50 protein-coding genes (2 of these 50 running past the window's edge) are annotated in these 57671 nt (G+C 57.1%); 11 read left to right on the forward strand and 39 right to left on the reverse strand.

Going from position 1 to position 57671, the window contains the following annotated elements; translation table 11 throughout:
• The 5 genes from H1Y61_RS16270 to H1Y61_RS16290 all read right to left on the reverse strand — a co-directional run.
• Positions 1–460, reverse strand: partial view of an ABC transporter permease gene (locus tag H1Y61_RS16270; protein ID WP_180573216.1) — the 5' portion only. Its footprint begins 356 nt before the window's first position; the window shows 460 of its 816 coding nt (coding positions 1–460); it begins with the start codon at positions 458–460; its stop codon lies off the left edge, out of view.
• Positions 461–469: 9 nt separating this feature from the next.
• Positions 470–1411, reverse strand: a complete 942-nt coding sequence (locus tag H1Y61_RS16275) for an ABC transporter permease subunit (RefSeq protein WP_235680775.1) — start codon at positions 1409–1411, stop codon at positions 470–472.
• A gap of 4 nt (positions 1412–1415) precedes the next feature.
• Positions 1416–2564, reverse strand: coding sequence for an ABC transporter ATP-binding protein (locus tag H1Y61_RS16280; RefSeq protein WP_180573217.1), 1149 nt, complete (start codon positions 2562–2564; stop codon positions 1416–1418).
• A gap of 102 nt (positions 2565–2666) precedes the next feature.
• The gene (locus tag H1Y61_RS16285; RefSeq protein WP_235680904.1) at positions 2667–3737 is read right to left on the reverse strand and encodes a polyamine ABC transporter substrate-binding protein; all 1071 of its coding nucleotides are present in this window, start codon (positions 3735–3737) and stop codon (positions 2667–2669) included.
• Between the two features lie 167 nt (positions 3738–3904).
• Positions 3905–5314: a helix-turn-helix domain-containing protein gene (locus H1Y61_RS16290; protein WP_180573219.1), complete on the reverse strand. Its 1410-nt coding sequence runs from the start codon at positions 5312–5314 to the stop codon at positions 3905–3907.
• A 248-nt stretch (positions 5315–5562) separates the two neighbouring features.
• On the opposite strand from H1Y61_RS16290, the gene aceA reads away from it, so the two are divergent.
• Entirely contained in the window at positions 5563–6852 is a 1290-nt protein-coding gene (aceA, locus tag H1Y61_RS16295; RefSeq protein ID WP_156591783.1) for an isocitrate lyase, read from the forward strand.
• 152 nt (positions 6853–7004) lie between these two features.
• Positions 7005–7265, forward strand: a complete 261-nt coding sequence (locus H1Y61_RS16300) for an SMc00767 family acetate metabolism repressor (RefSeq protein ID WP_060719226.1) — start codon at positions 7005–7007, stop codon at positions 7263–7265.
• Between the two features lie 42 nt (positions 7266–7307).
• Here H1Y61_RS16300 and H1Y61_RS16305 read toward each other — a convergent pair whose 3' ends face one another.
• From H1Y61_RS16305 to H1Y61_RS16325, 5 genes are all read right to left on the reverse strand, one after another.
• The gene (locus tag H1Y61_RS16305) at positions 7308–8501 is read right to left on the reverse strand and encodes a TCR/Tet family MFS transporter (RefSeq protein WP_180573220.1); all 1194 of its coding nucleotides are present in this window, start codon (positions 8499–8501) and stop codon (positions 7308–7310) included.
• 228 nt (positions 8502–8729) lie between these two features.
• Positions 8730–9371: a hypothetical protein gene (locus tag H1Y61_RS16310; protein ID WP_174110054.1), complete on the reverse strand. Its 642-nt coding sequence runs from the start codon at positions 9369–9371 to the stop codon at positions 8730–8732.
• A gap of 354 nt (positions 9372–9725) precedes the next feature.
• Positions 9726–10886 carry a LysR family transcriptional regulator gene (locus H1Y61_RS16315; protein WP_174110053.1) on the reverse strand — a complete coding sequence of 387 codons (1161 nt, stop codon included), beginning with the start codon at positions 10884–10886 and terminating at the stop codon, positions 9726–9728.
• 375 nt (positions 10887–11261) lie between these two features.
• Positions 11262–13790, reverse strand: coding sequence for a methyl-accepting chemotaxis protein (locus H1Y61_RS16320; protein WP_180573221.1), 2529 nt, complete (start codon positions 13788–13790; stop codon positions 11262–11264).
• Between the two features lie 257 nt (positions 13791–14047).
• Positions 14048–14908, reverse strand: coding sequence for a LysR family transcriptional regulator (locus H1Y61_RS16325; RefSeq protein ID WP_041697522.1), 861 nt, complete (start codon positions 14906–14908; stop codon positions 14048–14050).
• Between the two features lie 84 nt (positions 14909–14992).
• Between H1Y61_RS16325 and H1Y61_RS16330 the strand changes: the two genes are divergently transcribed.
• Positions 14993–15274 (forward strand): hypothetical protein, encoded by a 282-nt coding sequence (locus H1Y61_RS16330; protein ID WP_180573222.1) that lies wholly within the window; start codon positions 14993–14995, stop codon positions 15272–15274.
• Here the strand turns inward: H1Y61_RS16330 and H1Y61_RS16335 are convergent.
• The gene (locus H1Y61_RS16335) at positions 15241–15387 is read right to left on the reverse strand and encodes a hypothetical protein (protein WP_156531447.1); all 147 of its coding nucleotides are present in this window, start codon (positions 15385–15387) and stop codon (positions 15241–15243) included. The two genes, H1Y61_RS16330 and H1Y61_RS16335, sit on opposite strands and share 34 nt — an antisense overlap.
• Before the next feature lie 223 nt (positions 15388–15610).
• Complete coding sequence (locus H1Y61_RS16340; protein ID WP_180573223.1) at positions 15611–16798, reverse strand: BaiN/RdsA family NAD(P)/FAD-dependent oxidoreductase; 1188 nt, start codon at positions 16796–16798, stop codon at positions 15611–15613.
• Between the two features lie 146 nt (positions 16799–16944).
• Here H1Y61_RS16340 and H1Y61_RS16345 point away from each other — a divergent pair, with 146 nt between their 5' ends.
• The 7 genes from H1Y61_RS16345 (at position 16945) to H1Y61_RS16375 (ending at position 28920) form a co-directional block, all read left to right on the forward strand.
• The gene (locus H1Y61_RS16345; RefSeq protein ID WP_409065467.1) at positions 16945–18363 is read left to right on the forward strand and encodes a glutamine synthetase family protein; all 1419 of its coding nucleotides are present in this window, start codon (positions 16945–16947) and stop codon (positions 18361–18363) included.
• A gap of 69 nt (positions 18364–18432) precedes the next feature.
• Positions 18433–19716, forward strand: a complete 1284-nt coding sequence (locus tag H1Y61_RS16350; RefSeq protein ID WP_180573224.1) for an NAD(P)/FAD-dependent oxidoreductase — start codon at positions 18433–18435, stop codon at positions 19714–19716.
• 145 nt (positions 19717–19861) lie between these two features.
• On the forward strand, positions 19862–21331 hold the full coding sequence (zwf, locus tag H1Y61_RS16355) for a glucose-6-phosphate dehydrogenase (RefSeq protein ID WP_174110048.1): 1470 nt from the start codon (positions 19862–19864) through the stop codon (positions 21329–21331).
• A 13-nt stretch (positions 21332–21344) separates the two neighbouring features.
• Entirely contained in the window at positions 21345–22043 is a 699-nt protein-coding gene (gene pgl, locus H1Y61_RS16360; protein ID WP_174110047.1) for a 6-phosphogluconolactonase, read from the forward strand.
• 143 nt (positions 22044–22186) lie between these two features.
• Positions 22187–24004 carry a phosphogluconate dehydratase gene (gene edd / locus H1Y61_RS16365; protein ID WP_174110046.1) on the forward strand — a complete coding sequence of 606 codons (1818 nt, stop codon included), beginning with the start codon at positions 22187–22189 and terminating at the stop codon, positions 24002–24004.
• Between the two features lie 1043 nt (positions 24005–25047).
• Positions 25048–27270: a methyl-accepting chemotaxis protein gene (locus H1Y61_RS16370; protein ID WP_180573225.1), complete on the forward strand. Its 2223-nt coding sequence runs from the start codon at positions 25048–25050 to the stop codon at positions 27268–27270.
• A 252-nt stretch (positions 27271–27522) separates the two neighbouring features.
• Positions 27523–28920: a 2-hydroxycarboxylate transporter family protein gene (locus H1Y61_RS16375; RefSeq protein ID WP_180573226.1), complete on the forward strand. Its 1398-nt coding sequence runs from the start codon at positions 27523–27525 to the stop codon at positions 28918–28920.
• Positions 28921–28977: 57 nt separating this feature from the next.
• Here the strand turns inward: H1Y61_RS16375 and H1Y61_RS16380 are convergent, their stop codons facing one another.
• The 7 genes from H1Y61_RS16380 to H1Y61_RS16410 all read right to left on the reverse strand — a co-directional run bounded on the left by H1Y61_RS16380 (position 28978) and on the right by H1Y61_RS16410 (position 38013).
• Positions 28978–30363 (reverse strand): DUF2778 domain-containing protein, encoded by a 1386-nt coding sequence (locus H1Y61_RS16380; protein WP_180573227.1) that lies wholly within the window; start codon positions 30361–30363, stop codon positions 28978–28980.
• A 608-nt stretch (positions 30364–30971) separates the two neighbouring features.
• Positions 30972–31379, reverse strand: coding sequence for a hypothetical protein (locus tag H1Y61_RS16385; RefSeq protein WP_156636861.1), 408 nt, complete (start codon positions 31377–31379; stop codon positions 30972–30974).
• Between the two features lie 138 nt (positions 31380–31517).
• Positions 31518–32606, reverse strand: coding sequence for an ABC transporter ATP-binding protein (locus H1Y61_RS16390; RefSeq protein ID WP_180573228.1), 1089 nt, complete (start codon positions 32604–32606; stop codon positions 31518–31520).
• A gap of 77 nt (positions 32607–32683) precedes the next feature.
• Positions 32684–34336, reverse strand: a complete 1653-nt coding sequence (gene bglA, locus H1Y61_RS16395; RefSeq protein WP_174110041.1) for a beta-galactosidase BglA — start codon at positions 34334–34336, stop codon at positions 32684–32686.
• Positions 34337–34410: 74 nt separating this feature from the next.
• Positions 34411–35556, reverse strand: coding sequence for a carbohydrate ABC transporter permease (locus tag H1Y61_RS16400; protein ID WP_180573229.1), 1146 nt, complete (start codon positions 35554–35556; stop codon positions 34411–34413).
• 1 nt (position 35557) lies between these two features.
• Positions 35558–36568, reverse strand: a complete 1011-nt coding sequence (locus tag H1Y61_RS16405) for a carbohydrate ABC transporter permease (protein ID WP_180573230.1) — start codon at positions 36566–36568, stop codon at positions 35558–35560.
• Between the two features lie 86 nt (positions 36569–36654).
• The gene (locus H1Y61_RS16410; protein WP_180573231.1) at positions 36655–38013 is read right to left on the reverse strand and encodes an ABC transporter substrate-binding protein; all 1359 of its coding nucleotides are present in this window, start codon (positions 38011–38013) and stop codon (positions 36655–36657) included.
• Between the two features lie 290 nt (positions 38014–38303).
• On the opposite strand from H1Y61_RS16410, the gene H1Y61_RS16415 reads away from it, so the two are divergent.
• Entirely contained in the window at positions 38304–39332 is a 1029-nt protein-coding gene (locus H1Y61_RS16415) for a LacI family DNA-binding transcriptional regulator (protein WP_180573232.1), read from the forward strand.
• 1 nt (position 39333) lies between these two features.
• Here the strand turns inward: H1Y61_RS16415 and folD are convergent, their stop codons facing one another.
• From folD to H1Y61_RS16515, 20 genes are all read right to left on the reverse strand, one after another.
• A complete protein-coding gene (gene folD, locus H1Y61_RS16420; protein ID WP_174110035.1) occupies positions 39334–40233 on the reverse strand; it encodes a bifunctional methylenetetrahydrofolate dehydrogenase/methenyltetrahydrofolate cyclohydrolase FolD in 900 nt (299 codons plus the stop codon).
• Between the two features lie 153 nt (positions 40234–40386).
• Positions 40387–41316 carry a WecB/TagA/CpsF family glycosyltransferase gene (locus tag H1Y61_RS16425; RefSeq protein WP_234903247.1) on the reverse strand — a complete coding sequence of 310 codons (930 nt, stop codon included), beginning with the start codon at positions 41314–41316 and terminating at the stop codon, positions 40387–40389.
• Positions 41317–41472: 156 nt separating this feature from the next.
• On the reverse strand, positions 41473–42003 hold the full coding sequence (locus H1Y61_RS16430) for a flagellar basal body-associated FliL family protein (protein WP_174110034.1): 531 nt from the start codon (positions 42001–42003) through the stop codon (positions 41473–41475).
• A complete protein-coding gene (locus H1Y61_RS16435; RefSeq protein ID WP_015914976.1) occupies positions 42003–42368 on the reverse strand; it encodes a hypothetical protein in 366 nt (121 codons plus the stop codon). Before H1Y61_RS16435 ends, H1Y61_RS16430 begins: the two co-directional genes overlap by 1 nt.
• Positions 42369–42541: 173 nt before the next feature.
• Complete coding sequence (locus tag H1Y61_RS16440) at positions 42542–43141, reverse strand: rod-binding protein (protein WP_041697512.1); 600 nt, start codon at positions 43139–43141, stop codon at positions 42542–42544.
• A 32-nt stretch (positions 43142–43173) separates the two neighbouring features.
• Positions 43174–43587 (reverse strand): hypothetical protein, encoded by a 414-nt coding sequence (locus H1Y61_RS16445; protein WP_070151679.1) that lies wholly within the window; start codon positions 43585–43587, stop codon positions 43174–43176.
• Positions 43588–43650: 63 nt separating this feature from the next.
• The gene (gene fliR, locus H1Y61_RS16450; protein ID WP_015914973.1) at positions 43651–44403 is read right to left on the reverse strand and encodes a flagellar biosynthetic protein FliR; all 753 of its coding nucleotides are present in this window, start codon (positions 44401–44403) and stop codon (positions 43651–43653) included.
• A complete protein-coding gene (gene flhA / locus H1Y61_RS16455; RefSeq protein WP_015914972.1) occupies positions 44400–46490 on the reverse strand; it encodes a flagellar biosynthesis protein FlhA in 2091 nt (696 codons plus the stop codon). The genes fliR and flhA overlap by 4 nt, the downstream gene beginning before the upstream one ends.
• Positions 46491–46613: 123 nt before the next feature.
• Complete coding sequence (fliQ, locus tag H1Y61_RS16460; protein WP_015914971.1) at positions 46614–46880, reverse strand: flagellar biosynthesis protein FliQ; 267 nt, start codon at positions 46878–46880, stop codon at positions 46614–46616.
• Positions 46881–47031: 151 nt separating this feature from the next.
• On the reverse strand, positions 47032–47487 hold the full coding sequence (flgD, locus tag H1Y61_RS16465; protein WP_015914970.1) for a flagellar hook assembly protein FlgD: 456 nt from the start codon (positions 47485–47487) through the stop codon (positions 47032–47034).
• The gene (gene flbT / locus H1Y61_RS16470; protein ID WP_015914969.1) at positions 47478–47927 is read right to left on the reverse strand and encodes a flagellar biosynthesis repressor FlbT; all 450 of its coding nucleotides are present in this window, start codon (positions 47925–47927) and stop codon (positions 47478–47480) included. The genes flgD and flbT overlap by 10 nt, the downstream gene beginning before the upstream one ends.
• Positions 47924–48271, reverse strand: a complete 348-nt coding sequence (gene flaF, locus H1Y61_RS16475) for a flagellar biosynthesis regulator FlaF (RefSeq protein ID WP_060716418.1) — start codon at positions 48269–48271, stop codon at positions 47924–47926. Before flaF ends, flbT begins: the two co-directional genes overlap by 4 nt.
• 34 nt (positions 48272–48305) lie before the next feature.
• Positions 48306–49373, reverse strand: coding sequence for a flagellar hook-associated family protein (locus H1Y61_RS16480; protein WP_015914967.1), 1068 nt, complete (start codon positions 49371–49373; stop codon positions 48306–48308).
• A 3-nt stretch (positions 49374–49376) separates the two neighbouring features.
• Positions 49377–50831, reverse strand: a complete 1455-nt coding sequence (flgK, locus tag H1Y61_RS16485; protein WP_174110029.1) for a flagellar hook-associated protein FlgK — start codon at positions 50829–50831, stop codon at positions 49377–49379.
• A 24-nt stretch (positions 50832–50855) separates the two neighbouring features.
• Complete coding sequence (locus H1Y61_RS16490) at positions 50856–52112, reverse strand: flagellar hook protein FlgE (RefSeq protein WP_174110027.1); 1257 nt, start codon at positions 52110–52112, stop codon at positions 50856–50858.
• Between the two features lie 130 nt (positions 52113–52242).
• Entirely contained in the window at positions 52243–52914 is a 672-nt protein-coding gene (rem, locus tag H1Y61_RS16495) for a transcriptional activator Rem (RefSeq protein ID WP_015914964.1), read from the reverse strand.
• A 336-nt stretch (positions 52915–53250) separates the two neighbouring features.
• Entirely contained in the window at positions 53251–53799 is a 549-nt protein-coding gene (locus H1Y61_RS16500) for a transglycosylase SLT domain-containing protein (protein ID WP_174110025.1), read from the reverse strand.
• Positions 53765–55621 (reverse strand): flagellar hook-length control protein FliK, encoded by a 1857-nt coding sequence (gene fliK / locus H1Y61_RS16505; RefSeq protein ID WP_180573233.1) that lies wholly within the window; start codon positions 55619–55621, stop codon positions 53765–53767. The genes H1Y61_RS16500 and fliK overlap by 35 nt, the downstream gene beginning before the upstream one ends.
• Positions 55618–57069, reverse strand: a complete 1452-nt coding sequence (motC, locus tag H1Y61_RS16510) for a chemotaxis protein MotC (protein WP_180573234.1) — start codon at positions 57067–57069, stop codon at positions 55618–55620. The genes fliK and motC overlap by 4 nt, the downstream gene beginning before the upstream one ends.
• Positions 57070–57073: 4 nt before the next feature.
• Positions 57074–57671 carry the end of a MotB family protein gene (locus H1Y61_RS16515; RefSeq protein ID WP_180573235.1) on the reverse strand. 737 nt of this gene lie beyond the right edge of the window, so the window shows 598 of its 1335 coding nt (coding positions 738–1335); its start codon lies beyond the right edge, outside the window; it ends in the stop codon at positions 57074–57076.

Here is a 57671-nt window from a genome sequence, read left to right on the forward strand (position 1 = left end):
TCACCAGCCGCGATTGCACGACGATGGCCACATAGCACATGGTAAAGCTGGTATGGGCCAGCGTAATGGTCATCAAGCCGCGATCGACATTCAGCGCAACGAACAGCAAAAGCAGCGACAGGCCGGTGATGACATCGGGCATGACCAGCGGCGCATAAACCATGCCGGAAAACAGCATACGGCCACGAAACCGCCCGAACCGCACCAGCGCCAGCGCCGCCATGGTGCCAAGCACGGTGCCAAGGCTGGCTGAGATGAGGCCAACCCGGAGCGTGACCCAGGCGGCATCCATCAGGCTGTCATTCTGCCAGATCTCCTGGTACCAGCGCAGCGAAAACCCGCCCCAGACAGTCACCAGCTTCGACGCGTTGAACGAGAAAATCACCAGGATCAGGATCGGCACATAGAGAAAAGCGAAACCGAAAGTGAGAAAAACAGGATCGAAACGGCCAGATTTCATGACGGTCCCTCACACTTTGCTTTGCTGGTTCTGGAAAATCATGATCGGCACCACAAGCAGAAGCAGCAGCACGATTGCGACGGCGGAGGCCACTGGCCAGTCTCGATTGCCGAAAAACTCCGTCCACATGGTCTTGCCGATCATCAACGTATCGGCCCCCCCCAGCAGGTCGGGAATGACGAATTCCCCTGTGATCGGAATGAAGCAGATCATTGAACCGGCAATCACCCCAGGCAGGGACAGCGGAAAGGTAATCCGCCAGAAGGCCGTCATCGGCGGGCAACCGAGATCGCTTGCCGCTTCCAGCAGGCTGCCATCCATCTTCTCCAGAGCCGAATAGAGCGGCAGGACCATGAAGGGCAGGTAGGAATAGACGATGCCGATAAAGACGGCGATGTCGGTCTGGTAAATATGCACCTGCTGGTCGGGACCGTAGATATGCAGGCTTTGCAGCAGCAGCGTCAAAAGCCCTTCCGGCTTCAGGATGCCGATCCAGGCATAGACGCGGATCAGGAAGGAGGTCCAGAACGGCAGGATCACCATCATCACAAGGGTTGGGCGAAGCTCCGCCTTGGCGCGTGCCATGGCCAGCGCCATCGGGTAGCCGATCAACAGCAGCAGCAGGGTGGAGATCGCCGCGATCCTCAGCGACGACAGATAGGATTCGATATAGAGCGGATCCTCACCGAGGATCTGGAAATTCTCGAAATCTAGCTGTGACAGGAAATCGCCCAGCTGCGAAAAGCCCTGAAAAACCGGCGTATAGGGCGGCATGGCGATGGCCGTATCCGACAGAGCGATCTTCACGATGATGAAGAACGGCGCCAGGAAGAACAAAGCCAGCCAGAGGTAGGGGAGGACGACAATCAACCAGCGAGCACGGCTTGCCTTCGAAAGCGTTGGGGGAAGTGCCGGAGGAACGGCTTGTGGAAGGGTTGCGGGCTCGGCCATGGCGCTACCTCGTCAACAACAGGCCGGCATCCGGCGTCCAGGAAAACCAGACCTGATCGCCGAACGTGATCGGCCGGTCTACCAGGCGCGCGACATTGGCCTGCGCTGCCCGGAAGGTAAAGCCATCCTCGCGCCGGATGATGAACACCGAAAAATCGCCGAGATAGCCGATATCCCAGACCTCACCGGAAAGCGCATTGACGCTGGTATCGGCGGGCGGGTCGATGGAGATACGAACCTTTTCCGGGCGGATGGCAAAGGCAACCTCGGCGCCGTCAGCGAGATCGCAGGGCTGATCGACGATGCTGGTGAAGCCGTCACAGGCAATGGCCACAGGGCCGCCAGCGCTATCGCTTCGCAGCAACCGGCCCTCGACGATATTGATGTCACCGATGAAATCCGCCACGTAACGGCAATTCGGCGCCTCATAGATTTCGGCGGGTGTCGCCACCTGGACGATTTCGCCCTTATCCATCACAGCGATCCGGTCCGACACCGTCATCGCCTCTTCCTGGTCATGGGTAACGATCAGGAATGTCAGGCCAAGCTCTGTCTGGATATCCATCAGTTCGAACTGGGTTTCCTCGCGCAGCTTGCGGTCCAGCGCGCCAAGCGGCTCGTCCAGCAGCAGCACTTTCGGGCGTTTGGCGAGCGACCGCGCCAGGGCAACGCGCTGGCGCTGGCCGCCGGAAAGCTGATTGGGCTTTCGCCTGGCAAACTCCTCCAGCTTGACCAGTTTCAGCATTTCCTCGACCCGCGCCTTGATTTCGGCCTTGGGCAGATTGTCCTGTTCCAGACCGAAGGCGATGTTCTTTTCCACCGACATATGCGGAAACAACGCATAGGACTGGAACATCATATTGGTCGGACGACGATAGGGTGGCACACCGGCGAGATCGCGGCCCTGCAACAGGATGCGCCCCTCGGTCGGCTCCTCGAAACCGGCCAGCATCCGCATCAGCGTGGTCTTGCCGCAGCCCGATGGCCCCAGCAGCGAGAAAAATTCCCGCTCGTAAATGTTGAGGGTGAGGTTATCGACCGCCGTGAACGGTCCAAAGCGTTTAGTGACATTTTCAAACCGGATGAAGGGCAATTGCCCCCGCTCCGTCCACGGTGCGAATTTGCGTTTCACCGGCCCCAGAGTCTTCGCCATCGGTCCCCTTTCCCGCCTACCTCTTGTTTTGCAAGGTTCAGCGGTGCTTTTGCTGCATCCCATCAATAGAAAACGGGGCATTTCTGCCCCGCTTCATCTCGTTTACTTGCCGGTCTTGATCTGGGTCCAGAGCCGGTTCAGGACGCGCTGTGATTTGGGATCGTAAGGCGAGATGGTGAACAGTCGCTTCATGGTCGCCTCGTCGGGATAGACGGAGGGATTGTTGAGCACATCGGCGCTGACCATTTTTTGCGAGGCCAGATTGCCATTGGCATAGGAAACGAAATCAGACGCCTTGGCGATCACCTCCGGCTTCATCAGATAATTGATGAAGGCATGGGCTTCCTCGACATTCTTGGCATCAGCCGGGATCGCCAGGTTGTCGAACCACATATAGGTTCCTTCCTCGGGGATCACATAGGCGATTTCCACCCCATTCTTGGCCTCTTCCGCCCGCTTCTTGGCCTGGATCACATCGCCGGACCAGCCGATGGTGGCGCAGATGTCGCCATTGGCGAGATCATTCAGGTAGGAGGAGGAGTTGAAGGTCTTGGCGTTGGGCCGGATCGCCTGGTAGACCTTGGCGCCTGCTTCCAGATCGGCTGTTTTCTTGCTGTCAGCCGGTTTGCCGATGTAGTTCATGGCAATGGCGAAGGTTTCATCCGAAGCATCAAGGATGTTCAGGCCGCATTGCTTCAACTTCTTGGCGTTTTCCGGTTTGAAGATGAAGTCCCAGCTATCGACCTTGACGTCATCGCCGAAGATCGCCTTGATCTTTTTGACATTGTAACCAATGCCTGTGGTGCCCCACATATAGTTGACGGCATATTGGTTGCCGGGGTCGTAATTGGCGAGCCGCTCCATGACCATCGGCCACATATTGGTAAGGTTCGGCAGTTTCGACTTGTCGAGCTTCTGGAATACGCCTGCCTGGATCTGCCGGGCCAGGAACGGACCGGTCGGCACCACCACATCATAGCCGGAACCACCGGCCAAAAGCTTGGTTTCCAACAGGTCATTGTTGTCAAAGACGTCATAGACGACCTTGATGCCGGTCTCCTTGGTAAAATCCTCAAGAATCTGCGGATCGATATAGTCCGACCAATTGTAGACATGCACTTCCCGGTCGGCAGCACCGGCAGGCAGCGCGCCCGTCGATGCAGTGATGGACATGGCCGCAAAGGCGGCGGCAGCAAAGCGAATCCCGGTGGATGTCATCACGTCTCCTGTTTCCAGGCCGTTGGGGGACACGGCCCGACGTTCCCATTATTTTTCACCAGACTAGAAAGGAAAAATGCGGGCGACAAGCGTAATTTTCCGCAGCACAGCAAAGACTTGTTTTACTGGAAATCGAAGGCGCTTAATCCCGCCGTCATTTCGTCCAGTCCCAGTGGCCGGGTCATTGGCGGTTCGGCCCTGGAAAGACAGGCCTGCCGCTCGCAGATCCGGCAGGCCTGACCGATCCCCACCGGTGCCATCCGCGCCTCGCCATAGACGGTGTCCTGTGCGTGAGCGAGATCGCAGCCAATCAGCAGGGCTGTCCGGCGGACCCGCTGCTGAAAGCCAGCCTGTGGCCCTTCCAGCGTGCGCGACACGGTGAGAAAACCGGCGCCATCTGGGGCAACCACCGGCTCGACCAGAACCTGCCCGGGCTCTGAAAAGGCCGCATGAATGTTCAGCTTCGGACATTGGCCGCCGAACGTGGCGCGGGGAAAGCCCTGAGCCCCGGCCCGGCGGATGATATTGCCAGCATGATCGATTTCCATCAGGAAAAAGCCGATGCCCGCAGCGCCCGGCCTCTGCAATGTGACCAGCCGTGACGCTGCCTGCTCGAATGACACCCGGAACCGGGCGCGCAGCACGTCCACGTCATAGCGCGCCCGCTGCGCCGCTGCCAGAAAAGCACCGTAGGGCATGATCAACGCGTGGGCGGCGTAGCGCGCCAGTTCAAACCGGGCGATGCGGCCTGCTTCGTTCGAGGTCAGGGCCAGGGTTTCTAACTCGGCGCGTATTTCTTCACCCATCACAAGAAGACAGGCTTCCATGGCCATTTCCCGCAATTGGTCGAACGGCGACAGCCGTTCCGACAGGAACAGCCGCATGGAATGGCGGTCGTAGCGGCGTCCGAGATGCGGCATGACATGCACGGGCAGCGCCCGCACGACAATGCCGTGTTGGGTGCGCAGCCAGGTTTTCAGCGCTGCTTCCAGCCCATCGCCCGGATCGAGCGCCGCATGAAAGGCTTCCGCTGCCGCCTCGATCAGGGGAAAATGCAGGCTGCGGCGCTCCAGCACGTCGCGCACTTCATCCATCGGCAGCCGCGCCCCGGCCAGCGCCGTTTCATGGCCCTCGCGGGCCAGCAATTCGGCAAGGTCCGACAAGCGCTTGGCCTGTTCCCGGTAGGCGCGGTAAAGCTTGACCACGCCGCTGGCGGCATTGGGGGCCGCCTCGGCAAACTCAATCAACTCCTGATCGCCGGGAATTTCGCCCACCAGCAGCGGATCGGCAAACACTTCGCGCAGCGGCACCGAGCCACCGCCCGCATCGCCCTGTAATTCCTCCAGATCAACCTTGTAGACCGAGGCCAGTTTCAGCAGCAATTGTACGGTAAGCGGTCGCTGGTTGCGCTCGATCAGATTGAGGTAGGACGGCGAAATCCCCAACGCCTCGGCCATCGCCGTCTGGGTCAGGCCAAGGCCATTACGCACCCGCCGCACCCGTGGTCCCGCAAAGATCTTGTGGTCGGCCATGTCAGCCCCTCCGACAGGAATTTACAAAATTTACGCCTCGACGCATCAAACCGGTGATTTACAATTTTTACAATATTACATCGCTCATTTGTAAACAACAAGACATCCTAACCTCTTTCAATTCGTTGTTTTATCGTTTTTTCTTGGGATTTTTTGCAGCGCATTGTAAAACAAGTCACATCAGACCAGCAGGAAAGCAGCAAGAGGAGCGCGGTATTCCTGCATGAAAACGACAAGAGGAGACTGCCATGACTGATTTTTACAAACTCGTTCCCTCCGCGCCACAAGGCCGTTTCGATGGCGTTGAGCGGACCTATTCGGCAGAGGATGTCAAGCGGCTGCGTGGCTCCGTGGAGATCCGCTATTCGCTGGCGGAAATGGGGGCGAACCGGTTGTGGCAGCTGATCGGCCAGGAGGATTTCGTCAATGCGCTGGGGGCGCTGTCGGGCAATCAGGCCATGCAGATGGTCCGCGCCGGGTTGAAGGCGATCTACCTTTCCGGCTGGCAGGTTGCGGCGGATGCCAATACCGCGTCCTCCATGTATCCCGACCAATCGCTCTACCCCGCCAATGCGGCCCCGGAACTGGCCAAGCGGATCAACAAGACCCTGCAACGGGCCGACCAGATCGAAACTCAGGAAGGCAAGGGCCTGTCGGTCGAAACCTGGTTTGCGCCGATTGTTGCCGATGCCGAGGCAGGTTTTGGCGGGCCGCTCAATGCTTTCGAGATCATGAAGGCCTTTATCGAGGCAGGTGCGGCGGGCGTCCATTATGAGGACCAGTTGGCGTCGGAGAAGAAATGCGGCCATTTGGGCGGCAAGGTGTTGATCCCGACCGCTGCGCATATCCGCAACCTGACCGCCGCCCGGCTTGCCGCTGACGTGATGGGCACGCCAACGCTGATCATTGCCCGCACCGATGCGGAGGCCGCCAAGCTGTTGACCTCTGATATCGACGAGCGCGACCAGCCCTTTGTGGACTATGATGCGGGCCGCACCGCCGAAGGCTTTTACCAGGTACGAAACGGCATCGAGCCCTGCATTGCCCGCGCCATTTCCTATGCGCCCTATTGCGATCTGATCTGGATGGAGACCTCCAAGCCGGATCTGGAACAGGCCCGCAAATTCGCGGAGGCCGTGCATAAAGTGCATCCAGGCAAGAAGCTAGCCTATAATTGCTCGCCATCGTTCAACTGGAAAAAGAACCTCGATGACGCGACGATTGCCAAGTACCAGAAGGAACTGGGCGCCATGGGCTACAAGTTCCAGTTCATCACCCTGGCCGGCTTCCATCAGCTGAACTACGGCATGTTTGAGCTGGCGCGCGGCTACAAGGATCGGCAGATGTCCGCCTATTCCGAGCTGCAACAGGCGGAATTCGCCGCAGAAGCCAATGGCTACACCGCCACCAAGCATCAGCGCGAAGTCGGCACCGGTTATTTCGACGCGGTTTCCATGGCGATTTCCGGCGGCACGTCCTCAACCACGGCCATGAAGGAGTCGACCGAACATGACCAGTTCCGCCCTGCTGCTGAATGAGTTTTGGGCCGTTGCCCTGCTGATATCCACCGCCTTGGTCGGTCGAAAATTGACCGCTGCCTTTATCGCAATTCCCGCCCGGTCTCGGGCGGGGCAAACTCTTAAAAACCTCCAGGCCTTTCAAAAACCCCAGACATAAGAGGAGCAATGCCATGACACCCCAGACCCGCGTTAAAGAACGTGCCGAAGAACAGGCAACCGCCATGAATGCCGACCAGCAGGCGCTGATTCGGATGCTGGCCAATGATCTGCATCGGCTGAACCATTCCGTCATGAAAGCCGTCGAGGCCGGTGTTTCCGTCGAGCTGGTCCGCTCCGCCCGCCACCATGGTGGCGACGGTAACTGGGGCGATCTGCTGATCCCGGTCGTGGTTACGCAAGGGATTGCGGCTCAGGGCATCAAGGCCGCCTGATATGCAAATGACGAGCGTGTTTAGCCCGGCTGGAAGGTCGGGCTAAACGGCCTTCCCGCTGGTTTTAGCCTTGAGACGCAGGCCCAGAACCAAGGGGACGCTGATAGCATAAACGGCAATGACCGCCATCCAGATGCCGCCCGGCCAATAGTCCCGGATGAAAAAGTAAACGCTTGAAAACATCAGGGGGCCGATAATGGCGGCGAGGCTGAGGGCGGAAGCCAGCACGCCCTGGAATTGGCCTTGCTTATCCGCATCGACCTGGGCGGTTGCGAGCGATTGCAGGGCCGGAACGCCGATGCCGCTCAGGGAAAAAACCGGCATGATCGCAAACACCATCCAGCTTTCGGTTGCAAAGGCAATGACGGTCAACGAAAGGCAGGCGCTGGAAACGCCGATCAGAATGGCGATCCGTTCGCCAAACAGCTTGACCGCCGGGCCGGGAAGAAAGGTCTGGGCAAGCGCCTGACAGATGCCGAACGCGCCGAGCGACAGGCCGATCCACAGCCCGTTCCACTGAAACGCATCGCCACCCCACAGCGCCCAGCAGGTGGCATAGGCTTCACCCGTCAGGCTGAAGATGAAAAACAGGATGACCATCGGCAGCAGGTTTTTCAGCGACAACGCCCATTTCAAAGGCCGCAGCGGATTGATGGCCGCCAGATGGATCTTCTCCCGCGTCGGAATGCGGGATTCCGGCAGCACGAAAAACGCCAGCAGCAGATTGCCGCCATTCAGCACGGCGGCGGCAATGAAGGGCAGCCGCAGCCAATAATCCCCCAGCGCCCCGCCGATAATTGGGCCGAAGATAAAGCCCAGGCCAAACATCGCATTAAACAGCCCAAAACGCCGCGCCCGCTGATCTTCCCGCGAAATATCCGTCACATAGGCCGTCGCCACCGACATGTTCGCGCTGGTCAACCCGGTAATGGCGCGACCCAGCAGCAGCAGCCAGAGATTGTCGGCAAAAGCGAGAAACAGATAATTGACCGACGCCCCCGCCAGCGAAATCAACAGGATCGGACGACGACCAAGCCGATCACTGAGCGATCCCAGGATCGGCGCAAAGATAAACTGAATAACAGCATGAAGCGCCACCAACAGACCAATATAGGGCGCCACATTCTGGATATGCGTCACCTCCCGCAACAAAGCCGGCAAAATGGGAAAGATGAGGCCAAACCCAACCGCATCAAGAGCGACGGTGGCGAAGATAACGACGAGAGCTTTGTTCATAGCGCATTCCGGTTACAGCATTTTCTGCAGAAGTGCGATGCGGTTTTGTGATCGGAAATGCGCGCAAGCAAAGAGTGGGCAGGTCAATGGTCAGAGAAAACGGCGATGGCTGGCGGCTTGGCCTGATAAGGTTCGAACATGCGTTCAGGTCTCGTCCACTTCCGGCCCAAAGCGGACAGAGAGTCATTTAAGATATTGCCATCGGCATCCGTCATATGTTTGGCGAACTCAGAAATAAGCTCTGATCGGATGGCCGCGTTCGCCCCAGAACATGAACCATTGCCCAGCGGCACGTACGATGTCCATTTGTTCTTGCAATGGGAGGGTCGCGGCTGGCTTGGAGAAGGATAGACGGGAGAGCAGACTTTTGCGCTTTTCCCGCGGCGATGTTTCGGCTGCATGTGCAGCTTCCAGCAGCGCTCGCCCGTAGTCGAGCGCTGCCCCGGGGAGCTTGTGTTCCCATGCCTCTGCCAGCATTTCATCGCTGATCACATTTGTACAATCCTCCAGGAATGATCCCCTGAAACTCGTCTCGTCCACACCATCATAGGAGCCCGCATTCGAATAGACCGGAAGGCCATCGCATTCAACGAGTTGCAGAACATAGTGTCCATGGAACTGCATCAAGGTTTGCGCGATCTCATCGGATGTTTGCGCTTGTTGCGCCTTGATGATCCAAGCATCTGCTGCGGCATCGTACCCGACACGCGGTGCGCCAACATTTTCGTAGGCAGGAGTGCTGATCTCGTTGAACCGGGCAATATCCGCGTCCGACAATTCGTCGTTTGCAAACACTCGCTCGATTAGCCGCCGCCACTCCACTTCGTGCCCGGCTTTCGCGCAGCCTTCTACAACTAGATCGAGCCCCATAGAGCCTCCAAGATTGAACTAACTCGAACCGTATATCGAGAACATTCTCCGGATTGTCTAGTGTCCGCTTCTGGCGGATACTGTTGAAAAACTCCCCTGAGCAGCGGTAAGGGGGCGCCTTTCCCGGATCGTCAGGTATAGTTTTATGACGGTGCGGGACAGATGAAACCACTTTGCGTCTGACGTGCTGGGGAGCGTGGCATGCGCAATATTATTTCAGTGAGCCCGAAGGAAAAGCCGCCTGCTGGAGTTTTTCAACAGTATCGGCGCTTAACAGCCAAGATCCCCTAGTTTCTCGATTCTAAATTACCTTATGCCTTGCGAGCTACGACGCGATAGCCTTGCATCCAGCACTCAGAATGCCTGCGTCTGACCGTGCAACCACTTTACAAAAAGCACTGCTGGTGGATGGAGGGTTCCGTTGCTTGGATAGACCACATGGTAGTTCATTTCCGCGGAAAGACTTTCGGTGACGGCTTTAACCAATTGGCCAGAGGAGATTTCATCGACCGCAAGTATGGACCGCACCAGAGCAAAGCCTTCTCCCCGCCGACACGCCTCTAACATCTCATCGAACGTGGGGAAGACCACCATTTTCGCAAGATATTCGGAAATCCAATCTGCGCCTTCGATGCCGAAGAGTTCCAGCATCCAGCGTCGCCAATCCAGCCTGGTGTGATAGGCGTCCGCATGAGTTAAAAACGGAGCGGCGGCAAAAGCGTTTCGCGGGGGAAGTCGTTCGGAAAGCTTCGGTGAACACACTGCAAATTCCTCGTCGGCGGAGAGCGCAAACCCGCCTTGACCTTGCACAGGTTGAGCCAAGCGAATCTGGACGTCTGCACCTCCATCGGAAAAAACATCGCGTCGATAGTCTTGGCTAAGCCGAAGCGAAATTTCCGGATGCAATGCCAAGAAGGCGTCAAGCCGACGGGCAAGCCAATAGCGATAAAGCTCGGGAGCAACGACCACATGCAAATCATTATGCCGGGACTGCGGGCGGGCGACTTCCAATGCGTCTGAGACACCGCGAAGCTGACTTTGCAGCTGGAAGGCAAGCGCTCGCGCGTTCGCCGTTGGTTTCATGGTTTTACCCGACCGCTCGAACAGTCGTTGCTCAACAAAGCCCTCCAACTGAGAAATATGGTGGCTAACGGCGCTTTGCGTCAAATGAAGCCGAGCTGCCGTCTTCGTTACACTTCCAGACTGTACGACCTCGACGAATGATAACAGGATCGACCACGATGGTATTCCACGACGCATCCATCGAAATTCATCATGATAAGCATGATCAGACTTTGTTTTCATTTCCCGCAAACTCCCGTGATCATTGACGGAACCTAACAGGTTTTGGAGAAAATCATGAGGATTATCTATCGATTGATACGGCGCTGGAGAAGTCGCCGGTGCGCGGAACCTCCAATAACCCTCTATAGTGATGTCGGCCTTGAGCTTCCCTTTGAGAAGGCCCATTGGCAAAGCTTCAACCGTTGGTGACAAAATTGTACCGTCTGACATGGTTGGCCAAAATGCTTCCGCCATTGGCGCAAAGCAATCGCATTCACAGCCGGTTCAGCCCCTTTGCACCGACGGGCAAGGATATCCTCGCGCTGAGTAAACGTAAGCGCCCGCTCGCCCCCTCACCCCGCCTCCGCTATGCTCGGCGGACCTCTCCCCGCTGGGGCGAGGAAACAACAGGCGCTGCGGCTCTTTCCCTCTTCTCCCCATCGGGGAGAAGGTGGCGGCAGCCGGATGAGGGGGGCGGAGCCAACACGGCGAACGTAATCAATAATGGCTCTTGATCTCAAATATGCCGGTTATCATTTCATATCAAACGCTTATAAAAAACGCCCGGTCTCTCAACCGGGCGTCCATCACCTCATACCATATCCATCAAGCCGCCCGATCCCAACGCCCGGCCTGCTTCCCGCTTTCCAGCTTGAACTGCTGCAACAACCCCACCAATTGATCAGCCTCGTCGGCTAGTTGACGGCTGGCGGCGGAGGTTTCTTCGACCATGGCGGCGTTTTGCTGGGTCAGGCTGTCCATCTGGCCGACGGCGCTGTTGACTTCGCCAAGGGCTGCGGATTGGTCGCGGCTGGCGGCTGCGATGCCTTCGACATGGGTGCTGATCGTGGCGATCTGCTGGCTGATGACGGTCAGCGCCGCACCGGTTTCCTGCACCAGCCTCGCCCCGGCATTGACCTCTTCGGTGGAGGTGTTGATCAGCGTCTTGATGTCTTTTGCGGCGCGGCCAGAGCGTTGGGCCAGTTCGCGGACTTCCTGGGCAACGACGGCAAATCCCTTGCCCGCCTCGCCCGCACGGGCAGCCTCAACACCGGCATTCAGCGCCAACAGATTGGTCTGAAAAGCGATTTCCTCGATGACACTGATGATCTGCTCGATCTTTTTCGAGGCATCCTCGATCCGGCCCATGGCAGAGACGGCGTTGCCAACCACGACAGCCGATTTCTCGGCATTCCCTCGGGTTTCGCCAACGATGTCATTGACCTCACGCGCCCTGTCAGCGGCCTGGCGGACATTGGAGGTAACTTCGTTGACGGCGGCAGCAGTTTCTTCCAGCGAGGCAGCCTGGGTTTCCGTGCGGCGCGACAGGTCATCGGTGGAATGGGCCATTTGCTGCACATTGCCCTGAATGGCCGTGACATTGCCCTGGATCAGGCCGATGGTTTCCTTCAGCCGGGTCAGCGAGCGGTTGAAGTCGCTGCGCAACTGTTCCATGCGCCCGGCAAAGGGATGGTCCAGCGTGGCGGAAACATCGCCATTGGCGAGGCGCTCCAGCCCGGCGGCCAGTTCCGTCACCGCAAATTGCACATCCTGGTCAGCCTGCTGCTTTTCAGCATCATTGCGGGCGCGCTCGGCTTCGCTTTCAGCGCGAACCCGCGCCCCCTCGGCCTCGGCGCGAATCTTTGCTTCGGCATTGTCCTTGAACACGCCAAGGGCACGGGCCATATCGCCGATCTCATCAGGGCGCGTGCCGCCAGTAATCTCGATCTCGAGATCGCCGGATGCCAGACGCCGCATGGCAGCGGTGATCTGATTGATCGGCCCCTTGAAGGTGGCGATCAAGCCGATACCAGCGACAATGGCGATAACGACACCAGCCAGTAGAGCCAGCGCCGACATGGTATCGGCAGAGGCGCTCTGTTCATCGGCCACTTGACGCTGGGAGGCGGCAAAATCGCTGAGTTGCGACCAGATGGTATCGATATCGCGGGCAGCGGCCAAGAAGGCGGCGGTTTTCTGGCCATCCATGGCCACCAGCCGAGTCGCCTTATCGGCCATAGCGTCGGTCAATGGGGCGATCAGCGACAGCTTTGCCATGATGTCGGCGCTAACATTGGGGTCCTTGGCCATGGCTGCGGCACGGCGTTTCAGGGTGCCGAGCGACGCCTGCAATTTTTGCAGGCCATCCGCCGATGCTGCCGCCATGAAGCGTGAACTGCGCAGTTCAACCCCATTGCTGATATCCACCAGCTGACGTGTGGCAGTGAGCAAAGCGGTCGCTTCGGCAATCGGCTGATCAAGGGTTGCAAACACCGCCGTCGCCTGCCGGGATTTGAGAGTAGACGCCCCCTGCAAGCGGATGGACACCGGCCGCATCAGGTTGATCGCCTGTTCAGTCGCACTGACTGTCGTGTCATTGATCACACCGATCTCGATCTGGGCGGCCAACTGCTGAATATTGTCGGTCAGCGATGTGCCCAGCACGGCCTGTTCCGCTGGCAGCGCGGCAGCAATATCGGCAACGGCCTTTTTCAGCTCCGGCATCCGCGTCTTGACCAGCTCCATCTTCGCCTCAGGGGCTGTGGCACTATTGAAATCGGTAACGAGATCAGCAATCAGATTGGCACCGCGTGTCAGCCGGTCGGAATCGCGCAGCATGGTCTTGGCCTGGCTTTCATCCTTGGCCAAGGCCTCGCGAACACGGGTGGAATAGGAAAGCAGATCGCTCTGCTGGCTGGACAATTGTTGGGTATCGGTTTCCAAAGCTGCGCGCAAATCCGCGGCACCTTGGTTCAGCTCCCAAAGGCGCTTGACCTGACCGGCAATCGATTCCGTTCCGGCAATCGCCGCATCGACCTGGGCTGTACCGCCCAGGCCGTCAAGCGAAGCGCGCATGGCTTTCAAACTGGATAATTGCCCATTCAGTTCCTGATCCAGCGCCGTTTTCGATGCATCTGTGGTCTTTTGCAGGAAAGCCGTCATCGCCGCATAGACATTCTTGAAACCACTCAGCGTGTTGACCACACTATTGGTAACTTCCATCTGCCCTTGCAGGATACGCGATGCGTAGTAGCCGGTCAGACCAACGGCCGAAATACTGAGAACAAACGGAACGATGAAGACCAGAACCTTGGTCTGAATCTTGCATCGAGAAAGTAGACGATCAAATAGCATAGCCAAACCCCCGAAAACAAAGGGCGAAATTAATTAATTCGAATAAACGAATATAATTGCCGCCTTTCTTTTCTTGCATGGGGGTCTGAAGAAATTCTGAATATTCTATTTCGACTTATAGTTATGCACGATCACTTCGTTCTAAAAAGCAACGGACTCTGTATAAGATTCTATTTTCAGCACAAGAAAATAAACCTTAAGTTGCTTTTGTTGACGTGAAACCCCTATGCGTTTATTCGAAGCATGTGGTTTGCCCTCTATCGCCGACCGGCGAAAGCATCAGAGAAGTCTCTCATCAGGGTAACCAAACGCCCGGCGCAATCGCGGATCTCGCTTCTGTGCCGGTCGTCATTATTGGTGACCAGCCATTGCCGATGGCGCAATTCGGTAATCTCATCACCGACCCGCTGAAGCTGCGGATGGCTATCACCGACAAAACACGGCAGGACCGCAAGGCCCATGCCTGAAACCGCCATATCCTTGAGGGAGCGTGGACGGTTGACGGTGATCAGGATCTGTTCGGCCTTATGCTGATGCGGCCACTTCAAATAGGCCGAGATTGCCGCATCCTGCGCGACCGCGATCCAGGGCTGCCCTTCCAGTTCGTCGGCAAGGCGATGGCGATAGGCCGCGTAAGCAACCTCGCCGAGCGGGACCCTGGCAAGATTGCTCTCCTGTGGCTCGAAAGCCCGGATACCGATATCGGTTTCGCGATGCGCAAGGGCAGCGCGCTCTTCGGTAATATGCAGATCGAGCCGAAAGCGATCATTGCTGCGGCACAGCTTCGGCAGGTTCTGGGCGATCAGCCAGGAAATCCATGTTCCCGCTGTCACCCGCACCAGTGCTGGCTGCGACGTCTGCTGGCGCCAGAGATCAATACCGCGCTCCGCCGCCTCAAAGGATTTCAGGTGATCGAGCAGGGCACGGCCATCCACCGTCAGCGTATACCCCGTCTGGGCGCGATGAAACAGAATCCGGCCCAGCTTTTGCTCCAGCTCCACCATCCGCCGGCCAAGGGTGGCAGCACTGAGGCCGGTGGATTGGACAGCCCCGGTCAGCCCGCCGTTTCGCGCCACATCAATGAAGAGCTGGTAAGTATCCCAGGGCAGGTTTTTCATGGGTGAATGATATAGCGCAAACTCGGCGATATATCCATCATCCATGAAACGCTAGCCTTCTCCAGAACACTGGAGATGACGGTCATGGACATTATCGGATTGCTTGCCTTTCAGGAGACCATACGACGGGAGGCGATCAACCGCCATGCACTGACGCCAGCCCAGCAAGAGGATGCGTTTTACACGTTTTACAGTGAGCCATCCTGGCCGCGCCTAAGAAGGATCTTTTCCAAGCTTTTCGACATGGGAAAGCGTCGCAGGTGTGCGCCGGAAGATATCGATGCGCAGGCGGAAGCGACAATTGCCGCTTTGCCGCAGGCGCCAAGGTCTGATCAGCCGATAACGCCGATCAGCATCAGGCCATAGACCATGAAGCAGGCCATCAGGCCGAGACCCGCGCTGCGAAGGATAAGCTTGTTCTGATCGTCACGCGCCTTGGTAATAGCAATGGCGCGGGCCTTCCGGATGGGTCTGTTCATTGGCAGCACTTTCCAAAAGTTAAGCGGGGAATCACCCCGACCTTGATCGTAACCCTAACCCGTCCCGAAAAACAGCAAAACAACGAGGCGGAAGATCACGATGACTGAGGTATATTAACAACTATTGAAAGATGGTGGCGGGAATGCGGCATGACGCAAGACTTGCCCATCCAGGACACAATTGCGGTAAACAAATCGTATCGCCGTACTGGGATGACAAATATTACGCGGCAAGGCCCGCCGCATGGCCAGACGCCCAGGCCCACTGGAAATTATAGCCGCCCAGCCATCCCGTGACATCGACGGCTTCGCCGATAAAATAGAGACCCGGCACCGCCTTGACCTGCATGGTCTTGGAGTCCAGCGCCTGGGTGTCGATGCCGCCCAGGGTTACTTCGGCGGTGCGATAGCCTTCCGATCCCGCCGGTTTGATCTGCCAATGCCGAAGGCCCTCCGCGACACTTCCCAGAACCTTGTCGGAAAGATCCGCCAGCGGCTTTTCCAGCCCATGGCGCTCCGTCCAGTATTGCGCCAGCCGCTTCGGCAAGTATTGGCCCAAAACCGTCTGCACCGCCTGACGGCCATTGTCGCGCCGGGCGGTTTTCAGCAGATCCAGAAAGTCCAGTTCCGGTTGCAGCGAAAGAGAAATCGCATCGCCTTCGCGCCAATAGGAAGAGATTTGCAGGATGGCCGGGCCGCTCAGACCGCGATGGGTAAACAGCAGCGCCTCGCGAAACTCGGTCTTGCCATGACGCACCAGCGCATCGACGGCCATGCCGGATAGCGGCGCCAGTTCCTCCAGCAGCCCCGGTTCCAGCGTCAGCGGAACCAGCGCCGGGCGGGTCTCGATCAGGCCAAGCCCGAATTGCTCGGCGAGGCGATAGGCAAAGCCGGTCGCGCCCATTTTCGGGATGGATTTACCGCCGGTGGCGATGATCAGCGACTGGCAGGTAATCGTGCCTTCAGAAGTTTCGACGCGGAAACCGTCCAGCGTCTTCTCGACAGCCCGGATGTCGGTCTGCATATGCAGCCTGGCTCCCGCGGAGCGCATCTCTTCCAGCAACATGCGGATAATGTCCTTGGCGCTGTCATCGCAGAACAATTGCCCAAGGGTCTTCTCATGCCAGCCAATCCGGTGGCGCTCGACCATGGCGATGAAATCGGCGGGCGTGAACCGGGCCAGCGCCGATTTGGCAAAATGCGGATTGGCGCTGATATAGTTCTTTGGTCCGGCATTGACATTGGTGAAATTGCAGCGCCCGCCGCCGGAAATGCGGATCTTTTCGCCCGGTGCCTTGGCATGATCGAGCACGGCCACAGACCGGCCCCGCTGGCCAGCCCGGATCGCCGCCATCATGCCGGCGGCCCCTGCCCCGATCACCACCACATCCACCCACTTGTCCAATGTCATGTCCTCGTCATCATCGCCATGTCTGTTGTGTTTTCGATCGGCAAAGCGATGTCAATTGCATATTCACCCTCGCCAATTCCAGCGAGGCGGATATGATGGCATCATTATCAACACAGATCCGGTGAGACATGCCTGCAAAAAAGACAATGCTCAGACCCAAGGGCGCGGCGTCCAAAAAAGCAGGCATTCCCCCAGATATCAGCCCGACGCGCGGGGTCAAGACCTGGAAAGAAGCGGCCTCCTGGCTGCGCTCCCGCGGTATCGAGGATATCGAGTGCATCACGCCGGATCTCGCCGGTGTGCCGCGCGGCAAGATGATGCCGAGCTCGAAATTCACCAGCAATACCTCGCTTGCCCTGCCGTCAGCGCTGTATCGCCACACGATCTCAGGCGAATATCCCGATGAAACCGGCAATTTCCGCTATGACAGCCGCGATAGCGACATCAAGCTGCTGCCGGATCTATCAACGCTCTCGGTCGTGCCCTGGGAGACCGACCCGACCGCGCAGGTGATTTGCGACATCGTCGGCACCGAAGGCGAGGATGTCAGCTATACGCCGCGCAATGTGCTGAAAAACGTCCTCAGCCTCTACGAGAAAAAGGGCTGGAAGGCGGTTGTCGCCCCGGAAATCGAATTCTATCTGGTCGCCAAGAACGAAGACCCGGATTACCCGCTGCATCCGCCGAAAGGCCGGTCGGGCCGGTCGATCATCGGCGGCCAGGGCTATTCCATCGCCGGGATCAACGAATTCGACGAATTGATCGACGATATCTATCATTTCTCGGCCAAGCAGGGCCTGGAAATCGACACACTGATTCATGAGGAAGGCCCGGCCCAGCTGGAAATCAACCTGCGGCATGGCGATCCGATTGAGCTTGCCGACCAGGTCTTCCTGTTCAAGCGCACCATTCGTGAAGCGGCGCTGAAGCACGGGATCTTTGCGACTTTCATGGCAAAACCGATGCAGGGCCAGCCGGGTTCTGCCATGCATATCCACCAATCGGTGGTGGATATTGAAACTGGACGCAATATCTTTTCAAAGGCTGATGGTTCGCCGTCGTCAGAATTTTTCCACTTCATCGGCGGCATGCAGAAATACGTGCCGACTGCGCTTGTGATGATGGCGCCCTATGTCAATTCCTATCGCCGCCTGACACCCGATATGGCCTGCCCGGTCAACAATGCCTGGGGCTATGACAACCGCACCACGGCCTTCCGGGTGCCGATTTCCGATGCGGCGGCGCGGCGGGTGGAAAACCGGCTGCCAAGCTCGGATGCCAATCCCTATCTGGCGCTGGCCGCCTCGCTTGGCTGCGGCTATCTCGGCATCTGCAAGGCCATCGAGCCAACCGCGCCGACAGCAGATACCGCCAATGAAGGCTCGATCGAGCTGCCACGCGGCCTGCTGGAAGCCGTCGCCCTGTTGGAGAGCGAGCCGGATTTCGAAACCGTGTTCGGCCGTGCCTTCATCGATATCTATGCAGGCGTCAAGCGCGGCGAGTTCGAGACCTTCATGCAGGTGATCAGCCCCTGGGAGCGTGAATTCCTGCTGCTGAACGTCTGATCCATACAGCTGTCATGGTGCCCACCGTTCCGGTCGGGCTGCCTTGCAGCATTCAAAAAGGAGCTTCGCATGTGGCAAAGCCCGATTGCACCCGGCCTTTCCTGGTATCAAGCCACCGTGGGCGAACGCCCTGAATACGAACCGCTGGATGGCTCGACCACGACAGATGTCGCCATTGTCGGCGGCGGTTATACCGGCTTGCAGGCGGCCTATACGCTGGCGCGCGCCGGTGTCAGTGTGGTGCTGATTGAAGGCGGGCGGTTTGGTGATGGCGGCTCAGGGCGCAATGGCGGCCAGTTCGGCACCGGCCAGCGCGCCTGGCCGGAGGAGCTTGAAGCCGAATTTGGTTTTGAGCTCGCCAAGGCGCTGTTCGATATGGCCGAACACGCCAAACGCTATATTCTGGATTTTGCCCGCGAGCACCAGATCGACATGGAATTCATGCCCGGCCAGCTGAATGTCGAGCACAAGCGCGGCAAGGACAAGGAGTATCGCAAGAGCGTCGAGATTGCCGCCACACGGTTCGATTACCCGCATATGAGCTTCATGGACCGCGAGGAAACGGCAGCCCGGTTGGGTTCCAGCGCCTATTATTGCGGTATCCGCGATATCGGCACCGGCCATATCCACCCGCTGAAACTGCTGGTGGGACTGGCGAAAGTGGCGAAGAATGCCGGTGCCCGCCTGCATGAAATGACCAAGGCCACATCGATTGCCCAAAGCGGCGGCAGAACGATGATCGAAACGTCGAAGGGCACGATCACCGCCCGCCATGTGCTGATCGCTACCAATGCCTATATCGATAACCTGGAACCGGTCACGGCATCCCATGTCATGCCGATCCGCTCTTTCATTGGCGCCACCGTGCCGCTCAAGGATTTTCCCGACATCCTGCCCGGCTCGGAAGCGGTCGCCGACAGCCGTTTCGTGGTGCGCTATTTCCGCAAGACCCGCGACGGGCAATTGCTGTTTGGCGGACGCGAGGCCTATACCGCCGATAGCCCGCGCGACATTTCCGACCATATCCGCCGCCAGATCACCGAGATCTATCCGGCCCTTGATGGCATCGAAATGACTCACGCCTGGGGCGGCTCGGTCGGCATCACCATGAACCGCCAGCCCTTTGCCCGCGAGGTGATGCCTGGGGTGATTTCCGTCGCGGGTTATTCCGGCCATGGCGTGATGTTGTCAAACTATTGCGGTACGCTGTTTGCCAAATCGGTTCTGGGAGAAACCAGCGAGTTGGACCTGTTGAAGGAGTTGAAGGTTCCCGCCTTTCCAGGCGGGTCCCGGCTGCGCTCGCCGCTTCTGTTCCTGGCGCTCAGCTGGTATGCCCTGCGCGACCGTTTTTGAGGGAACGCCATTCACGTATTCGTTTTAGAAGGGCCGGGCGTTTTCAAACAGCCAGGACTGGCTTTTTTAAATCGATTGAATTATAACCCGATCCAACAGCCTTGCCCATTAGCCTTGCCAATGGCCATGAATGAGAGATGCCCGTATGAGCAGCCAGATTATTCCTGTCGAACCCTTTGACTATGTCGTCTTTGGCGGCACCGGTGATCTTGCCGAGCGCAAGCTTCTGCCCGCCCTTTACCATCGCCAGTTGGCCGGCCAGTTGACCGAGCCGACCCGGATCATCGGGGCGTCCCGTTCGCCGATGACGGATGCGGAATACCGCGAATTCGCCCATAAGGCCCTGAAGGAATTTCTGAAGCCCGATGAATTGGAAGAGAGCCAGGTCAAGCGCTTTCTCGACCGGCTGCATTACGTCTCGGTCGATGCCAAGGATGACAAGGGCTGGGATACGCTGAAAAAGCTGCTCGATACCGGTAAGGACATCGTGCGCGCCTTCTATCTCGCTGTGTCGCCCTCGATTTTCGGCGATATCGCCGACAAGATCCGCGATCACAAGCTGATCACCAAATCCACCCGCATCGTGGTGGAAAAGCCGATCGGCCGCGATCTCGCCTCGGCGCAGGCGCTGAACGACACAATCGGCAAGGTGTTTAAAGAAGAGCAGATCTTCCGCATCGACCATTATCTCGGCAAGGAAACCGTGCAGAACCTGATGGCGCTGCGCTTTGCCAATGCGCTTTATGAGCCGCTGTGGAACTCCGCCCATATCGACCATGTGCAGATCACCGTGGCCGAATCCGTCGGGCTGGAAGGCCGCGTCACCTATTACGACAAGGCGGGCGCGTTGCGCGACATGGTGCAGAACCATATCCTGCAATTGCTGTGCCTCGTTGCCATGGAAGCCCCATCCTCGATGAACTCAGAGGCGCTGCGCGACGAAAAGCTGAAAGTGCTGCGAGCGCTGAAGCCAATTGACGCCTCCAATGTCGAAAAAATGACCGTTCGCGGCCAGTACAAGGCCGGTGCTTCGGCAGGCGGTGCGGTGAAGGGTTACACGGAAGAGCTGGGCGACACATCCGACACGGAAACCTTCGTCGCCATCAAGGCCGAGATCAACAATTGGCGCTGGGCGGGCGTGCCGTTCTATCTGCGCACCGGCAAGCGTCTGGCGGCCCGCGTTTCGGAAATCGTCATCCAGTTCAAGCCGATCCCGCATTCGATTTTCGGCGATGTCGGCCGTATCGAGGCCAACCAGCTGGTCATCCGCCTGCAACCAGACGAAGGCGTCAAGCAATGGTTGATGATCAAGGACCCAGGTCCGGGCGGCATGCGCCTGCGCCATGTACCGCTGGACATGAGCTTTGCCGAATCCTTCGGCGTGCGCAATCCCGATGCCTATGAGCGCCTGTTGATGGACGTGATCCGTTCCAACCAGACGCTGTTCATGCGCCGCGACGAAGTGGAAGCGGCCTGGAACTGGGTCGATCCGATCCTGAAGAGCTGGGAAGAAATTGGCCAGCGGGCGCAGGGCTATACGTCCGGCACCTGGGGACCAAGCCAGGCCATCGCGCTGATCGAGCGTGATGGTCGCACCTGGCACGAGAATGACTGAGGGCATCGGCATCATGGCGCATACACTGCATAGCTTTGACACTGGCGCGGCGCTGGCAACAGCGCTGGCCGAGCGGGTTGCCGCAGCGCTCAACGAGGCGATTGCCGCCTCCGGTGCTGCTTCACTGGCCGTCTCCGGCGGCTCCACGCCCAAGGCCTTCTTCGAGGCACTGTCGCAAAAGGCGCTGGACTGGGACAAGGTCTCGGTGACGCTGGTCGATGAGCGCTTCGTGCCGGAGGACAATCCCCGTTCCAACCATTTGCTGGTTGCCACGCATCTGTTGAAGAACCAGGCCGCCGAGGCCGAATTCGTGCCGCTCTATGCGCCGGAAGAGACCATCGAGGCTGCTGCCGCAGTGGCCAGCGATGCGGTGTCCGACCTTGGCACGCCGCTCGACGTGGTTATCCTCGGCATGGGAACCGATGGTCACACCGCCTCGTTCTTCCCCGGGGGCGACAATCTGGAAGACGCGCTTGATCTGACGCTGCCGCCCCGGGTGATCACCATGCAAGCGCCGGGTGCTGGCGAGCCGCGCCTGACCTTGTCTTTCTCTAGTCTTGCCGATGCCGGTCTGCTGATCGTCCATATCGAAGGCGCGGAAAAAAAGACGGTGCTGGACAAGGCGCTGGCGGGGACGGACGAGACCGAAATGCCTGTTCGCGCCGTACTGGCCCGGGCTGAAACACCTGTCGATATTTACTGGGCGCCCTGATCTCGATCAGAACGCCCTGATAGCCAGGCTGGTATCAAAAGCGATGCGGCCTTGACGAACGAGGCCCAACAGCGCGGGCGACCGCAGCGCTCTAGCAAGCGCCAAGGTTGCCGCCCCTGCCCTTTTCAGGAAGGATGCTTTCCATGAGTGCCGATCACCGTATCGAAGCCATCACCAAGCGCATTGTTGAGCGCTCCAAGCCAACCCGCGAGGCCTATCTGGATCGCGTTCGCCGGGCCGCTGGCAAGGGCGTGAACCGTGGCTCTCTGGCCTGTGGCAATCTCGCCCATGGCTTTGCGGTCTGTTCTCCCGGGGACAAGGCCGCACTTGCTGGCGACACCGTCCCCAATCTCGGCATCATCACCGCCTATAACGACATGCTCTCGGCGCATCAGCCGTTTGAGACTTATCCGGCCCTGATCCGCCAAGCGGCCAGCGAAGTGGGCGGCGTAGCGCAGGTGGCAGGCGGTGTACCCGCTATGTGCGATGGCGTCACGCAGGGCCAGCCCGGCATGGAGCTTTCGCTGTTTTCCCGCGATGTGATCGCCATGGCGGCCGGCATCGGCCTGTCGCACAACATGTTCGACGCGGCAGTTTTTCTCGGCGTCTGCGACAAAATCGTCCCCGGCCTGATGATCGCAGCACTGACCTTCGGTCATCTCCCCTCCGTGTTCATTCCGGCTGGGCCCATGACCACTGGCCTGCCGAATGACGAAAAGACCCGCATTCGCCAGCTCTATGCCGAGGGCAAGGTTGGCCGCGCCGAATTGCTGGAAGCCGAATCCAAATCCTATCACGGCCCCGGCACCTGTACCTTCTACGGCACCGCCAATTCCAACCAGATGCTGATGGAAATCATGGGCTTTCACATGCCCGGTGCTTCCTTCATCAATCCCGGCACGCCGCTGCGCGATGCGCTGACCCGCGAAGCCACCAAGCGGGCGCTGGCAATTACCGCGCTTGGCAATGATTACACGCCGTCAGGCGAGATGATCGATGAGCGCTCCATCGTCAATGGTGTGGTCGGCCTGCATGCCACGGGCGGCTCGACCAACCACACCATGCATCTGATCGCCATGGCGCGGGCGGCGGGCATTCTGCTCAGCTGGCAGGATATTTCCGACCTCTCCGACATCGTGCCGCTTCTGGCCCGCGTCTATCCGAACGGCTCTGCGGATGTGAACCATTTTCACGCCGCTGGCGGCATGGGCTTCCTGATCAAGCAATTGCTGCGCGCCGGTTTTGTGCATGACGATGTGCGCACCGTCTATGGCCAAGGGCTTGCCGCCTACACGATCGAGCCGCATCTGAACGCCGACGGCACCGTAGACCGCCAGCCCTCGCCTGAAGACAGCGCCGATCCAAAAGTGTTGTCGCGGATCGAGGCACCGTTTCAGGCGAATGGCGGCTTGAAAATGCTGACTGGCAATATGGGCAAGGCCGTGATCAAGATCTCCGCCGTCAAGCCGGAACGCCACATTGTCGAGGCGCCTGCCATGGTGTTCCATAGCCAGCAGGACATGCAGGATGCCTTCAAGGCCGGCAAGATGAACCACGACTTCATCGCCGTGGTGCGCTTTCAAGGCCCAAAAGCCAATGGCATGCCGGAACTGCACAAATTGACCCCATCGCTCGGCGTGCTTCAGGACCGCGGTCTCAAGGTGGCACTGGTGACGGACGGACGCATGTCCGGCGCTTCGGGCAAGGTGCCTGCCGCGATCCACGTCACACCGGAAGCCGTCGATGGCGGACCGATCGCCAGGATCCGCGATGGCGACATGATCCGTCTCGATGCCGTGGCCGGAACGCTGGAAGTGCTTGTCGATGCCGCGGAATTTGCCGGCCGCAGCCCTGAAGTCATCGACTTGGCGGATAATGACTTCGGCATGGGACGTGAACTCTTTGCTCCGCTGCGCCGCATTGCAGGTCCGGCAGACCAGGGTGCCAGCGTGTTGTTCTAGAATTTATCTTAGGAAAAGGGGAAACCTAGTTTTCCGAAAACAAGAGACGTTCGAGTCTGCCTGGTTCAACCTGAACCTGACAGACTCGACAGCACCGTGCGCTTTATGTGCAGCAGCCGTCATCGCGAATAGCATTCAGACGCGTTGACCCTGTGGGCGAACATCATGGGAGCATGACCGGCGAACTCTACCGGCATCGCACTCAAGCCTCTTTGCACGTCAAGTTTATGATGCCCACCCGAGTTGCCTACCGACGCACCATAGGATCATGTCCTATAGGGCGAATGATTTCACAACCCTAGGTGATTTTCACAGGCAAACAATTCAACCAATAATGATATATGCCATGCTGCTCTTGGCAAAGAGCCATGGCAATTGCGATGCAATCGCGTCCATAATATCAAGTCTCGAAGATGCTGACGCATCCTCGACTTGAAAAATTGAAAATACCTCAAATGCATCAGAGGCTTGAGATATTTTCAAAGGGAATACGAAAAGTCATTTTCAATGATTCTTCGTATAAGAATGCGAGGGCGTTACTGCCACCTATATTATAGGAAAGCTCGAAGATGTGCTGCATACTCTCGTTGAAAACACTGAATAAATCATATTTAAAATATAATATATTTATTCGTAAATGGAATACAAATCTTGGCGTTTAATAGTGCTTGTATTACAAAAATAATTTTAATTTCATCTTCAATTTTCAATCGAAAATTGGATATTAAAATTGCAATTTGTCGTTAATATTCAGAATTTTCTTTTCTTTTTTGTTATTCATAAATTTTTAGTTTTTTTATTAGTTTATTAGAAATAAATACAAATATTCGCCATTCGCACGGCCATAATTGATTTCATCCCGTATTCCAGGCCGGAACGGTAGTGACAGTATTTCTATTTATCGACCAGTTTTACTTGTCAATAAATCTGGATGCTTGACGGCTCCATAATCATTTAATTTATTTTTCCCTACATTAGTAGTTATTAATTTACAATGCAAAATAATAGGAAATAGTTTTCAAACAAAACGAGGACACTGAGCCATGCTCGACAATATGAAACTTAACCACAAGATCTATGGTGGTTTTGGCATCATCATTGCCATACTCATTACAATTGCAGGGATGTCGGTGTACTCGAACACTGGCAATCAATCCGATTTCTCGGATTATCGCGCCATTGCCCGGCTAACCAACGAAGCGGGCCGCGTGCAGGCAAACATGCTGGAGGCCCGGCTGGCCTACCTGAAGTATCAAGACAATCATTCTGCCGATAATCGTGCCAGTTTTGAAAAGCGAATAGCCACGACAAAGGAGAGTGCTGCCAATCTTTCGTCCATGGCCCGCACCGATGCCGAAAAATCCGCATCCGCAGGGTTCACGACAGCCATTGCAGACTATGAAAATGGCTTCAAGGCCGTCGTTGCTGCACAGACGGAACGCGACAAACTCGTCAGTGAAAGCCTCGACCGGCTTGGACCCGGAATTCAAAAATCCACCTCACAATTGCTCGCCGATTTCGACAGCAGCGGCAATAATATCGCAGCGTACAAAGCCACCCTGTTCCAAATCTCCACCTTCGTGATGCGCTTGTCGGCCACCAAATATCTGCTGAACAACGAGAGCAAGGATTTCGAAGCCGCGATGGCGGCGGCACAGGATGCGCTGGCTCGCAGCACAGAGGTTAGCGCCGCCATTGTCATTCCCGAGCGCGCTCAACGGTTCAACGCCACTCTGGATGATCTCAACGCCTATATCAGAGATCTCAGCAAGACGCAGGCGATCATCGTCAAGCGCGATTCTCTCGTCAACAATGTCATGAATGCCGTTGGCCCCAAACTGGCCAAGGAAACAGAGGATTTGAAGCTGGTCCTGAAAAAAGAGCAGGACACGCTCGGCCCTCGCATCGATGAGACAATGCGCAATTCGATCACCACCGCCATTATTGTCGCAGTCCTCGCCCTTGTCGTCGCCACCGTGCTGGCTTTCATAATCGCCCGCAGCATCAGCCGCCCGGTCTTTGCTATCACGTCGGCCATGGGCAAGCTGGCCGACAACCAGCTGGAGACGGATATTCCAGGCCTCACCTACAATAACGAGGTCGGGCAGATGGCCAAGGCCGTCAATGTCTTCAAGCAGAATGCCCTCAAAATTCGCCAGCTGGCGGCCCAGGAAGCCGCTTTGCAGCAGAAGAATGCCGATCTGCAATCCGATATCGCCACGGTCGTTTCGGCGGCAGTGGCCGGTGACTTCACCAGCCGCATCACCAAGCATTACGACAACCCGGATCTGGACGCCTTTGCCCATAACGTCAACACGCTGGTCGACTCCGTGGACAAGGGCATCGCTGAGACCAGGCGCGTTGTGTCCGCCCTTTCCAATGGCGACCTGACGGAAACCATGAGCGGCAAGTATCAAGGTGTGTTTGCCGAGCTGCAAACCAATGTCAATGACACCATGACCAAGCTGCGGCTGCTGATGGAGCAGGTGCGCCAATCCGCAGATGTGATCAATGGCGGCGCCGATGAAATCCGCCAGGCCTCCAACGATCTGTCTCGCCGGACAGAAACCCAGGCGGCCTCGCTCGAAGAAACCTCGTCGGCCCTGGAAGAAATCACCGTTGCGGTCAAAACCTCAACCGAAAGGGCGCAGGAATCCAGCAAAATGGTCTCGCAAGCCCGTCAATTTGCCGAGCAATCCGCCAATGTCGTCCAGGACGCGACAGCCGCCATGAGCCGCATCGAGCAAGCCTCCAACGAAATCACCCAGATCATCAATGTGATTGACGAGATTGCTTTCCAGACCAACCTTCTGGCCCTCAATGCCGGGGTAGAAGCTGCCCGTGCTGGCGAGGCCGGCAAGGGATTTGCGGTCGTGGCCCAGGAAGTGCGCGAACTGGCCCAACGCTCGGCAACCGCTGCCAAGGACATCAAGGCCCTGATCACCAAGTCCTCGAATGAAGTGGAGACGGGCGTGAGACTTGTAACCGGCACCGGGGAAGCCCTGAAGGAAATCCAGCAAAAGGTGATTGGTATTTCCAGCCAGGTCACATCCATTGCGACGGCGGCCAACGAGCAATCGACCGGCCTTAGCGAAGTCAACACCGCCGTCAACCAGATGGACCAGATGACCCAGCAAAATGCTGCCATGGTCGAGGAGGCTGCTGCCAGCACCTCGAAACTGGCCGAGGAAACCGTCAACCTGCTCAATCTGATCTCGCAGTTCAAGGTCCACAAGGCCGACCACGGCATGCGTCGCGCCGCCTGATCAGGAGATATGTTTCAAAGGATATGCCGGGGGGACAAGCGCTCCCCGGTTATTCCGATGGAATAACCGCCCTTCACACCTCCGGTTTTTTTTAATTTACCTTTGTGCCAGCTCCTATAAAACGAACCCCAGACGTTACGGGGTCGTGCATTTTATCAACCACACGATGCTGTAACACATTAAATTTTCTGCATAATTTTCTCCTTAAATCGATTTCGACTGAAGGAATTATGCAGTAGACAGGAGTTCATAGTGTCATCAATTTCAGATAGCGATCATAATTCAGGGTCTTCACAGACCGGTCAAAAAAACGAACGACTGCAAGATAACACGCCTCTTCAACCAGGCTCGGCCAATGGCTGGCGTGAACGATGGTGGCGGATCGTCGATATGAAGATCGGCGTCGTTCCTGTTCCAATCTATATTCTGCTCTTCGTGCTGATTGCCGCTTTCACCGCGACCGGCAAAGTCCCCTCAGACCTGACCATGTCGATTGCCATTCTGTCCTTTGGTGGTTTCTTCTTCATGCAGCTCGGTCGCTGGCTGCCATGGCTCGGCATGATGGGGGGAGCGGCGATCCTGTGTTTCGTCGTACCGTCCGCCATGGTGTTTTACGGCCTCATCCCGCCGCCGGTTGCCGAGGCGATCGACAGTTTCGTCAAGAGCTCCAATTTCCTCTATATGTATATTGCCGCCATCATTGTCGGCAGCATCCTCAGCATGGATCGTAGCGTGCTGATTGCCGGGTTTTTCAAGATTTTCGTGCCTTTGGCGATCAGCTCGATAACCGCCATGCTGGTTGGCACCCTGGTTGGTGTCGTCATGGGAATGACCTTCGAGCATAGCCTGTTTTTCGTCGTGCTTCCCATCATGGCCGGAGGCCTGGGCGAAGGCGCAATCCCTCTATCCATGGGCTATTCCGGCGTTCTGTCTCAGCCGCAGAACGAGATTTTCGCGCAGATTATTCCCGTCGTCATGCTCGGCAGCTTCACAGCCGTGGTGATATGTGGGCTTCTGAATGTGCTTGGAAAACGCTATCCTCACCTCACTGGCGAAGGCCGGTTGCAGGCAGGCCTGCTGAATATCGACATTAACGGCAAAAAACCGGGTGAACAGCCGGTGGACCGCGCGATGATTGCCACAGCCGGCGTCACCATCGTCACCTTCTATCTGGTGGGTGTTCTCGCCCAGCGGCTTCTGGATTTTCCAGCCCCAATCACCATGCTGTTTCTGGTGGTGATTGCCAAACTGGGTCAATTGGTCTCGCCAAGCCTGGAAGACGGCGGACGGGAAGTTTACGCGTTTTTCTCGCGCATCGTGACCTGGCCCCTGCTGTTTGCCATGGGCATTTCCTACACGCCATGGCAATCCTTTATCAGCGCCTTTACCCTGCAAACGGTGGTCACGGTGGTCAGCACCGTGCTGACATTGATCGGCACCGGATTTCTGTCCGCCCGTCTGGTCAAGATGTTTCCCATCGACGTCGCCGTTGTGGTCGGCTGTCATAGCGGCCAGGGCGGTACCGGCGATATCGCCATTCTGACCGCCGCCAACCGGATGAGCCTGATGCCATTTTCGCAAATTGCCACCCGCATCGGCGGCGCCATCACAGTCACCTGCGCCATCCTGGCTTTCCAGCATCTGGTTTAAACATGAAAACGCCGCGCTGTTGCCAGCGCGGCGTGATCATATCGAGATTTCTTCGTGTTACAGCTTTGCCATGTATTTCGGCAGTTCAGCCACGGTCGGCACAACGATCAGCGTCTTGATATCGCCGCGCTTGTAGGCGGCCAGGAAGCGCGGATATTCCTGGAACACCACGCAGCCACTGGAATCGCCGCGCACCCGCAGCAGGAATGTATGGGTGAGGAAGCCATCGCGGCCATACATGTTGTTGCCGCCAACCGGCGTCATGCGTAAGGCCTCGACACCATGGAACAAGCTTTCGCGCAGGGTCAGCCGATAGATATTCGGCGGGGTCGCACCACGGTTCTTGATGTGAACGGAGCGCGGATTGTCGCGATTTTCGCCGCGGCCGGAATGCGCTACCAGCTTTTCGCCATTCGGCATATAGACCGTGGCGCTGGAAATATCATAGACGGCAACACCGCTGCCGCGACCGGGCAATGAGGCGCGCTTGCGGAAGATCGACGGGCTTTCATCATCGTCCATCACCTCCTGTGAGCGGGCATAGGCCATCACTGTCTTCGGCGCGGTTTTTTCCGGCGCGGATTTCAGCGGAATGGTCTTCGGTTGCGGCCGGGCAGAGGTGTCTGTGTCGGCTTCTGTCTCAGGCTTGGGTGCAACCAGGACTTCGCGGAAAGGATCGCTCTTGGGCCGGTTGATCGGCGCTGGCACCACATCCGGCAGCATGGCCACCTGCATTGGCTTGGCGGCGGCTGGCGGTTCAGCCGAAGCAATCGTCACGGGGCCAGCTTGTAGCGGAGCGACGGGATCACGACCGCGGTCTGCGACCAGGGCGGTAGCGACCGGCTGCAATTGCGCGGACAAGGGTTGATTTATCTGGCCAAGTGGCGGCGCCGTCTTCAGGATCGCCTCAGCAACCTGCTGTGGCGGCATCGCAGTTGCTTGAACTGGCTGCGGCTTTGCCGCCACGGCCTCGGCGACCTGGCTGCCGGTATCGTTGCTCCAGCGCTGCGCCAATGCCCGTTCGGCAATGGAGACTGCCAGCGCCTGTTCGAGGATAGCGCGTCCGGCGAGGTCAAGCGGCCTGGAAACCGGAGTGGAAAGGGCTGCGATCTCCTGGCGGACCTGCGCCATCTTTTCCTTCACCACCTGGGCAGATCGGACCTCGTCCCGCCTTGCAGCCGCGACCGGCGGCTTTGGCAAAACCAGGCTGTTGCGGAATTCCGCCGCCATATCCCTCGAAAAGGGAGAGGAGACAGAGGCTTGTGAAAACCCGACACCGTGCAAAGTGCTGAATGTCACGGCGACCCAAAGACCGGCGGCAAGGCTACCGCCGACGAGCGCCGCGCCGGACATCAGCCTGGGAACCAGGACGGATTTTGCGCGCCCGGACCTACCAGTAACGGTTCTGCCAGTGCTGGGAAAGAAATCGACCGCGAACGCCATACTCACAACTCGTACCCAAACAGCCGGTCAGCGGCTGGCGGCTCAACGCCGCAACTTTTTACCAAGGCTGGAGGATATCAACGCATCCCCGCCTTCAAGAGAGTGCAACTGTCCCAAATGCATGCCGCGCCTGAGACAATTGCCCTGAAGATCCGGTCCAGAAGACCCAGTCCATCGGCAACAAGCGCCGACTGTCTTTAAAGGATGAAGAAACTTGGTAACCAAAGGGTTTACAAAACCCGGTTTTTATCATCGCAATGTCTCATATTCACGCGAAGAGAGGAAACGCCACGGATTTACGGCATTTTTAGCACTGCGCGCAGGCGCAAGCCTTTCAGACGGAACTGCCCGAAACTACCGCATAAGGCGTAGGACCAAAACGTCAGGACGCCCAACACATCGACATGGACCTGCGCCTGATCTTCAATATTATCAAATACTTGAAAGACAAGAAAAGGAAGGGATACACCCTCCAACGGCCCAAAGCAGCTCCCCGGCGAACAGCAAAACGGGGAGCTTGATGCTCCCCGCCAATGCGTCTGATATTTAATGTTTGGTACGCTACCGTACAAAGCGCTGGCTGGCCAAAATTGCCTCGCCTGCTGTCATTACCAGGTGCGGACATCCAGAACCCGGTCGCGATGGGCCGGATGGGTGCTGAACACGAAGATCCGATCCAGTTCCTTCTGGGTTAACAACCGCAAGAAACGAATCTCGGCAGTATTGTTGGAGAAGGTCTTCATCAACAACCCGCCCACCTTGTTGATGCGGGCATCGGGAATGTCCAGATAGAATTGCTTGGGAAGGTTGAATTGCGTCAGCAGGGAAATGACGGCGCCACTCTGAGAAATACGGATGATGTCGCATCGGCGCGACGCCATATGGCTCATGCCTTTTTCGGTATATTCCAGGCGCCCGGAATTCATAGTGTCTTCCATGCGAAACCGGCCTTCCCGGTCATACATGAAGGACTCTTCCCTGCGCAGGTAATTTGATTGACCAGCTGCCGTATTCATAACGCTTACCCCATTCACGCCCTCACTGGACACAGGCTAGGCGAACGAACTTAACAGAAAATGGATAAACCGGCCTGCCCGCCCCCTCGGCGAGCCTGCCTTTTTTACCATAGTTAATGCATGGGAAATCAAACCCGATCAACGCTTGTAGCTTTGCCCCTGCGCATCAAAAAGATGTAGCTTTTCACCCTCTGCGGCAAAGCGCAGCCGGTCGCCCCTGGCAACCTTGGCAATGCCCGGCAGTTTCACCACCACCGGCTGCCCTTCAACCGGACCGTCAACATAGAGCATTGTCACCTCGCCCAGGGCCTCGACCAGGGAAACGGTGCCTTCAAACAGCGCTGGGCCTTCGGCAGCAATGGTCAAATCCTCCGGCCTTACCCCGAAACTGGCCGCCTTGCCTGCATCTTCTGTAGGCACAGCAATCGGCACCGACAGGGTTGAGCGATCCTTGAGCGCGATGCGCGTTTCAGACCCGGCCTCGACGATGGTGGCCGGCAGGATGTTCATGGCGGGCGAACCGATAAACTGCGCAACGAACAGATTGGCGGGGCGCTCGTAAAGCTCCAGCGGCGCGCCGACCTGTTCGATCCGGCCCGCCGACAACACGACAATCCGGTCGGCCAGCGTCATCGCCTCGACCTGATCATGGGTGACATAGATCATCGTGGTATCGGACATCTGTTCGTGCAGACGGGCGATTTCAATCCGGGTGGCGACGCGAAGGGCTGCATCGAGATTGGAGAGCGGTTCGTCGAACAGAAAGACCTTCGGATCACGGCAGATCGCCCGTCCGATGGCCACACGCTGGCGCTGGCCGCCCGACAAGGCCTTGGGCAGGCGGTCGAGATAGGGTTCTAATTGCAAAATGGCGGCGGCGGCGCGCACCCGCCGTTCGATCTCCTGTTTGCTTTCACCGGCGATCCGCATGCCGAAAGCCATGTTGTCATAGACGGTCATATGCGGGTAGAGCGCATAGGACTGGAAGACCATGGCAATGCCGCGCTTGGAGGGCGGTACGTCATTGACGATCTGGTCGTCAATGCGCATCTCGCCGCTGGTAATGTCCTCCAGCCCGGCAATCATCCGCAAAAGTGTGGATTTACCGCAGCCGGACGGACCGACAAACACCACGAACTCGCCCTTGGCGATATCTAGGTCGATGCCGTGCAGCACCTTGACCTGTCCATAGGCCTTGCGAATGTCTTTCAGGACCAAGCTTGCCATTGTCTTCCCCCTCCTCGTTTTTGGATCTGTCCAGCTCGCCATGAGCCGGACAGATGACCGTTTGTTAGTTTCAGCGTTTAACCGCGACCGAACCAGGCGCCCCAGGCTGGAAGGCTGATCTTGCCACCTGCGACACTCCCGGCAAAACCATGGCCATCCAGAGCCTGCCAATTTCCATCCGGCAAGGACAGTTCTGCCGGTTCGGCAGACATGTTGAAGCCACACAATACTGTCTCTCCATCCAGGCTGCGGGAATAGACGAGGTCAGTCTCCGTCACCGTATGGAAGGCGATCTCGCCCTTGATCAGCGCTGGCTGTGTTCGGCGGAAATGCAGGAAACGCCGATAGTGTTCCAGCACGCTATCGTCATGCCCTTCCTGGACATGGACAGCGTTGAGGCTGTGCTCGACCGGGATCGGCAACCAGGTTTTGTCGGCGGCGCTGAAACCGGACTGCTTGGCCAGCGTATCCCAGACCATCGGCGTGCGGCAACCATCGCGGCCCTTGAATTCCGGCCAGAATTCGATGCCATAGGGGTCCTGAAGGTCTTCGAAGGCGATATCGGCTTCGGTCAGCCCCAATTCCTCGCCCTGATAGATACAGACCGAGCCACGCTGGGTCATCAGCAGTGCGGCCATCTGCTTGGCGAAAGCAGCACGATCGGCGACGTTGGCGCCCCAGCGGCTGACATGGCGCACAACATCATGGTTGGAAAAGGCCCAGCAAGCCCAGCCCTCAGGGGCGGCTTCCTGGAAGGCCTTCTGGGTATTGGCGACCAGCGCCGGTGTGACCGGATCGGGCGCAAGGAATTCGAAGGCATAGCACATCTGCATCTTGTCGCCGCCGGACGTGTATTGCCCGGCGATTTCCAGCCCATATTGGCTGTCTCCGACTTCGCCAACGGCGGCAATCGCTGGAAACTCATCCAGCACGGAGCGGAATCGCTTGAGGAATTCCAGGTTTTCCGCCTGGTTCTTGTCGTAGATATGCTCCTGGAAATTATAGGGATTGACCGCCGGTGCCGTCGCCGCATTGCGCCGTTCGGGGTCCAAGGCCGGATTGTCGCGCAAGGCAAGGTCGTGAAAGTAGAAATTGATGGTGTCCAAACGGAACCCGTCAACGCCACGCTTCAGCCAGAACCGTACCGCATCCAGCACCGCCTCCTGCACATGCGGATTATGCATGTTGAGATCAGGCTGCGAGGTCAGGAAGTTGTGCAGGTAATACTGCATCCGGCTCGGGTCCCATTGCCAGGCGGACCCGCCGAAAATCGACAGCCAATTGTTCGGCGGCGTGCCATCCGGCTTCGGATCGGACCAGACATACCAGTCGGACCTGGCATTGATGCGGCTGGAGCGGCTTTCGACGAACCATGCATGCTGGTCTGACGTGTGGGAGATCACCAGATCGATCATCACCTTGATGCCGAGGCGATGGGCTTCGGCAATCAGTGCGTCGAAATCGTTGAGCGTGCCGAACATTGGATCGACATCGACGTAATTGGATACGTCATAGCCAAAGTCCTTCATCGGCGAGGTGAAGAACGGCGAAATCCAGATCGCATCGGCACCGAGTCCTGCCACATGCGGCAGGCGGGCGGTGATGCCTTTCAGGTCGCCAATGCCATCGCCGTTGGAATCCTGGAACGAGCGGGGATAAATCTGATAGATGACCGCGCCGCGCCACCAGTCCTTGTCCGGCATTGCGACACTATCGGAAGCAGCAGTCATGAATATCTGTCCTTTTGGGAATTTTGGCCTGTTGGATGGGAGGGAGGAGGAAAAACAAGCCGTCGAAAACGCGATCAGCCACCCTTGACGGAGCCGGCCAGCAAGCCACGCACCAGATAGCGTTGCAGCACGAAAAACACCAAAAGCGGCACGATAATGGTGATGAAGGCGGATGCCGTGAGAATTTCCCAATTGGCGCCGCGCGAGCCGAGCAGGTTGACGAGGCGGCCTGTCAGCACCAGTTCCTCATTGCCGGTGCCCAGAAACACCATGGCGACCAGCAGGTCGTTCCAGGTCCATAGAAACTGGAAGATCGCGAAGGAGGCCAGCGCCGGATAGGACAGTGGCAGCACGATCTTGATAAAGATCTCAAAATCGCTGGCACCGTCGACCCGCGCCGATTCGATTATCTCACGCGGCAGGCCAGCAATATAATTGCGCAGCAGATAGATGGCACACGGCAGGCCGAACCCCATATGCGCCAACCAGATGCCTAGATAGGTTTTTGATGGTACGCCAAAGAAAGCCCCGACATCATTATAAATCCGCAGGAGTGGAATCAGCGACATTTGCAAAGGGACGACCAATAAACCGATAATGGCAGCCTGAAGCAGTGATCGCCCCGGAAATGGCATCCAGGCCAGCGCATAAGCGGCAAAGGCAGCGACCAGGATGGGAATGATGGTGGAAGGAATGGCAACCGTCAGCGAATTGATGAAGGATTTGCCGATGCCCTCGGCATTCAACACCGTTCGGTAATTATCGAGGCTGAAACGCGGCGGTTGCTGGGAGGTGAAGAAAATCCGCTGGCCGCGCGATCCCTCGAAGGAAGCATTCGAGGTCAGCTTGAAGGTGCCGTCCTCGGCAACTGATAGTGTCTGGCCGTCCTTGAGCTGGGCCGTGTCTCCTGCCTTGAACTCATCCGGCTTCAGACTGGATGTGCCGAAGGCACTGACCGTGCCGGACCCGCCCTCCAGCACATTGCCTGAAATCACGTAAGCTGCGCCTTCCTGACGTTGCGCTTCAGCGCCGGGGGCGCGAAAAATACCTTTCTGGCTGGAACTGGTCAGCGCCGTCCACCAGCCGGAGGCGACGATCTGGTTCTTGTCGCGCAGCGATGTCACCAACAGACCGATGGTCGGGATGGTCCAGACCAGAACCAGCAGCAGCACCGTCGTATGAACCGCAATATTCAGCGGCGAGAGAGCCCGTGTGCGCATCTCAATGGCCTCCCATTTCCCGGCGAGCATTGCGGATATTCCAGATCATGATTGGCACGACCATCAGCATGATGACCACCGCGATTGCGGCCCCTCGCCCGAAATCGCCGCCGCCCCGGAACATCCAGTCAAACATCAGGTTGGCGAGAACCTGGGTCTGCCATTGGCCATTGGTCATCGCCAGCACGATATCGAAGACCTTCAGCACCAGGATGGTGATCGTCGTCCAGACCACGGCAATCGTGCCCCAGATCTGCGGCACCTTGATCTTCATGAAAATCTGCCAGGGATTGGCCCCATCGATGACCGCAGCCTCAATGGTTTCCTCGGGAATGCCGCGCAACGCCGCCGACAGCAGCACCATGGCAAAGCCAGTCTGAATCCAGATCAGGATGACCATCAGAAAGAAATTGTTCCAGAACGGCAGGGAAATCCACACCTGCGGCGACCCGCCGAACCAGACGACGATGGCATTGAGAAGGCCAATCTGCTCGGCATTGGCGTCGCGATAATCGTAGACGAATTTCCAGATGACCGAGGCGCCAACAAAGGAAATCGCCATCGGCATGAAAATAAGTGACTTGGCGATATTGCCCCACCAAATCCGGTCGGTGAGCGCGGCGATCACCAGGCCAAACAGGGTGGCGCCGGTCGGCACCACGATCAGCCAGAGGATGTTGTTGAAGATCGATTCCCGGAATTCACGGTCGAAAATCATCCAGCGATAGTTATCGAGACCGACAAACTGGGTTCCCGACCGGTCATAGACCGAATAGGCAATCGACGAAAACAGCGGATAGACCAGGTAAATACCAAGAGACAGCAGCGCCGGACCTAAAAACAGCCAAGGCCTGATCTGGCCTGCGATCCGCAGATTGCGCGAGGCGCGGGAGAGATCCGGGGTATTGGAGGGAAACAGCCGGTCGAGAATGAAGTTTGACCCGAAAAAATAGGCCAGCGCCGCACCCACGCCGATAACGATGGTGATCAATGCGTATAAAAGCTGTTCCACGGACCCGGCCTCCCAACCCGTCTGATCGATATGGACGCCAGGTATCGCAGCAGTTTCAGGCTGCGATACCTGGCGCTATTGCGGTGTTATTTCAGTCCGTCCCAGGATTTCTGGATGCCCTTGGCGACTTCGTCGGCGGATTTGCCGCCGGCATAATCGACCATGGCGGTCCAGAAGGCGCCTGCACCGATCTTGCCCGGCATCAGGTCGGAACCGTCAAACCGGAACGTGGTGGCGTCGAGCAGGATCTTGCCCTGTTTCTTCAAGGGGTCGTTGGCATAGGTGTCCTGGTTGGCCGCCTTAAAGGCGGTCAGGAAGCCGGATTGCGCCATCCAGACCTCATGGGCGATCGGGGTCTTGATGAAGTCAATGAAGGCGCGTGCACCGGGCGAATCCTTGGTGATCATCGCCAGGGTACCTGCCCCTTCGACCGGATTTCCGAGTTCAGGCTTGCTGGCGTAATTCGGGGTCGGGAAGAAATCGACATCCTGGCCAACAACCGTGCCCTGCGGGAAGAAGGACGGAATAAAGGATGCCTGATGATGCAGGTAGCATTTCGGCGGGGAGGTAAACAGGCCCTTCGGGCTGTCGCGGAAATCGGTGGAGGCCACGCCCGCGGCGCCGCCATCGACGAATTTCGGATTGCGCGAGAACCAGCCATAGTCCTCAATGGCCTTGACCACTTGCGGATCGTCGAACTTGATCTCGTTCTTCACCCACTTGTCGTAGACATCGGCTGGATAGAGCCGCAGCATCATATCCTCGACCCAATCGGTCGCGGGCCAACCTGTCGCACCGCCAGAGCCAAGCCCGATGCACCAGGGCGTGCCGCCATCGGCAGCGATCTTTTCGGTCAGCGCCTTCAACTCTTCCATCGACTTGGGCACGTCATAGCCCGCATCCTCGAAATTCTCAGGCACATACCAGATCAGCGACTTGATATCGATCTTGTAGGGGAAGCCATAGATCTGCGGTTTGCCGTCCTTGCCCTTGAAGGTGGAAAGATCGACCCAGGACTGACCGGCGGAGAAATTGTCCTTCAGCCACGGCCCATTCTCCTCACCCAACGGCGTCAACGCACCCTTGGAGGCGAGATCGGCGACCAGACCGGGCTGGGCGAGAATGGCGACATTGGGAGGGCTGCCGGCCTGGGTGTCGATAACGATCTGCTGCTCGTAGTTTTCCGAGGAGGAATATTTAACGTCGGCGCCGGTCGCCTGGCGGAAATAGTCGAGCACGCTTTCAAACAGCGTCTGGTCTTCACCACGCCAAGGCCCGAAAATCGTAATCGTCTGGCCCTTCAATTGATGAGACTTGGAAAACTCCTCATAGCTCTTCCAGTTGAACTTGGAATCTTCGCCGGGCTTGAACTTCAATTCGGCGCTATTTGCCACGCCTGCGATCAAGCACAGAGCGGCCACTCCCATAAGCAGATGTTTTTTCACAAAATTCCTCCCTTTATCCAATGCCTGTTTCCCGCGCTGGGGCGATCCTGCCATCACCTTTATCCAGCGTCCAAAGCGCTTTGGTGGGCAAACATCTCTATTGCTCGCGACAGAGTCAAGCCTTTTCAAAAAAGACCGATCCATTCTGTCCCGTTAAAAATGGAGCAGCGACCTGTTTGGGAAAGGGATCAGCTTTAAAAATAGATTTTCGATTTGCACCGCCCGCCCCTGCTGATAATTTGCAAGCGCTTTGGGCGCGGGAGACCCAGGCATAGGGAGAGAGAAGCCTCGTGAATTTGAAGCAATTGTCGCAAATGCTCGGCCTGTCGCAGACGACGATCAGCCGGGCATTGAACGGCTATCCGGAGGTCAACGAAGAGACCCGCCAGCGGGTTGCCAAGGCCGCGGCAGAGACCGGCTACCGGCCAAACCGCGCAGCCCTGCGGCTGGCAACCGGCAAGGCCGGTTCGCTCGGACTGGTCATGCCGATTTCGCCGGATCGCAGCTCTGACATCCATTTCGCGGAATTCCAGAGCGGGCTTGCTGAGACCTGTCTTCAGCATGAATTTCACTTCGTGATCATTCCGGCCCATCCCCAGGCGGAAGAGCAGGCCATTCGCGGCCTGGTCGGCAGCGGCGCGGTCGATGCCTTTTACCTCGCCTATCTCAGGGCCAATGATCCGCGCATTGCCATGGCGAAATCGCTTTCGGTGCCCTTCATCGTGCATGGCCGCTCTCAGGGCATTGCCGAGGACTATCCCTATCTTGATATCGACAATGAAGGCGCTTTCCGGCAGGCGACGGATCTGATGATCGGGCTTGGCCACCGCCGATTTGCGCTTTTGAACGGCCCGGCAGACCTCGATTTCGCCCTGCGCCGATTGCAAGGCACGCAAAAGGCGCTTGCAGCCGCAGGCCTTGTCCTGCCGCCGGAGGCAATCAGCCATACATTGATGACCGACGAATGGGGCTACCGGAAGATGAGCGCCCTACTCCATCAGCCAGAGCGTCCGACCGCAGTCCTCTGCGCCAGTACAGTGCTGGCGCTGGGGGCTGTGCGAGCCATCAACGATGCCGGGCTGACGGTGGGTCAGGATATTTCGCTGGTCGCCCATGACGACGACCTGCCGCTGCTAAAGCCGGAGCATTTCCGGGTGCCGCTCACCACGACACGCTCGTCGCTGAGGGACGCTGGAAGGCGGGTTGCGCAACGGCTGATCGCCGACATTGCCCAGCCCCCGAACGGGCCGCCCCTCCAGGAAATTTGGCAGGCCGAACTGGTGATCCGGGCCTCGACCGGGCCAGCGCCTGGAAAATGACTCAGAATTTCGGCGGCTGCTTGCCTGCGCTGCGATAGGCCGCGATCGCCGTATTGGCCATCAGCATGGCGATGGTCATTGGTCCGACCCCGCCCGGAACGGGGGTGATGGCACCCGCCTTTTGCGCGCAATCTGTAAAGGCGACATCTCCGACCAGCTTGGTCTTGCCCTCGCCTTTTTCAGGGGCTGCGACGCGGTTGATGCCGACGTCGATCACCGTCGCCCCCTCTTTCACCCACTCGGCCTTGACCATTTCAGCCCGACCGACCGCTGCCACCAGAATATCGACCTGGCGGGCCAGGGACGCCAAATCGCGGCTGCGGGAATGGGCCATGGTCACGGTGGCATTGGCGTTGAGTAACAATTGTCCCATCGGCTTGCCGAACAGATTGGAACGGCCAATCACCAGCGCGTTCAGGCCGGAAAGATCAGCCCCATGGATCTGGCGCACCAGCAGCATGGCACCTGCCGGTGTGCAGGAAATCAGCCCGGTTTCGAGATCGCCAGTCGCGAGCTTGCCGGTATTGACCACATGCAGACCATCCACGTCCTTTTCCGGCAGGATGGACTGGATGACCGCCTCGCTGTCGAAATGCTTGGGCAGCGGCAATTGGACTAGGATGCCATGAATGGCGGGATCGGCATTGAGGCTCGCCACCAGATCCAGCAATTGCTGCTGGCTGGTCTCTTCCGGCAAGGTATGCTGAACTGAATTAAAACCGCATTGCTTGGCCATCCGGCCCTTGGAACCGACATAGGCGTGACTGGCCGGATCATCGCCGACGATGATCACGGCAAGACCGACCTTCTGGCCGCTGTCTCTTTCAAATGTCTCGGAACTGATCTTGACGGCCTCAATCACCGATGCCGCAACCTGTTTTCCGTCAATCACCGTTGCCACGCTGGATTTCCTCTCGCTGAAAGGCTTAAGAGCCATCTCAAATCTGGCTCATGGAACAACGGTAGCTACCACTGCCATCAGCGCTTTCAAACGCAAAAACACGGGCTGGCGTTAAAAAATCATCGTGATCGGTGAAGGCGGGTTGAGGGGCCGCTATTGTTGCGCGTCCGCCTTGTCGCGGCGAGCCGACAGCTTGAAGCGTAGCACATGCAAGAGGAAGACCGGAATGCCGATCAGATAGCGCCGCCACAACCGGCTCGGCTCCCGCGTCAAACGGTAGAGCCATTCACAGCGGATCTTGCGCATCCAGTAAGGCGCGCGTGGCATGGTGCCGGAGACAAAATCGAACAGAGCGCCGACGCCGAATACCACGCGCGCATGCTGCGGCTTGATATGCTGGGCAATCCATTTTTCCTGCAAGGGGGTGCCCATGCCGACCAGCAACACGTCGATCTTGGCGTCCTCAAGCCGTTCGAGAATGATCGGCAGCTCCTCGTTGTCGAAAAAGCCGTCGGCCACCGGTACGAATTCGTGCCATGGCGCATGTTTGCGGAAACGGGCGACAGCACCTGCCAGCACACCGGGCTTTGCGCCGATCAGACCGATGCGACGCGGCTCTTCCATATAGGTAAAAAGGGCAGGCACGAAATCCGTACCGTTCAGATTGGCCGCAAAGGGCTCGCCGTCAATGATGCTCGCCGCCAGGTCCATACCGATCCCATCCGGCAGGACGATATGTCCTTTAAGGACATCGCGATAGGCGGCGTCCTTGAGCATAATATTGATATTATTGGCATTAAGGAAGGAGACCTGCGCATGCGCACCCGGCGTTGCCGCATATTGGGCGATCAGGCTGAGGCCTGAAACCCAGGAGAGATCAAAGATCGGCATGCCGAACAGGATCTTTTTCGGGGCAATCTGCTCTGCTGTTGAAATCAGGTTCATCGGGTGGAACTCATCATCATGATGGAGGCGACCCCAGTCTCCAGCCAGATCCTGGCGAACCCTATGAATAAGGCGCGCCGTGCTGATCTGCTCATCAGCATCTGCGACGGGGGCTTTGCGCGTGGTAACAGTGTTCATAAACATGACAAGCCAGATTGAAACCATGCGCAGAATAACAGGCAGGCATAAAATCCGACTTAAGTAGCCCGCTAGAAATACAGGCTTTTCGTTTATACTTCGTTTACCGCGATCGCTCCAGCCACTTCGCTTGCTCGGGCCGCTTGCCCGACCCGCTTATTCAGCAGGCGCCGCCCCTTCCGGTACCTTTTGTCCTTCAACGATCTTGACCGCTGGCAGCAGCTTCGGCTTGCCGCCACCACCTTCGCGGATATCGTCCTTGCCGAGGAAGTCCAACTGCTCGATCAGCACGTCATTGATGACATCGCTGCCGAGGCGTTTGTTGATGCCGGTCTTGATGGCCTGCTTGAAACCGTCAACATCGAGCTTGGTCGATTTCGACAGATCAACCATTGAGTTGCCGACCAGCAGGGTAAACAATTGGTCCGTCATCAGCGCCGTCATCGGCATTTGCATGGCGCCAGCTTTTTCCTTGTCAACCATGAAGGAGAACCGGCCAATGAAATAGCCTTTCACCTTACCATTCTCAAGAAATGGCACAGTGATGGCTTCTCCGCGCACCACTTCAGTCGGCGGTGCCTTGACCTCTTCGACCGGTGGTGGCGCGGTGGCCACCTGGATGGAAAAGTAGACGGCGACGAGAGCGACGATGCAGGCCCATACGCCGGCAATGACAATCTTGACCATTAATTTTCTCTGTAGAGAAACTGTTCCTGGGAATAGGTACCATCATTATCGGCATCCTGAACGGCGCTACGCAGAATATCGGCCACCGCGCGCACAGCATCCAGATGCGCCTCGACCCGTCTTGCGTTCAAGGCCAGCTTTTTCTTCAGCCCATGCATCTGCTCGACATAATTGATGGCAATTTCCTTGGGATCGGTATCGCGAAACAACATTGTCAGTTCGTAAAGGCACCGGCTTTTGTGGGCGTTCGAGACCTTGAAATCAAACTGCGGATCATTGCCGATTCGATGATTTTCGTTGTCGACAATCATTTCGAGACGACCGAGAACGGTCTTGATCCGGTAGTCGTTGGACACATGTTCCATGAAAAATCTGTTCCTTGAATTCCGACCGCCAAGCGCCTGCGTTGTGGCGCTGGGGCTGATGTCACTTTTAATCTGCGCATATTTTTATGCTGAGCCCAGTCGGTAGGCAGGCACCCCAAGGGATGTGGGATAATCATGCACTGCTACAAACTGTGTGCCTCACGGCGATAAGATCAGACTGTGGCTGCGCCAGAGAAGGGCGCCTTTACCGTGTCAGTTGCCTCTTCGGAACCCGAAAGGCCGAGTGACTTGCGCTCGATCTCGTCAAGCCGCATCTGCGCCATGTTCTGCTGAGCGGGGTCTGTCGTGGCGTTCTGGGCGCCCTTGTTGCGCAGTTTTGCCATTTCATCGGCATACATCTGCTTGGCAATACCAACGCCACCACGCTCGGAAATGGTATTGCCGATCTGCTCGGCCATCATGCTTTTCCAGATTTCACCAGCATTGCCCTTGCCAAAAACAGCTTCACTATCCTTGGGCAGCATGTTGGAAATGAAATTCTGCAACACGATACCTTCATATTGCCGGTAAGGCTTGGGAATATCGCTCGCCTTGATCGTATTGGTGGCGCGATTGGCCAGCCCCGCCTTGGTGGAAGCGCCGTCGTTCAAAGTGTTCATCGCCACTTCGAAACCGGCGCTTTTTTCGTTCAGGCTAGCGGCCTGGACACTGGCGCGTGCCGATTGCAGCCTTTGCTGGGCCTCTGCCATGGCAGACGGTTCGGCCGCCCGCACAACATCCATAACAAGATCGCTTGGAGGAGAAATAGCCACGGTGTTCGTTCCCTGAAAATCAACTGGAACCACTATCTCTCGTGAAGCTTGCTGGAGGCTGGTGTGGCAAATGTCAGGTCGATCAGATCCTGAAGCGTTTCGTCTTCGGCCTCGCGATCCTCGTGTCCGCGCGCCTCGAGCATCTTGTCTTGCAGCCGTTCCGCCTTGGTGCGCTGGCGCAAAACCTTGTTTTCCTGCACCCGCTGCACATCGGCCATGCGCCGGTCATCGCCCGAAAGCCGATCGAAGCGGTCTGCATAGGATTGGGCAAACAGCCTATGCACCGGGTCCATCGACCCCAGCGCCTCGATCACCCGTTCGAGGCCAGCGGCAATTTCCTGGCGCTGGCGCGCGGTCTCGACGAGATCGTATTCGGCGATCTTTTCCAAATGCCGCTGCACGGCCACCAGCCGCTTCAATTTCTTGGATTTCTTATCGGGTCCCATGACACGGCCTCATCGAGAGCATCGCACTCATCCCTGGCTCTGTCATGTCAGTTGCCCCTCATGTCAATGCCCCAGGAAGATCGGTATGAAAGCGTCGGCGAACTGGCGCATCATCACCCCGATCGACCAATAAACCAGCAGCATTCCCCCCGTGATAAGATAGGGGGTGGATATGTAGTAGACCGGGATCTGCGGTGCCAGCTTGTTGACCAGGCCGACCCCGAGATTGAACATCAGGCCATAGATGATGAAGGGGCTGGAAAGCCGCAGCATCAGCATATAGGTCCGCGAGGCGGTATCCGTCAGCGTTATCAGCATCTTCTGGGTATCCGGCACGCCGCCCATCGGCATAACCGTATAGCTGTCTATCAGCGCCCGGAAGACGACATGGTGAAAATCCATCATGAACAGCATCATCAGCCCGCAAAAGCTGATCATGTTGGTCATCTGGTTTTCGGCACCGTCTTCCAGAACATCCGCCGTGGCCGTGCTGTTGAAACCGATCATCATCGTCAAGATAGCACCGGCAAATTGCAGGCCAAGCGTGAAAAATCGGGTAATCAGCCCAAAGACGGCGCCGATCAGCGTTTCCGTAAAGATCAACGCGACAAAAATCGAACCGCCGCTGCTCACCTTGGGATACACGGTATCCCACACAAGCGGCGTGCAGGCCATGGAGACCGCGACCGCGAGCAACAGGCGGATCTGGGTGGGAATGCGCGAGGACGCAAAACCCGGCATGGTCATGAAACAGGAACCGATACGGCAAAACACCAGAAACAGCGCCAGTACCGATCCTTGCGGATCAGTGATCATGAAATCGATCCCAGGATCTTGATTTCGATGCCTTTGGCCAATTCGACATGTGACAGCACCGGCAGGGTTGCAAACAAGCGTTCAATAATCATGCGCACATAAGACCGCGTTTCCGGCGACGTGACAAGCACGAAAGGCAGGCCGCGGTCCATGAATTCACGGATAACCCGGCTTGCCTGCTCGCTGAACTCTTCCAGCGAACGCGGGTCGATATCGAATTCGACAACCTCACCCTTGTTGTCGCGCTTCAGGGCCTGATGGAAGACCAGATCCCATTTGCTGCCCAATCGCAGAACCCGCAGCACGCCATTGTCGGTCAGATCGCCGCACAATTGCTGAGCCATGCGCACACGCACATGTTCAACGATCTGCTCGGTCTTGCGCACATGCGGCGCCAGTTCGGCCACAGCCTCGAGGATCAGATGCAGGTTACGGATCGACACCCGTTCGGCCAACAACAGTTTCAACACGGCTTGCAAGCCTGAATAGGACATATGCGAGGAGCAGATTTCGTCTGCCAGCTTCTTATATTCAGGATCGAGCCGATCGATCAGGATTTTCACGTCCTTATAGGACAAGAGCTGAGGCAGATTGTTGCGGATAACCTCGCTCAAATGGGTTAGCACGACAGAGACATTGTCGATCGGATGAAAGCCTTCGCGCTTCAAGTCTTCGGTAAAGGCTTCCATGATCGAGACGGCTGGCATGCCAAAGGCGGGTTCGCGAATCTCATCGCCCGGAATGCGCGGCTTGCGACCATTGCCGGTGACAACAAGCACTTCGCCAACCCGCAACAGGTTCGAGGCGATGGTCGTGCCATGGACCCGAATATGATAGGACTTGTCCGGGATGGCGATATCGTCCGTCACCTTGATTTCAGGCACGACAAAACCGTATTGGCTGGCGAATTTCTTGCGCATCTTGCCGACGCGGAAAGCCAGTTCCTGATGCGAGCCAAGCAGGCGGGTCGAAACCAGCTTGCCGAGCGCCAGTTCGATCTCGGAGGTTTTCAGCACGCTCTTGACCGAATCCTTTTCGGCTTCCTTGTTCTGAATAACCTTCTTTTCCTCGACCTGGCGCTTGGCAAGGTTCACGGCTTCCACCTGGCGGGGAATGTACCAGCTGCCGAACGCCATGAGACCACCCAGGATCACGAAGGGCAGCAATGGCAAGCCCGGAATGATCGCCAGAAGGAACATCAGGCCAGAAGCGACCGACAATGCACGCGGATAGCCGCTCAACTGGTTGATGACCGCTTCGTCGGTGGACCCGGCATTGCCGCCACGGGTGACGAGCAGGCCGGCGGCGAGCGAGACGATCAGAGCGGGGATCTGCGAGACCAGACCATCGCCCACCGAGAGCTTGACGAACACATCGGCTGCTTCGCTGATGGGCATGCCATGGCGGAAGTAACCGATGATAATGCCACCGACGATATTGATGGCGGTGATGATCAGACCAGCGACCGCATCGCCGCGCACGAATTTCGAGGCACCGTCCATCGCGCCGAAGAAGGAGCTTTCCTGCTCCAGTTCCTTGCGCCGGCGTTGAGCTTCGCTTTCCTCGATAATCCCCGCCGAGAGATCGGCATCGATCGCCATCTGCTTGCCGGGAATGGCATCCAGCGTGAAGCGGGCGCCCACTTCCGCGATACGGGTGGCACCCTTGGTGATGACGATGAAGTTGACGGTGACCAGGATCGCAAACACGATCAGACCGATCACGAAATCGCCGGACATGACCAGGTTGGCAAAGCCGGCAATGACACTGCCGGCCGCATCGTGACCCTGATGACCATGCGACAGGATAACCCGTGTCGTCGCGATATTCAGCGACAGGCGCACCATGGTCGAAATCAGCAGAATGGTCGGGAAAGAGGAGAAATCCAGCGGCCGTTGTATCCAGAGTGATACCATCAGGATCAGAACGGAAAGGGCAATGGAAAACGCCAGCCCCATATCGATCAGAAAGGGTGGGATCGGCAGAAAGAGAATGCAGAGAATAGCGACAATGCCCATGGCAAAGCCGATTTCTCGGCCGCGATTATTGGCAATTGTCGGAAGTGAGGTCGTCGGTGCTTGCGCCATGTCCTGTTCCATCTCTTCATGAGAAGGCTGGCGGAACGAGAATCCGCCATTATGGCGACAGGACTAGCGGACAAAGCTTGCGCGAGGATGCCCTTATCTCAGGACGAACGGCTGCACAGTGATTTAAAACCCGGATTGGACCCGGGAAAACACCAGATTGGCAAAAATCGAAATTTGAGAACCGACAAAGGGAGCAGAAATACCGATCGTCACCATGATCGCAACGATTTTCGGGACGAATGTCAGGGTCATTTCCTGGATCTGGGTCAATGCCTGGATCAAGGCGACCACGACGCCGACAATCATCGCGGCCAGAACGGCTGGCCCCGAAGCAATCAGCACGGTCCATACAGCGGCGCGCATGATATCAAGGGCATCTGCTTCATTCATCGGCATTCCTCCAGCGGCATCATGCCACCTGACACGACTCAATTGATAAAGCAAAATTCCTCAAATCCCAATCGATTTGAGGAATTTCACAGTCGTTAAAGCCTTTTGCATTTTCCATCTCGACCGGTTACGGCGGAATGGAAATGACCGATCAGGAGCCGCTCGAGAAGTTGACGCCGGTCTGCAGCTCTACTGTGCCGCCGCTGCTGGTGGTGAGTGTCACGGCGTCGTCGGCAACCTTGACGTTGGAGACAACACCCGTCGTTTCGCCGTCCGAGCTTGTTACCGTCTTGCCGACGATATCGCCAGCCCGCGTCAAGGCTTCCGCCTGCAACATGCTGCGCAGCAAGGTATTGGTCTTGATGGATTGCTCGACCTGCGAATAGGTTGCAAGCTGAGACACCTGCTCCGTGGCAGACATCGGATCCGTCGGGTCCTGATTCTGCAACTGCGCGATCAGAAGCTGAAGGAAGCTGTTATAGTCCATGGATGCGTCTGCCGCGTCCGAGTTGGCCGATGCGTTGGCAAACGGATTGGTATAAGTCGCCGAACTCGAAGAGGACGAGGAACTCGTTGATGTCGCTGAAGTCGTTGCGTCTACCGCCATGGCGCAATCTCCTTGCGGATCTGTTCGATCGTTGCCGGTGCCATTTCCTGGTTGTTCAGGATTCTATCCTCAAGCGGATAAAGACCGCGAATGGCCTTCAATGCATCGAAGGCGCGTCCTGAAACGACCTGGGCGTCGATCCGCTTCAGTTCGGCCAGGATCTCGTCATCCTGGAAGCAGGACAGCAACATCACGATCGACTTGCGGAACATGGTCAACGTCTGTTCCTTGCCTTCCGGATTGATGAGAATCATCTGGGCAATGAAATAGAGCTGGCGTAGTGGGGTATTGGCGTCTTCCGGCTGGAGCACGTGGTTTTCCAGCAGAAATGTCACATCGTTCAAGAATTCCAGGGCAACCTTCCGATCGACGCGCAAAACGGCACCATTGATAAAGATTCGTTCCCCGGATTTCAGCGAGATTCGCAAGGTGCTCTTCATTTAAGTCCATCCCTGATGATGGTGGTTACATCGATTATGCCTTGGTAATTGTCGGATTCCCGCTTTCTGATGCGGTCACATTCCTTCAATATCCAAAGGGCAATTGAAATGAGATTGGCTCGAAGTTCCGTGCCAAGCTGGTTGTCCGGCTGCTTGAGATCCTCAATGAAGCGGATCCAGACGCGGCGCGTGTAGTACAGAGCCTCGATGCCTTCACGGCCGTATTTTCCGGCAGTCCTGGCCTGGCTCAGCAAGTCTATCGATCTGTCGAGAACCTGGCGCTCACGCTCCTTAGCGTCGGCAACCCCATCCTCCATAATCTCATTGTAGGAAAACTGGTACATCTAGATTTCCTCTACTCCACCCCACCCTTGATCATCAAAGGTAATCCACAAGGCTGAGCTTCTGCAAGCGTGCGGTCAAGGTGTATGATGTCTCGACCAAGGATTGCAGGTTGTTCAAACGGGTCGATGCTTCATAGGCATCCACACCGGTCAAATCGCTTATTTGGTTTTCAATAATGTCCTTCTGGGACGTTAAGGAATCGTTTGCATTGGTGACCCGTTCCTGAGAAAGGCCCAATTGTGTGCGCTCGTCATTGATGCCGGAAACGGCAAGACCGGAATATTCGATCGCCTTGGAGATCATCGCATTGCGGGTTTCGGTCGAGTAATTGCCATTCAGCATTTCGCTGCCGATCACCGAAACAAGGCCCGTATAGCGGAAGCCATCGGAGTTGGCGCTGGATGAGCTTTGAATAACTTCGTTTTTGCTGATCCGGCTCGTCATTGTCTCATCGGTGGCCGCCGACCAATTGTCCGTCCAGTCCGCCCCGTCAAAGGATGGCTCAAGGACGTTCTCCATGAAATCGTCCATCTGGTCAGCGCTGATGCCACTGACGCCATCATCGTCAGGCGACATGCCGAAATATCCGGAAAACAGATTGTCGAAATTCTGCTTGGCGTCCGTTTCATTGCCGTCGTCATCGATATAATAGTAATCGGTGATCGGCTTCACATCGGTATTGATGCCAGAAAACAGATATTCACCGTTCACAGAGGTATTTGCCGCGTCAATGAAACTGTCCATCGCGCTTTTCATGGTCTTTTGCGCTGAGTCCAGCGTCGTACTGTCAGTGCTGGTACCAAGACCAACCAGCGTCGATTGCATTGTCGTTGCTGCCGATGCAATCGTATCCAACGCCGTCTGAGATGCATCAAGACGGGTCGAAACGATGGAATTGGTGTCCATCAGTGACTGCAAGCGCAGAGAATCCCGATTGAGATCCACGGCCGAAGAGGTCTTGGCGCCCAGTTCTGTTCCGACATCTGCGTATTTGCCGGTCGTCACTTCTGTCTGAGCATCCGACATCTGCTTTTGCGCATCACTGATCGTGAGACGCATGGCGTTCTGGATGGTAAGACTGGATATGCTCGATGTCTTCATGGCTTATGCGATCTCCAAGAGGGATTTCAGCATCTCATCGACAGCGTTCATCAGCTTGGTCGAAGCCTTATAGGATTGCTCGATATCGAGCATCTTCGACAATTCTTCATCGAGATTGACGCCGGTCTTGTTCTGATAGGCTTCCGTGGCCCGCTGCGACAAAGCGGATTTGGTTTCATTGGCTGAATCCGCCGTCGAACGATAGCTTTCGAGCCAGCCGACGGAGTTCGAGGCATAGTCAAGGACATTGGAGGTGTCACCGAGGCCTGCCGATGAATCGAAGTCCATGTCATCTTCGAAACCTGTGACAAAGTCGTCGAGCAATTCCGAATAGCTGACACCTTCCGTCGTATTCCAGGTATAATTGGAGCCATTGGCGCCACCATCGCGCAAAAGGGTCGGATCGCCATCATCCGCGGTCACGTAAGCACTGTTGACCTTGAATGATTCCGAAATACCGGAAACAAGCGTTCCATCTTCCGGCGTCGTTCCTTCTTCCCATGTGAAGAGGCCCGGTATGTCATTGTCTTTAGTTGATGGCTCCGTTTCCGAAAATAACTTGATCAGCGAGCGCGAGGTCTCATCCAACTGCTGCTGCATCTGCGGCGCAATCGAATCGCGGATCTGCAGATTGGCGGCGATCGATCCTTCCGCCGTGGTGTTCCCCCCCGTACCAGCCTTGACGGGAACGCCGTCGATATAAACCGAGTTGCCCTCGGTTGAAGCGCCGTAAGCGCCGGTCGAGTCGAATGTCACCGTCCTCGGCTGCTTGTCGAACAGCACGGTGCCATCATTGGTGTAGAGCGCCATGTCGTTGTTATCGCGCTTGACCGACGAAACACTGACAATCTTCGAAATATCCGAGACGAGTTTGTCGCGCTGGTCGAGGGCGTCGTTTGGATCGTTCCCTGTTGCCGTCGCTTTGACGACGGACTGATTGACGGTCTCAAACTGCGACAGAAGATCGTTGAGCTTGCTAACATCGTCCTTGATGGCGTCGTCGGCCTGAGCCCGGACGTTACTGATACCCTCGGCAGTACTGTTAATCGAGGTGGCGACATCCTGGGCTGCGCTGACCGCCGTTTCCGCCAGGGACAATTCGCTGGGCTGCGCCGCATAGGATTGCATCGCATCCCGAAGCTTGTTGATATAGGTCGAGGGTGACGACTCGTAGTCGTTGCCGCCGAGAAGTGCCTTCAACTGGTCCAGACCGGTATTGAGCGTATCCTGCCCTTCCGCCTGGGACTGGCCTGAAAGCATCTGCTTTTGCAAGACAGCATCTTCGGAGCGGGTCGTAACGACCTGCGCTCCTCCGGTGCTGGTCGAAATAGTGGCAGCGTCACGCTTGACGTAACCTTCCGTCTGGGAGTTGGCAATATTCTTCGACAGAACCTGCGACTGGGTGCTGGAATTGCCGAGAGAAGTTGTTGCCGTATTCATCGTTGACGAAAGAGACATGACACTGCCTTTAAAAGAATAGGATTACCGCTTCAGACTGATCAGCGTATCCAGCATATCCGCCGCCGTCTGGAACACCTTCGAATTGGCGCTATAACTGCGTTGGGACTGGATCATGTTGGTCAGTTCAGTCGCGAGATCGACATTGGAACTTTCAAGCGTCTTGGAATTGATGCTGCCGAAGCTGCCAGTATTGGCAAAACCAACCACGACCGTGCCTGCATCCGCCGTGACCTGATAGGCCGTGCCGTTGACCGATTTCATATTGTCGGGGCTGGCAACCGTTGCCAGTGCCACCTTGTAAAGATTGGCGGTCGATCCATCCTGATAGGTCGCAACAATATTACCGTTGCTGTTGACCGTGACGGAGGATGCCGCGCTGGCTCCGTTGCCATCGACGTCGCCAGTCGAAGAATTGGCGCTATTCAACTGGGTCATGTCCGACATATCCACCTCGATCGTCTGAGGCGAACTGGTCGTGCTATCGGTGAAGGTAAACGTTCCGCCGCTGGAGACCGCGCCATCGGAATCGAAGGTCAGTGTCGTGCTGCCGAGAACACCATTGGTATAGGGAAAATTGGTCTCGTCGGTTGCCTCGCTAGTGCGGAAAATATCCGCCTGCCATTCGTTGTCGGCGGTCTTGGTATAGTAGATGTCATACTGGTTGGCATTACCAAGACTGTCATAGGCAACCATGGAACTCTTGAAGGTCCATGTCGCGCTAGCGCTATTGCTGGAGGGCAGATCGCTGGTCACGATATCAGAACCCGACTTCAGGTTACCGTCGATCACTGCATTGGTCGTGGCATTGGCCGAGATGCTGCTGTCCTGGATCTTAACGGGTTCGAGACCTTCGAAACCATTGATAACAGAGGCCGGTTCGCCATTTTCGTAGGAATAGCCCAGCAGGGTATAGCCGGCCGAATTGACCATATACCCACTGTCATCGGCCTGAAAATCACCTGCCCGTGTCAGGAAGACGCTGCCCGCTGCATCCTGAACCACGAAATAACCATCGCCCTTGATCGCCAGATCTGTTTCCGATGTGGTTGACTGATAGGAGCCTTCCTCGGAAATGCTGTTGACCGTGGTTGTCTGTACACCACCGGAATTGTAGGTGCCGCTGCCGGAAGATCCGACCACGAGGCTGGAAAATGCGGTTGATACCCGCTTGTAGCCTGTCGTATCCGAGTTTGCGACGTTGTCGCCGACCGTGCTCAGCTTGCTGGCCTGGGCCTGCAAACCGGATACGGCTGTATTCATGCTGCCTGAAAGGCTCATACCACGTCCCCATTCGATCGTCGTGTGAGAAGATTATGAAGTGGGCCTTGCGTGAAGCTGTTTGAAAAAACGCTTAAGAGCACATTTGGCTGCAAGGCCCTGAGAATCTGGCGGCATGGCCGCCAGATTGTTATTTCCAATCAATACAATATCCAAGGAACCGCTTGGAATCGACCGGGTCGACACCAAGCTTCTTGCGCAGTTTCTTGCGCAGCTTGCTGATATGGCTTTCGACCACGTTCTCTTCGACTTCCTCGTCGAAAATGCCGTAGATCGCATTGAAGATTTGAGACTTGGACACTCGCCGGCCGCGATTGGCGACTAGATATTCCAGAATGCGGCGCTCGCGGCGCGGCAAGGGGAAAATCTCTCCACCGATCTCGGGATCGCGGCCATCCGAATAAACGCGGATCGCGCCGATTTCCGTATAGTTGGCCACAGCCTTCAGGCGCCGCCGAATGGCCGCAGCTCTCGCCAGGATTTCCCGAGGGTGGACCGGCTTACGCACCACGTCATCCACGCCACTGTCAAACAGGGCAAGTGTTGCTTCCAACGATGGCTGGTCACTGACCGCAATCACCGGAGCCGTCGTACGATCCCTGATGGCCCGAGGCAGATCGCCTGTGCGATCTCCCTGACCAAGCAGAAACGCTTCCACGGCTGCAACATCGCTATCGGCTGCCGAGGCAACCCATTCACCAAATTCGATCGGGTCAAACCCGGTCGAAGGTATTCCTTCACGTCCAAATAAAGACGTGTATCCATTCTTAACGAGCTCGCGCTCATCAACCACTACGATCATTCGTCCGCCTCCGAATCAGTGTGGTGTTTCAACACAACAATGGGTACGAATCGGGGGCTAAAACGACAACTGTAGAAAGTTAATGATAGTTATTAATAGTTGATTAAGATTTTAGAGGTGATTTGACCTACATCTTGTGTCACTGCCGCTAACCACATACTATTTTTCTGTGAAAAAGGTTAACAAAACGCTTGCAAAGCCGCGAGCACATGAAAAAATTATTCGATACTAATGTGGGCAAGATCGGGGCAGGCAATCAACCAAAGATTGTTTTTGCTGACAGAACGGCATTGTGATCTCTGACAGAGAAGCCATCATTTCCGGCGTGCCAGGTTGTTATTGCTGACAAAATTGCCGCGCATTCGCGGTCCAGTTGCCGTATCCGGTTGCAACGAGATTGGCGATGACCCTGCAAACATAGCGTTTTTGCGCTGGATCGTTGTTGGGACCTGCATGATAGCGCGCCACTGCCATTGTCCAGGTTTCGTGTCTTCCATGCAACGCGACCAGGAATTTTGCGGCGTATTCGACGTTCCGTTTCGGGTCGAACATCTCTTCGAGCGAGTGGAAATTCTCGTGATGGAAATAGTGGTTGATCTGCATGCAACCAATATCGATCAATTTCGCGCCCTGTTGCTTGGCGAGCGCGAAGGTTTGCATGGCATCTGTCATGGAATCGGGGAACAGCGCCTTGCCCTCGACATTGAGAGCGTAAGGCTGAAGTGACCCTTTGCGTCCGGTTTCCGTAAGGCCGACCGAATAGAGGATCCCTTCAGGGATCCCGTATTTGGCCGCAGCGTTGCTAATTTCGCGCTCGCATAATCCCGCTGAAGCCGAAGCGTAGCTCTCGTTACAGGTAAAGCTGACCGCTACCGCCAGAAGCATTGCCGCCGGTGCCCACCGTCGCAGAACGTGCCGCATCATCGACTGGACCTCCGGATGTCTGTCCATAGACATCAAAAATCGGCTGCGCTTGTGAGCGGTTGCCGCCCTGGCTGGAACTGCCACCGCCCTGCTGCATGCTCTGCTGATTGCTGCTCTGGCTCTGGGAATTGGTCTGGTTGGCGTCATTACTGGGCTTTTCAGTGCTGGCTATGCTGATCTGGACGTTGTCCACGGAGAAGCCGTGGCTTTTCAGCGCCGTTACAAGACCGTTCTGGTCTTCGTTCAGCTTTCGATAAGCCGCGCTGTTTTCAACAACCAGGCTGACCGTCAATTCGCCATTCGTCAGCTTCAATGTCGCCGTGACACTCCCAAGATTTTCCGGCGTCATCTTCAGTTTGAGCGTGTTCATCGTTCGATCGGTGCTGATCTGTTCGCTGGCGCTGAGCTTATCGGAAGCATGACTGTGCATCGCCTGCGCCCAGGAACTGTCACCGGCCATGGATGCGGCAATATTGGCGCCATTGCTGGTGTTGACCGGGGCAATAATGCGTCGGCTGTCAAGCACGCTGACATTCTGCAACGGATCGATACCTGTCGTTGCTGGCTGGCTTGCGGTATCATCGGCAGGCGACGCCGCCGAGGCATCGCTGCTGGTGACCATATGCAGGGCATCCGCAACACTGCTATCCTTGACCGTCTCCTTGCTCGCCGGTGAAACGGCATCCTGCTGCCCCGACTGGACGGACTTGGCCTGCTTGGCAAAATCAACCGCTGCGGTACCCTGGCCGATCTTACCCGTCTTGTCATCCTGCGACGCAACCTGGCCGGCGACGGCGGTCAATGCCGTATCGCCGTTACTGGTGGCCGACCCGGCGGCTGTCTGGCTGCCTGCTTGACGGGCAGCGTGCTGCAATTGTCCGGCGCTCAAATCGCCCAATAATGTCAAGGCATCCTGGGCACCTGTCGCTGCCTTTGGCTCTGCAGCAGTGTCTTTTGTATCCTCTGCGGCAGGCTTTGCCGTCTTGGAACTGTCCTTGGTCTGGCTTTTGGTAACCCCCGGCATGTCTGACTGAGCCGCCGCCGTAGCGGCTTCCTCATCGGTCGCTGTCGACTTGAGGGCTGCCAGGGCCGCGAGCAAAGGCGCACTGTTTTCCTGCCGGCCCTTGATGGCGATCTTGCCGGTATCATCTCCAGCGCTGTCAGTTTCGGCAGCGAGCGCTTCCTCCGCATTTGCGCCAGCAGTAGCAGCCTCAGTCGTGGCATCATCCTGCTGGGTCAGGGCCGCAACAAGCTTTGCGAGCATCCGGCTCTCATCCGTCTTCTCCCCGGAGGAAGATGCGGTCTCTGTTTGCCCTTCCGTCTGGCCCTCAGCTTGGGTTTGGGTTTGGGCTTGTGTCTTGGTCTGGCTCGCCAAAGCCTTGGCAATCAGCGCAGCCGCCCTGGAATCACCAGCAGCTATCGGCGCATTGCCGACGGTTTGCGACGGTGCCTTGCCGTCATCGCTGGCGACAGTGGCTTCATCATCAGCCACATTCCCCTGCTCCACCTCAGCCGAACGCTCCTGATATGCTGTAGCAGATGTCGCTGTGGATGTGGTTGATTTGGCCGATGACGAGGAACCCGCAGTCGAACGGGTGTTTGTCTGGTCCTGATCCACAGGAGCATCGTCATCGTCTGCCTTTTGCTCCTGCGCTTGGCTACGGTCAGCCGTATCGGCCAGAGCGTCCAGAAAACCCTTGCCCGCGCCCTTGCTTTGATCGGAACGGCTGCTGCTATAGGCTGGCGAAGCGGCAGAACCTGCTGTGATAGTGGCATCGATCATTTCGTTACGCCCTCCCCCTTCAACATTTTATCTATTTCTTCAAGTTTAGATCGGCCACCGCTCATGAATGTCTGGAATTCCGGATCAGGCTTCTGCTTTGCATCTGCCGCGGCCGGAGTAACCGGCGCCGTGCCAATGCCAGCATCGGGCATTGCATTCGCCTTGTCTGGAACGCCGGGGTCCTGCTGATCGGACACATTGGCCACACTCTCTGGGGCAGTATTGTCTCCAGACGGCGGTGGTGTGCTTGGCGAAGCCGATGGGCTTTGCGGCGCGGTAGGCAAGGTAATAACCTCCTGCGCGACGGCCCGGGCCGCTTCCAGCAAGGCGTTGTCGGAAGCCGACAGTTGATCTTTTGGCAATTGCGAGATCGTGTTGAGCGCGTTTTTGACGTCGGTGGTCGAAATCAACGCCGCGCCGCCATAAAGCAGCGCCTGAGGGTCGTTTTTATCTGGCAGACCCGCCAGGCTTTGCGCCTGGCTGGAGGCAAGACTGGCCAAAGCCTGATTGCCGTTGATCGTCGCGCGACGCGCAATGCGCAGATAGACTTCGCGCTGACGATCCGGATCCATGGTCGCCAATGTCGCCAGAATATCGTTCTTATCCAGCTCCGAGAAATGATCGACAACCAATTGCACCAGCAGATCGGCAAATTGGCTGGCATAGGGCGAATAGAGAAAGCGGCGGACATAGCGATTGGCATAGGCCATGGCGCGACCATTCTGGCCGGTATCCATGGCGATCTGGAAGGACCGCCGCAGCGCCGCTTCCTCGACGATGGTGCCGGGCGCAACAAGGCGGGCGATATCGAAGAATTTAAGGGCCGCAGCCGGATCTTTCACCAGGGTGACATTCCCAGCCACCAACGCGATATAAGGCCCGACCCGACCGTTCTGATAGAGCGGTACCATCTCGCCAAGCGAGCTTGCCACCAGCACACCTTTACCACTCAAGTATTTTCTCAACATATCGCTGACGCGGTTGTCGAAATGACCATCAACGTCGCGGGCAACGAGATAGTCCAGCGTCGCCGGATTACCCCCGCTCATCGTGTAGATCAGCGCCGCATCGACATTGCGGGGGTCTTCGAAATCCGAAGGCGCAGCCGTCCGCAGCCGCTTGTCGATCCGGGTCAGAAGAAAACGCTGCATATCCGCAGCTGAATGGTCGCCGCGAACGACCGAGTCCTGCACAAATTGCAGAGAGCGCAACATCAGATAAGGTGGTAGGTTATCACTGTCGCCGCCTGCGGCAGCGCTGCCAACAGGCCCCGTTGCGCCAGCAGCAGGAGCCGGAGCCAACCCGTTGCTTGCAGGGGGAGTTTGTCCTGCCGCATATGCCTGACCCGCACAGGCAACAGGACTGCCGACAGCCAGAGTCAGCAGCACGCCATAGAAGGCGAAACTGGAAAATCCAGATCTGGCACCCAGGGATCTGCGCGCGGTCATCACCTTACTTCTGGTCTCCCTGAACAAGGATCTCGATCCGTCGGTTTGCAGCGGCCAGCGGGTCTTCCGGCTTCAAAAGCCGGCGATCGGCAAAGCCGGACACCTGGGTAATACGGTTTTGTGCGAGCCCGCCGCGCACCAGCATGTAATAGGCCGAATGGGCGCGTGACATCGAGAGGCCCCAGTTGTCGTTATCAGGGCCTTTATATTGGCGTGCGTCGGTGTGGCCCCTGATAACCACGGCACCCTGGCGCTCCGCCAGCAACTTGCCGATCTTTTCCATCGCCAACACCATTTCCTTGCGAGGCACGGCGGAGCCAACATCGAACATCGGAGCCTGGGACTGGTCGGTCAGTGTTATCAGCAATCCACCTTCAGCCGGCTGCACAATCAACCCCTCGGCCAATTTACCCGCGACACCGCCAATTTCGGAGGCGATCTGCTGCTTAAGCTGGTCCGCCTGCTGTGTCTGATCGCTATCAGCCGATGCATTCTGCTCTTCACGGGCAACCTGCTTGGGATCAGGTCGCGCCTTGGGAACAGCAATTGCCACCTGCTGACCGTCAATTTCGACCTGTGGCTTTGCCGCTGGCTGAGACATC

The organism is Agrobacterium vitis, assembly GCF_013426735.1.
GTDB classification, from domain to species: domain Bacteria; phylum Pseudomonadota; class Alphaproteobacteria; order Rhizobiales; family Rhizobiaceae; genus Allorhizobium; species Allorhizobium vitis_D.

Coding starts and splice junctions, on each gene's coding strand:
- H1Y61_RS16275 (WP_235680775.1), bottom strand. CDS start 1,411: ATGGCCGAGCCCGCAACCCTTCCACAAGCCGTTCCTCCGGCACTTCCC.
- H1Y61_RS16280 (WP_180573217.1), bottom strand. CDS start 2,564: ATGGCGAAGACTCTGGGGCCGGTGAAACGCAAATTCGCACCGTGGACG.
- H1Y61_RS16285 (WP_235680904.1), bottom strand. CDS start 3,737: ATGTCCATCACTGCATCGACGGGCGCGCTGCCTGCCGGTGCTGCCGAC.
- H1Y61_RS16290 (WP_180573219.1), bottom strand. CDS start 5,314: ATGGCCGACCACAAGATCTTTGCGGGACCACGGGTGCGGCGGGTGCGT.
- aceA (WP_156591783.1), top strand. CDS start 5,563: ATGACTGATTTTTACAAACTCGTTCCCTCCGCGCCACAAGGCCGTTTC.
- H1Y61_RS16300 (WP_060719226.1), top strand. CDS start 7,005: ATGACACCCCAGACCCGCGTTAAAGAACGTGCCGAAGAACAGGCAACC.
- H1Y61_RS16305 (WP_180573220.1), bottom strand. CDS start 8,501: ATGAACAAAGCTCTCGTCGTTATCTTCGCCACCGTCGCTCTTGATGCG.
- H1Y61_RS16310 (WP_174110054.1), bottom strand. CDS start 9,371: ATGGGGCTCGATCTAGTTGTAGAAGGCTGCGCGAAAGCCGGGCACGAA.
- H1Y61_RS16315 (WP_174110053.1), bottom strand. CDS start 10,886: ATGTCAGACGGTACAATTTTGTCACCAACGGTTGAAGCTTTGCCAATG.
- H1Y61_RS16320 (WP_180573221.1), bottom strand. CDS start 13,790: ATGCTATTTGATCGTCTACTTTCTCGATGCAAGATTCAGACCAAGGTT.
- H1Y61_RS16325 (WP_041697522.1), bottom strand. CDS start 14,908: ATGAAAAACCTGCCCTGGGATACTTACCAGCTCTTCATTGATGTGGCG.
- H1Y61_RS16330 (WP_180573222.1), top strand. CDS start 14,993: ATGGACATTATCGGATTGCTTGCCTTTCAGGAGACCATACGACGGGAG.
- H1Y61_RS16335 (WP_156531447.1), bottom strand. CDS start 15,387: ATGAACAGACCCATCCGGAAGGCCCGCGCCATTGCTATTACCAAGGCG.
- H1Y61_RS16340 (WP_180573223.1), bottom strand. CDS start 16,798: ATGACATTGGACAAGTGGGTGGATGTGGTGGTGATCGGGGCAGGGGCC.
- H1Y61_RS16345 (WP_409065467.1), top strand. CDS start 16,945: ATGCTCAGACCCAAGGGCGCGGCGTCCAAAAAAGCAGGCATTCCCCCA.
- H1Y61_RS16350 (WP_180573224.1), top strand. CDS start 18,433: ATGTGGCAAAGCCCGATTGCACCCGGCCTTTCCTGGTATCAAGCCACC.
- zwf (WP_174110048.1), top strand. CDS start 19,862: ATGAGCAGCCAGATTATTCCTGTCGAACCCTTTGACTATGTCGTCTTT.
- pgl (WP_174110047.1), top strand. CDS start 21,345: ATGGCGCATACACTGCATAGCTTTGACACTGGCGCGGCGCTGGCAACA.
- edd (WP_174110046.1), top strand. CDS start 22,187: ATGAGTGCCGATCACCGTATCGAAGCCATCACCAAGCGCATTGTTGAG.
- H1Y61_RS16370 (WP_180573225.1), top strand. CDS start 25,048: ATGCTCGACAATATGAAACTTAACCACAAGATCTATGGTGGTTTTGGC.
- H1Y61_RS16380 (WP_180573227.1), bottom strand. CDS start 30,363: ATGGCGTTCGCGGTCGATTTCTTTCCCAGCACTGGCAGAACCGTTACT.
- H1Y61_RS16385 (WP_156636861.1), bottom strand. CDS start 31,379: ATGAATACGGCAGCTGGTCAATCAAATTACCTGCGCAGGGAAGAGTCC.
- H1Y61_RS16390 (WP_180573228.1), bottom strand. CDS start 32,606: ATGGCAAGCTTGGTCCTGAAAGACATTCGCAAGGCCTATGGACAGGTC.
- bglA (WP_174110041.1), bottom strand. CDS start 34,336: ATGACTGCTGCTTCCGATAGTGTCGCAATGCCGGACAAGGACTGGTGG.
- H1Y61_RS16400 (WP_180573229.1), bottom strand. CDS start 35,556: ATGCGCACACGGGCTCTCTCGCCGCTGAATATTGCGGTTCATACGACG.
- H1Y61_RS16425 (WP_234903247.1), bottom strand. CDS start 41,316: ATGAACACTGTTACCACGCGCAAAGCCCCCGTCGCAGATGCTGATGAG.
- H1Y61_RS16430 (WP_174110034.1), bottom strand. CDS start 42,003: ATGGTCAAGATTGTCATTGCCGGCGTATGGGCCTGCATCGTCGCTCTC.
- H1Y61_RS16435 (WP_015914976.1), bottom strand. CDS start 42,368: ATGGAACATGTGTCCAACGACTACCGGATCAAGACCGTTCTCGGTCGT.
- H1Y61_RS16445 (WP_070151679.1), bottom strand. CDS start 43,587: ATGGGACCCGATAAGAAATCCAAGAAATTGAAGCGGCTGGTGGCCGTG.
- fliR (WP_015914973.1), bottom strand. CDS start 44,403: ATGATCACTGATCCGCAAGGATCGGTACTGGCGCTGTTTCTGGTGTTT.
- flhA (WP_015914972.1), bottom strand. CDS start 46,490: ATGGCGCAAGCACCGACGACCTCACTTCCGACAATTGCCAATAATCGC.
- fliQ (WP_015914971.1), bottom strand. CDS start 46,880: ATGAATGAAGCAGATGCCCTTGATATCATGCGCGCCGCTGTATGGACC.
- flgD (WP_015914970.1), bottom strand. CDS start 47,487: ATGGCGGTAGACGCAACGACTTCAGCGACATCAACGAGTTCCTCGTCC.
- flbT (WP_015914969.1), bottom strand. CDS start 47,927: ATGAAGAGCACCTTGCGAATCTCGCTGAAATCCGGGGAACGAATCTTT.
- flaF (WP_060716418.1), bottom strand. CDS start 48,271: ATGTACCAGTTTTCCTACAATGAGATTATGGAGGATGGGGTTGCCGAC.
- H1Y61_RS16480 (WP_015914967.1), bottom strand. CDS start 49,373: ATGAAGACATCGAGCATATCCAGTCTTACCATCCAGAACGCCATGCGT.
- flgK (WP_174110029.1), bottom strand. CDS start 50,831: ATGTCTCTTTCGTCAACGATGAATACGGCAACAACTTCTCTCGGCAAT.
- H1Y61_RS16490 (WP_174110027.1), bottom strand. CDS start 52,112: ATGAGCCTTTCAGGCAGCATGAATACAGCCGTATCCGGTTTGCAGGCC.
- rem (WP_015914964.1), bottom strand. CDS start 52,914: ATGATCGTAGTGGTTGATGAGCGCGAGCTCGTTAAGAATGGATACACG.
- H1Y61_RS16500 (WP_174110025.1), bottom strand. CDS start 53,799: ATGCTTCTGGCGGTAGCGGTCAGCTTTACCTGTAACGAGAGCTACGCT.
- fliK (WP_180573233.1), bottom strand. CDS start 55,621: ATGATCGATGCCACTATCACAGCAGGTTCTGCCGCTTCGCCAGCCTAT.
- motC (WP_180573234.1), bottom strand. CDS start 57,069: ATGACCGCGCGCAGATCCCTGGGTGCCAGATCTGGATTTTCCAGTTTC.